The organism is Thermobacillus sp., assembly GCF_003390775.1.
Taxonomy (GTDB): Bacteria; Bacillota; Bacilli; order Paenibacillales; family Paenibacillaceae; genus Thermobacillus; species Thermobacillus xylanilyticus.
Genome location: NZ_QEWA01000050.1, coordinates 1 through 51,581, shown reverse-complemented (window position 1 = coordinate 51,581; position 51,581 = coordinate 1). Strand labels below are relative to the sequence as shown.

Below are 51,581 nucleotides of genomic sequence, written 5' to 3'. Positions count from 1 at the left end.
GATCTTGGCAATTCCAATTATACCAAACAGAGAGGTGTTTTTCATTTCGTCAAGCCTGGAACCAAACGAGCTAAAACCCCATCATCCCAAGGAATTAGCGCCATTTTCTCTCTGCGAAAGTTGAGTTACAAAGTTATCCGACTCCGTCAGCCAATTCTTCCCACCAGTTAGCACGATGCGCTGCCAAACGCAAAAAAGTCCGGGAATGACTCCGGACTTTCCGAACTTCACTATCGTTTTTTCTCATCTATTAATTAGATCACGTGTTTACCGTGGTCGTAGAAGTTGGAACATAATTTATTACTTCTAATACAATCGGCGAACCCGCCAAAATAGGTTCTCCTCCTGCGGGTACATTAATCACCAATGAACCTACTGTAGTGGCTCCGGGAGTATAGGTTGAAATCCCCTGCATTTGCAACACACCGTTAATGTAAACATTATACATACTATTGTTTGTCGCCAATGCAGGAAGATCAGTTGCTGCTGCCCCGGTATCATCGAAAAAATCGGCAGTATCAATCGTCAATGTTGCACCCGCCGCGGTTTCACCAGTTGTTACATAGAAAAACTTTTGTGGCGATGGAACCGTTTCAACTGTCGTTGTTGCCGTAACAAGTAACTTCATAAGTTGTAGTGCCATGATAACAAACCTCCTCATAAAATGTAATACAATAAAATCATATTCTGAATGAAGATGAACGTCAGGGCTAATCTTCAAGTGAATATACCTATTTTTTTCTCGATATGATAAATCCGATTGATTCAAGTATAATGGGGGTTCCTTTGTAAATCGTTTGCCCTGTCGATATAATAGTTAACGCATCGGAATTTACGTGATATAACTTGCCCTCTTGCAATGCTCCGTTAACGTACAAATTGAAGTAACCTTCTTGACCAAAGTCAATAAACTTGGCAACGGTTTCGCCTTTATCATCAACAAACTGATTGGGAAACAAAACTATTTTTTCTCCTGATAAATTAATGTCATGGGGTGCAACAAAAAAATATCTTCTTACTTTTGGTTTAACACCAATAAAAGGTTGTTTTGGGCAAATAATATTTAAACGCTTTATTACACAATTAATTTTGTATATTACTTTTTTTCTGCCTCTTCTCTTTCTACGCTTTGTAGGTTTAAAAAATTTACACTTTAATCTATGCTTTTTCTTCAATAATCCCACCTCTACTATGCATAAGTCTTGGAATAATTTATGCTTCTTTTTAATTTATGTTTTGGACAAAAGACCTAATCAAGGAACATTGGGTTGAGCATATAAGGAAACAACAAATAAGGCGCCAATTATAGGCGCCTTCGAAAGAAACGAAAAATATTCAACTCAACTATGATTGATTAAATAAGCTGATTCCAAACATTAACAACATCTGATAAAGAAGGTTCAAGGGAAGCCCCATAATACTGTAAAAATCTCCTTCGATTTTTTCAATAAATACCGAGCCAATCCCCTGTACACCGTACGCGCCCGCCTTATCTAAAGGATCACCAGTTTTTACATACGCCCAAATCTCTTCATCGCTCATCGGTCTAAAAGTTACCTTACTGACGGTGTGACCAACAATTATTTCCGGCTCTCCGCTTGGCGACTTAGATATGACACGATACTGACCAATGTCTCCAAGGTGCATTGTGGTGTCATAGCCCCCGGCTTTGTCGAGCGGCTCGCCGGTCGCGACGTACCGTGCGATCCGGTCCTCATCAAGCGGCTTCATGACGACCCGGGTGATGCTGCCGGCGGTCTTTGATTCTCCCGACGTTCCGTTCAGGACGGCCACGCCGGTGATAACTTCATGCGCACGGCCCTGCAGCATGCCGAGCATCCGGCGCGCGTCCGCGGCGTCTCGCGGCTTGCCGAGAATGTCGCCGTCCAGCACGACGATCGTATCGGCGCCGACAATGACGGTTCCCGCCGCCTCCGCGCCCAGCCGATCCCGGACGCTGACCGCCTTGTTCAGCGCCAGCCGCTGCGCCGCTTCCGCCGGCGCAAGCCCCGGCGGTATCGATTCATCCGCGTCGGACGCCTCGAAGCGGACCGGAGTGCGGAGGCCCAGCAGCTGCACAAGTTCCCGCCGGCGCGGCGAAGTCGACCCCAGCACGAGCGCCTGAACGGCTTGTCCGACGTAAGACCCATCTTTCGACATACGGACTTCCTTCCGTCCCGCGCCGCAAGACGCGGGATCTACATTCTGCGATAGAGCCAGATTGCCAGGACGACGCTGATGATGCTGAGCAGGCTGATGTTGAGTCTGACCGTCAAATCAAACGCGACGACGATCAAATCCGCCGCCGGCGACCAGACAATCGGAACCGAGTCGGTCAGGAAATCCAGCGCGGGAACCTGTTCCAGCCATTTCGCGACAAGCGCTCCCGCCACGAGCCCGATGACGACAAAAAGCACCAGCAGCCAGCGATTATTCTTCATCCCCGATCGTCCTTCGCCCAATTCTGACACTCGTTCTATATTATACGCGGCGCTCCTTGCGTTTACAATGCGCCGGTCGACCGCATCCAGTCCCGCTGGGCGATCGCCGCTTCCATCAGCGCGGACTGCGCGTCCCACAGATATTCGGGCGCAGGCTTTCCGCGATATGCGGCGAACGCCTCGGCCGCCTTGCGAAGCGCATCCGAGATTCTGCCGGGTCCGCTCTCTGCCGGGACTTCTTTCCGAACCGCTTCCGCCGCCTCCGTCCAGCTTCGGTGAGACGTCTGCCAATCGTCCCAGGCTTCCGAAGGAATCGGATTTGTCCCGCCGGCAGCCAGCAGGCTGGCCGACAGCCCGCTCATCGTCCGCATCAGGTCGTTCGTCCGGAGCATGAATTCGGCCGCGCTGCCCGGCTGCCCCTCAAGCGCTGCCGGATCGGTCGCCGGCACCTCGAGCGGCCGGACATACAGCTCGACGCCGCCGAGCTTCGCCGCCAGCGCTTCCGCCGCTTCCCGGCTTTCCGCGATGCCCGCGTAAGCGCGGAAGCCGTCCGCCGTGTCGGCTGCGGCGGCATAGCCGGCCTTCTGCAGCTGCGCCAGCGCTTCGGCAAGCCCCGCTTCGGTCGAGAACACGCCGTATTGCAGCACATAATACCGGACGGCGGGAACTTGGGAAACAGCCGGACTTCCGGAAACATCCGGCGAATCCCCGGCCTCCTCCGGAACAACGCCGTAAGCCGGCAAGCCGATGTTCGCCTCTTCATCCGGCGGAATTCCGGTCTCCTCTTGCTCAGGCGCCCCCGGCTGCCAGACCAGTAGCGACATGACCAGATAGCCGAACAACGCGCCCGTCAGCACCGCTCCGGCAACGGTGGCGATCACCCGCGTCCAGGAAGGCGCGGGCGGCCTGCGGCGCGGCGCAACATAGCCCGCCGGCGCATCGTCTTCTCCGGCAATCAGCGCCTCCCAATCATTCAGCAACATGCCGCCGTTTGCGTCCGCCGGATGTCCGCCGGTCCGCGCAACGCCGCCGGCTGCCGGTTCGTGTAACGGCACCGCGTCGTCCGCTTCCGGCTTCCGCTCCGGCACGGGACGGATTCGGCCGGTTTCTGCGCCGCGTTCCGTCTCGCCGCCTCCCGTCCGGCCGCCCGGCTCCGTCTCCATCGTCTGCCCGTCCGTCTCGCGTATCAATCGCTCGAGCGCATCGGGATCGTCCTGGAACGGGCTTTTCCAGGGGATGACATCGGTCTCGAACCGAAGTTCCCCCGGCCAGACCGGGTCCGCCGGACTTTGTCCGTCTTTCCGGCCGGCATCGTCTTCCGGAAGGACCCGCACCAGCCGGCCCCCGTTCCGGTTGCTGTCAGCGCCTTTTCCCGCAACGCCGGGCTTCGCCGGTTCGAACCGATATGTTATCCGCGCTTTCGGGTTCATATCCGTATCGCACTCCTTGTCCGATTCTTCTTGCTCTACTCTATGAACCCGATGCGAGATTTATGTGTCTCAAAAAAGAGAGTTTGACGGACGGGACACGAACGTGTGTTCTATTATAACTTGGTCCGTTTGGGATATCCAGGAGAAATTTCCTTGCCAATCATTAAAAAAACACCGAATGCCGTCCGACGGACGCCAACCGGTGTTCTGATCCCGATTTAACGGGGCGTATAGAAGTTTTGGGTGTAGTACCAGCCGTATTCGCTGTCCGGATTATGCTTGACGCCGACACCGAGCGATTCAAAACGCTCATGCAAAAGGTTCTTTCGGTGTCCGGAGGAGTTGACCCAGCCGGTATGCGCCTCAAAGGCGTTGCGATAACCGGCGGCGATATTCTCCCCGTAAGCGCGATAATCCCCGATCCCCGCGGATGCCATCCGGTCCCACGGATTCTCGCCATCCGGGTTCACATGGTCGAAGTATCCCCGCTCCGCCATGTCTTCGCTGTGCAGCCTTGCCGCCTTGGCCGCCATGTCATGCCAGGCCAATTCGTTCAGGCCGTGTTTCAGGCGAAACACATTCGTCAGATCCAACAGTTGACGTTCATAAGCGCGCGCCAGTTCTTCGCGCGGGGCAGACGCGCGGGTTCCGCCGCTTCCCTTTCCGGCCTGTTCCACCAACAGGCCTTCCACCGTGCTCGTGAGCAGATCCAGGTACAATGTGATCCGGAGGCCGTTCTTCTCATACGTATAAACCTCGTATTCCTTCAACGTTTCAAGGGAGATCCCCGCATGTCCGGCCGCCGTCTGCAAGGATGCTCCGGGCTTCACACCGTCCGGCTGCGCCCAGACGTCCGCGCTGCTGAACAGCGCCGCCACCCGTCCGCCGCTCACGCCGATCTGCGCAAAATCGGCATAGTCGGCATTGTAGACAAGCCAGGTGTATCCCGCTTCGGACGGTTCCCGGCGATCCGGTTCGCCGAGCGCGGCCAGCACCGCCTGCTCCCCGTCGCCGATGACGATGCCGCGCAGCGCAAAATCCGTGTTCCTTGCCGCCGTCTCCGCGGCGTCGCCCGTCCCGCCTTGATTCGCGCTTGTTCCCGCGTGCTTGACGTTGAAGATGAACGTCAGCGCCTCCGCGCGGGTGAGCGGATCGCCGGCGCCGAAGCCTTCCGGCGTTGCGCTCGTCTTGCCTTTGGCGAGTCCGTTATCCAGCAAATACCTGACCGCCTCGTCCACCGTCAGCAGCTTCCCGTGCGCCGCCGCGATGATGCGGGCCGCGTCGCCGCGAGTGTATTCCCGCTTCGCCTCCATGTCGACGACCGGCCAGTTCAACCGCTTCGCCGCCGCATAATACCGGACATGCCACGGCTCGCCCGCCTTTTGCTCCGGAACTTCATATTCCGGGAAGGCGCGCAGCACGAGCGCCAGAAATTCGCGTTCGCTGATCTTCAGATTGGGGCGAAACGTGCCGTCATCGAACCCGTTGGCAATCCCGTTCACAGCCGCCCATTCAATGACGCTCTTCGCCCAATGGTTCCCGACGTCCTTGAAGGAGACATTGTCCGCGCCTGCCGCGAACGCCCCGCCTCCCGTGGCCAGGACGACGACAATGAGCAGCGCCGGAAACAGTTGCCGAAACTTTTCCCCGATCGTTCTCATCCGTTTCCCCTCGCTTGGACAGTTTGCATGGCCTTTCGAAAAAGACAAGTCAACGTTATCTTACAGGATGTCGCGGGTATGCTCCAGTGTCTGCATTCCTGTTTGCATGAAAAAAACCGTCCGCCGAAACCCCGGTGGGGGTCCGGCGAACGGCTGTCCGCTTCCCGTCAACCGCTTGTCGCAAATCTGCCGTGCAATTCCCGCGCCAGCTGCTCGGCTGTCTGCCAGATGTCGCCGGCCCCCATCGTCAGGACGAGGTCCCCCGGCGCCACGCGTTCGAGCAGCCAGGCGAGCGCGTCTTCTTTCGTCGGCAGGTAGATCGTATTCGGATTGCTGTTCATCACGATCAATTCGGCGAGCCGTTTCGAGGTGACGCCCTCGATCGCTTTCTCGCCGGCGGGCGAATAGATGTCGGTGATGACGACTTCGTCGGCTTCCGCGAACGAACGGCTGAAGGCGTCGAGCAGGAAAAACGTCCGCGTATAGCGCTGCGGCTGGAAGACCGCGATAATCCGTTTGCCCGTCGCCTTGGCGGCCGCAATCGTCGCCTGGATCTCCGTCGGGTGATGCGCGTAATCGTCGATCAGCAGAATGCCGCCCGTCTCGCCGATCACCTGGAAGCGCCGCTTCGCGCCGCGGAACAGGCGGATCGCCTCAGCGACGCGCTCGAACGAGAGGCCCGCTTCGAGGCAGACGGCGATCGCCGCGAGGGCGTTGCCGGCGTTATGCCGGCCCGGCACCGACAGATCCACGCGTCCGAGCCGTTCACCGCGTCGGATCACCGTGAAGGAAACTTTTCGATCGCCGGGCGTGATGTCCATCGCCCGGTAGTCCGCTTCACGGCCGGGTTCGATCGAGTAGGTGACGATCCGGGCGCCGTCAAGCCGCGGCAACAGCTCCCGGATATTCGGATCGTCGGCGCAAACGACGGCCATGCCTTCCGGCTTCACCTGGCGCAGAAACTGCACATACGCCTCTTTCAGCTTGCCGAAATCGCCGTCGTAATTCTCCAGATGGTCAGGTTCAATGTTCGTGACGACCGCCGTATGCGGTTGATATTGCAGAAACGATCCGTCGCTCTCGTCCGCCTCGGCCACAACGTATTCGCCGCCTCCGGCTTTGGCGTTCGTGTCGAGACCTACGATCTCTCCGCCGATGATATAGGTCGGATCGAGGCCGCACGACTCCATGACAAGGGCGATCATGGACGAGGTCGTCGTCTTGCCGTGCGCGCCGGCAACGGCGACGCCCTTGCCCTCGTTCAGAAGGCGCGCCAGCATCTGTGAACGGTGGATGACCGGGATGTTCCGCTCCTCGGCGGCCTTCCGTTCGACGTCATCCTGCGCGATCGCCGTCGAATAGACGACCAGGTTCGCTCCTCTTACGTGCTCCGGCTTGTGCCCGATATAGATACGGGCGCCCTGCGCCGCGAGCTTGTCGGTTCGCTCCTGCCGGACCACGTCCGAACCCGACACCTTGTATCCCTTCTCCAGCATCACCCTGGCGATGGCGCTCATTCCGTATCCGCCGATGCCGATGAAATGCACATGTTCCGCCGTGCTCAAATGCCGTCTCACCAACCTTTTTCAATATCGCGATCATGAAGCAGAGAGGAACGAACGTCTGCAATCAGGTACAGCGAGCCGGATACGACGGCCAGATCCTCGGGACCCGTTCGTCCGATCAGCATGTCGAGCGCCCGGCGCCAATCCGGTTCGGCCGCGGCATCGGCTGGACAGCCGGGGATGCCGGCCGCGATCCGCGCAAGTTCGCCTGCGTCCAGCTTCTTCTTGAAATCCGGTTCGGTTACAATGAGCGAATCCGCTATTGGTAGTATATGCCGCAGCATGTCGATATGATTCTTGTTCGCCAGCGCGCCGATCATCAGATGAAGCCTGCGCCAGCGGAACGATTCCTTGAGGGCCGCCGCGAGCGCGGCCATGCCTTCCGGATTGTGCGCGCCGTCGAGCAGAATGCGCGGCTCCTCCCGGACCAGCTCCAGCCGGCCGGGCCATCGGGCCGCGCGCAGGCCTTCCTCGAGCACGCCCTCCTCGAGGATGAGCGCGTAATACTGCCGCAGCACCTCAAGCGTCATGACGGCGACGGCGGCATTCGTCCGCTGGTGCGCGCCGCGCATCGCGATCTCTAGCGGTTCGATCGCGCGGAACGGCCCCTCGAACCGGAATCGCTGCGTTCCTTCGCCGGACTCGAGCGGCGTTTCGCGGAACTGCTTCCCGAGCAGATAAAGCGTGCTCTTCTTCGCGGTCGCCGTTTCGGCGAGAACGCGGATCGCCTCGGGCTGCGACGCCGCGCTGACGACCGGCACGCCGGCTTTGATGATGCCGGCTTTCTCCGCCGCGATCGCTTCCAACGTATCGCCCAGCACGTCCATATGGTCGTGGCCGATGTTCGTGATGACGCTCGCGACCGGCACGACGACGTTCGTCACGTCAAGCCGCCCGCCAAGCCCGGCTTCCCAGACGACATAATCGGGGTAGGCGACCTTCGCGAAATACAGGATCGCGAGCATGGTCGTCACTTCGAACATCGTCGGCGATCCGAGCTCGGTCTCGGCCAGTTCGTCGACATGCGGCTTCACTTCGTTCGCAAGCCGCACCAGCACTTCGTCGGGAATGTCCCGGCCGTTGAATGTAATCCGATCCGTAAAGCGGGTCAAATAAGGCGACGTGAACGTCCCCACATTATAGCCCGCTGCACGGAGCACACTGGTCAGATAGGCGCAGACGGAACCTTTGCCGTTCGTTCCGGCCACATGGATGAACTTGAGCCGGCGCTCGGGCCGGTCAAACCGCTCGAGCAGCCAGGTGATGCGCTCTAGTCCGGGACGGATGCCGAACGCGGTCAGACCGGTGATCCAGTCGCGCGCCTCCTCGTATGTCCGGAACGGACCCGCATCCTGAACCCCGGTGTCAAACGCTCCGCCGGTCCGTTCGCTCATGTCGGGCATCTCTCCGCTTCTCCTCCTTGTGTGTCCGTCAGCCGCGCAGTTCCGCGATGCGGGCGATCGTCCGGTCCCGCTTCTCGGTGTAGTCGCGCAGCTTCGCCCGTTCTTCCTCGATCACTTTCTCGGGCGCCTTCGCCATGAAACCTTCGTTCGCGAGCTTCTTCTCGACCCGCTCGACTTCGGCGTTCAGCGTCTTCAGCTCTTTCTCAAGCCGCGCAATTTCCGCGTCGATATCGATCAGACCCGCCAGCGGCAGATACAGTTCCGCCCCGGTCACGATCGCGGTCATCGCCTTTTCCGGCGCCGGGATCCCCGTGCCCAGCTCGAGGGAGGAAGTGCCGCAGAAACGGCGGATGAACTCCTCGTTGCGCTTTGCGATCGCAAGCTCGGCTTTCCCTGTGAGGCTCACGATCAGGTCGACCTTCTTGCTCATCGGCACGTTCACTTCGGCGCGGATGTTGCGGACGGCGCGGATGATGTCCATGAGCAGGTTCATCTCGCGCACCGCGTCCGGCGATTCGAACGCGGTCTCGTACACCGGCCACGGCGCGAGCGTGATCGTCTCGCCTTCATGCGGCAGATGCTGCCAGATTTCCTCCGTGATGAACGGCATGAACGGGTGCATGAGCCGGAGCGTCCGGTCAAGCACATAGGCCAGCACCGATTGGGTCGCGCGCTTCGCCGCCTCATCCGTGCCGTACAGGTTCAGCTTCGCGAATTCGATGTACCAGTCGCACAGATCGTCCCAGATGAAGTTGTAGAGCACTCTTCCGGTTTCGCCGAACTCGTAGATGTCGATGAGCCGGGTGACGTCGCGGACCGTCTCGTTCAGCCGGTGCATAATCCATTTGTCCGCCGTGCCGAGCGGGCCGGACAGATCGATGTCCGCAGCCTTGAATCCGTCCAGATTCATCAGCGCGAACCGCGACGCGTTCCAGATCTTGTTCGCGAAATTGCGCGCCTGCTCGACGCGCTCCCAACGGAAACGCAGATCCTGGCCGGGCGAGATGCCCGTCGACAGCATGTAGCGCATCGCGTCCGCGCCGTAGCGCTCGATGACGTCAAGCGGGTCGACGCCGTTGCCCTTCGACTTCGACATCTTCTCGCCGTTGGCGTCGCGCACGAGGCCGTGGATGAGGACGTCCGCGAACGGCCGCTCGCCCGTAAACTCCAGCGCCGTGAAAATCATCCGCGACACCCAGAAACCGATGATGTCGAATCCGGTCACGAGCACCGTCGTCGGGTAGTAGCGCTTCAGGTCCTCCGTTTCGTCCGGCCAGCCGAGCGTCGAGAACGGCCAGAGCGCGGAGCTGAACCACGTGTCCAGCACGTCTTCGTCCTGGCGGAGCGATGCGCCGCACTTCGGACAGGTCGTCAGATCTTCGCGGGACACATGCATTTCGCCGCAGTCGTCGCAATACCACGCCGGGATGCGATGGCCCCACCAGAGCTGGCGGGAGATGCACCAGTCGCGCACATTCTCGATCCAGTGCATATAGTTCTTCTCGAACCGTTCGGGCACGAACCGGACACCGCGCTCGGAACGCTGGACGGCGATCGCCTGCTCCGCGAGCGGCTTCATCTTCACGAACCATTGCGTCGACAGGAACGGCTCGACGACGACGCCCGTCCGCTCGCTATGCCCGACCTGGTGGACGTGCTCCTCGATCTTGATCAGGACGCCCTGCGCCTTCAGATCCTCGACGATCCGCTTGCGGCACTCCGACCGGTCAAGGCCCTGGTACGGCCCGGCATTCTCGTTCATCTTGCCGGTCTCGTCCATGACGATGACCTGCGGCAAATCGTGGCGAAGCCCGATCTCGAAGTCGTTCGGGTCATGGGCAGGCGTAATCTTGACCGCACCGCTGCCGAACTCGCGGTCGACATATTCGTCCGCGATGACCGGAATTTCGCGGCCGATAATCGGCAGCACGATCGTCTTGCCGATCAGGTCCTTGTACCGCTCGTCGTCCGGATGGACGGCCACCGCCGTATCGCCCAGCATCGTCTCCGGACGGGTCGTCGCGACCGTAATGTGGCCGCTGCCGTCCTTGAGCGGATAGCGCAGATGGTACAGCGCGCCCTGCACTTCCTTGTACACGACCTCGATGTCGGACAGCGCCGTGCGGGCGGCCGGGTCCCAGTTGATGATCCGCTTGCCGCGGTAGATCAGCCCTTTCTCATACAGGCGGACGAACACCTCGCGGACAGCGCGGGACAGCCCTTCGTCCAGCGTGAACCGCTCGCGCGAATAGTCGAGGGAGAAGCCCATCTTCGCCCATTGCTCGCGGATCGTGTTCGCGTAATGTTCCTTCCATTCCCAGACCTTCTCGAGAAACTTCTCCCGGCCGAGATCGTACCGGCTGATCCCTTGCTCGCGCAGCGTCGCTTCCACGCGCGTCTGCGTCGCGATGCCCGCATGGTCGGTGCCCGGCAGCCAGAGCGCGTCATAGCCTTGCATCCGCTTCGTACGGATCAGGATGTCCTGCAGCGTGCAGTCGAGCGCATGGCCGATATGCAGCATGCCCGTCACGTTCGGCGGCGGGATGACGATCGTGAACGGCTTCGCGTCCTTCCGCCGTCCCGCTTCGAAATACCGCCCCTTGATCCAGTAATCGTACCATTTCTTCTCCGCCGATTTCGGGTCATACGTCGTCGGCATCGCGATCGCGGATTTGTTTTCCGTCATGCTCAACCTCACTCCTCATGCGGCATGGATCCGGCAATCTCCGCGCAGGGGGTTCAACAAAAAAACCTCTCGCCCGACAAAGGACGAAAGGCTCTTCGCTTCCGTGGTACCACCTTTATTCCGCCGGCGGTCCAGACGCTGGCGGCACTTGCCGGCTCGTAACGGTTGCCAACCGGCCTGCCCTGGCGCGCGCGGCGCTCGAACAGGCGACTCCGGGGCGACCCGCAGCCGTCCGATCCTGCAGAACCTCGCAGCCTCACGGTTCCGCTCTCTGAAGGCAAGACGCGCTGCTATTCCCCTTCTTCGTCGTTCGCTGTCGGGATTGCCGAATCCCGTAATGCTAACAGTTATTATTTCCTATCATAACGATGTTAACCGTCTTCGTCAACAAGAGGGACATGCCGCGGGCCCGGCAAACAAAAAACCTCACGCAGGGGAATTCCCTCCGTGAGGCTGCGCCGCTGACCGCCAAGCCCGTTACGGGATGTAAAGCACCTGGCCTTCCGTCACCTCCGTGCCGTTCAGCCGGTTGGCCAGCGCGATCTCGCGCGGATTCCGCTGATAGCGGCCGGCAATGGCATCGAGCGTGTCGTCCTTCTGCACGATGCAGAGCCGCACCGTGCGGAACGATTCCTGCACGGCGGCGCCGCGGAACAGGCTCTTCCAATCCACTTCGTCCGACGAAGACTGCCGATGCCCCGCATCCGCCGCTTCCTGTGCCGGTTCCTGTTCTTCCGCAGGCCGCACGCCGGCTTCATACCGCGCCTCCCGCCGATCCGGGAAAAACAGTTTCCCGAGCCCCGGAGAACCTTCCGCTCCCGCCGGCTCATTTTCCCGCTTCGCGTTGACCGCGACTTTCACGTCGACCTTGCCGGATGCGGCTTGCGCGGCGGGCTGCTGACCGCCGGTTCCGCCCCATTCCCCAAGCTGCGCCGACGGCGTGACGGCGATCTCCTCCGTCTGCAAAGGCTGCGCGTCCGCTTGCCAGACATCCCGGCCGTCTGCCGCGGACAGATCATTCGCTTCGGGGGAACCGGCCTCGATTCTGGCATCTGAAGCATCCCCGGAACCGGCGGCGGACAAGTCCGGCTCCGCATCTTGCCCGGATCCCGATTCCGGCTCGTTCGCCCGTACGGAACTTTCATCAGCCGCCAGGTTCTCCTGCACCCGCGCCGCAAATTCTTTCCATTCCACGGGCCCGGCCGCCTGAACCGCTTCGGATTGAAGCTCCGTCTGTCCGGCGAAACTGTCTTCGGATGGCGCCGATTCCACAGACGAATCCGGCCCCGCATCGTCCGCGCTTTCCGCGGCAAACGCGTCTTCGCCGCCGGCGTTCCGCCATTCCGCAAATTGTTGCGCCGCCCCGGACGTTTCATCCGGCGCCTGGGCCGCATCCGCTGCTGTGAAGGACGGCTCGGCTTCGTCAACCGGTTGCGCGGATTCGCCGGCGGATTCCGGAGCCGCATCTTCGATCAGTTCCCGCCCGCGGCGGTGAACCACCGTATACGGCTCTTCTCCCCATGCGTACGTCTGCTGCCGGCTGCCCAACGCTCCCGCCTCGATGCCCCGCAGCGTCAGGACGCCCGTAACGTTGAGCGTGCGCTTATCCAACACGTCGACGTCGAAATTGTCCACTTCAACGGCCAAATCTTCGAGTCTGCTCACCCGTTCCAGCGGCAAAGTGATTTCCACCGGAATCCAATGCTCCAGCTGCCGCGAATTTCGGCTTTCGTCGTCCGGAAGATAGACGCCGCCGAGAAGCAGGCTGCCGCGCAGCACCACCTGATCTCCCTGGCGTTCGGCCTGGACACAGGGCGTCAGTTCGACTTCTTCGATCTCGCGGATGTCCGCCGCATCCTGCGGCAGGTGAACGCGCTCGTAGACGTCGAACCGGAGCCCGCTCGGTTCGTGCACGTCGCTTCCTCCTTCCTTCCGCAACCATGGATATGAACGGATTCGTTCCTTCGTTCAATATCTATCTATATGGCCGCATGAAGGAGGGCATGCCTGCATTTTCCCTTTCAGGCCGGCGCGGCGCAGCGCATCTTCAAACCAGCGCGGACGCGGCGCTTCGACGACGACCGGACGCCCGGTCCACGGATGCGGGAAGCTGAGCGATTCGCCGTGCAGCGCCTGATGGGAGAGACGGGGATCGGGCGGGGCGCCGTACAGCGTATCCCCCAGCAGCGGATGGCCGATATGGCTGAAGTGGACGCGGATCTGGTGTGTCCTTCCCGTCTCGAGCCGCACCCGGACCAGCGCCAGATCTCCCGCTTCCTTCACCGTCTCGTAGTGCGTCACGGCGCGGTCACCGCCGGGCTGAACCCGCCTGCGCGGGCTGCGGCCGCGATCCTTGCCGATCGGTGCATCGATCGTGCCGGCGCGCGGCCGGGGCGCGCCGTGCACAATCGCGAGGTATCGCCGCTCGATCCGCTTCTCCCGCATCGCTTCGTCCAGGCGCAGCTGGGCCAGATCGTTCTTCGCATAGAGTACCGGTCCGGACGTATCCGCATCCAGCCGGTGGATATGGCGGACCGGCAGCGGATCGCCCGCCTGCAGCACATGCCGGACGGCCGCTTCGTCCAGCGTCCCGCCCATGCCCGGATATGCGGGATGGACAGGCATGCCGGCCGGCTTGAGCAGGACGAGGCACCAGTCGTCCTCATGCAGCACTTCGGCCCGCGCCGGCTCTCCCCGGCCGGCGAGCAGCGGGTGATCGGTCCAGTCATGGGGAGGAAATGCTTTCAGCGACAGCATGCCGTTCTCCAGCCGGATGCCGCCGACGGAGAAAAGGCGGTTCAGCCACTTCTCCGGCAGGATGCCGTCCGCGATCAGCCGGCGGCGCACATCGTGCGGATGCGTTCCATCCGCCAGCCCCTCGGGACGCGGATCGGGCAGCGGGATGCGCAGCCATTCGCCGTCGCGCCGGGCCTGCGCCAGGTCGATCAAGGCGATCCCTCCCGCTTCCGCACAGCCCGCACGGAGCCGGCGGCAAGATTACAAGCGGCGCAGCGCTTCGTCATGGGCTTCGACCGTCGCATCGATGTCCGCCTCCGTATGGACGGCGGAGATGAACATCCCTTCGAACTGGGACGGCGCGATGCTGATGCCGAGGTTCAGCATCGACGCGAAATACGCCTTGAACCGGTCGAGATCGGACGTCTTCGCCGTCTCGTAATTGATGACCGTCTTGTCGGTGAAGAACGGGCAGAGCATCGAGCCGACCCGGTTGATCGTCGTCGGGATGCCATGGCGCTCCGCATTCTCCTCGAAACCGCGCTGCAGACGCGCGGACAGCGCCTCCAGACGCTGGTAGGTCTCGGGCGTCAGCAGCTTGAGCGTCGTGTAGCCGGCCGCCATCGCCAGCGGATTGCCCGACAGCGTGCCCGCCTGATAGATCGGCCCGCTCGGCGCGATCATTTCCATGATCTCCCGCTTGCCGCCGTACGCGCCGACGGGCAGCCCCCCGCCGATGACCTTGCCGAAGCAGGTCAGATCCGGTTCGACGCCGTACAGCCCCTGGGCGCAATTGTAATGGACGCGGAAACCGGTCATCACTTCATCGAAGATCAGCAGGCTGCCGTATGCCCGCGTCACCTCGCGCAACCCTTCGAGGAAGCCCGGCAACGGCGGCACGACGCCCATGTTGCCGGCGACCGGCTCGACGATGACGCAGGCGATTTCCTCGCCGAACCGTTCGAACGCGAGCTTGACGGCGGACAGGTCGTTGTAGGGCACCGTGATCGTATGCGACGCGACGCTGTCCGGCACGCCCGGGCTGTCCGGCAGGCCGAGCGTCGCCACGCCGGAACCGGCCTTGATGAGCAGGCTGTCCGCGTGGCCGTGGTAGGAACCTTCAAATTTCACGATCTTGCTCCGCTTCGTGTAGCCGCGGGCCAGCCGCAGCGCGCTCATCGTCGCCTCGGTGCCGGAGTTGACCATCCGCACGACATCGACGGACGGCACCCGCTCGACGACCAGTTCCGCCATCATCGTCTCCAGTTCCGTCGGCATGCCGAAGCTGGTTCCTTTTTCCGCCGTCTTTTTGATCGCCTCGACAACCTCCGGATGGGCATGCCCGAGAATGAGCGGTCCCCACGAAGCGACATAATCGATGTACGTGTTGCCGTCGATGTCCGTGATGCGGCTGCCGGAGCCGTGCGCTGCGAACACCGGCGTCAGGCCGACCGACCGGAAGGCGCGCACCGGGCTGTTGACGCCGCCCGGAATCGACCGCTTTGCCCGCTCGAAGGCGGCCTTGGAATGCTCATCCCTGCGGACTCGCGTTTTTTCGACCAATTTCGTCACTCCTGTCATTTCAAGAATCTTACCCTTCTCCAGAGCGGCGACAGCTTCGGCGAGCTGTTCCTGATCGACGGCCGCCCGCGCTCGGCTTCGGCCGCGTCGCTGGAGCCTACGTCGGTCCTGGTCATCGCGGAACAGCCGTTCCACGAATTGCTGCGCACCCATTACGATATTACCAGGCGCATCATGGCCGGACTGTGCCAGCGGCAGCGGGATACGAACCAGCATGTGCACGACCTGACGTTCCTCGACTCGCGAACCCGCGTCATCAAGAATCTGATCCTGCTGGCGAACCGGCACGGCCAGCGCAGCGGCAACCTCATCGCAATCCGCATGCCGCTCAACTACGACGAGCTGGCGCAGATGGCCGGCGTGCAGAAAAATGTACTCGCCGAAGTCATCCGTGACATCGAGGACCGCGGCATTCTGCGCCTCTCGCCGAACGAATATACGCTCGATCTGTCGAAGCTGCGGAGCTGACCGCCCACAGCTTCTTTTTTATTCAAGCTTGAGCCAGTTCGCCGCGTCGATCGCGTGATAGGTGATGATCAGGTCCGCGCCGGCGCGCTTCAGGCCGGTCAGCGTCTCCAGCACGACGGCACGCTCGTCGATCCAGCCGTTCATCGCCGCCGCCTTCACCATCGCGTACTCGCCGCTCGTGTTGTAAGCCGCCAGCGGCAGATCGAAGTTGTCCTTGATCGTCCGGATCACGTCCATGTAGGCGAGCGCCGGCTTCACCATCAGCATGTCCGCGCCTTCCAGCACATCCGACTCCGCCTCGCGCAGCGCTTCGCGGACATTGGCCGGATCCATCTGGTACGTCTTCCGGTCGCCGAACTGCGGCGCCGATTGGGCGGCGTCGCGGAACGGGCCGTAATAGGCCGACGCGTATTTCACCGAATAGGACAGAATCGGCACCGATTCGTGCCCGGCGGCATCCAGCGCCCCGCGGATCGCGGAGACGAACCCGTCCATCATGTTCGACGGCGCGATGATGTCGGCGCCGGCATCCGCCTGCGACACAGCCGTCTTCGCCAGCAGCTCGAGCGATTCGTCGTTGGCGACGTCCGCACCGCCCGAAGGGGTTCTGCGCACGATGCCGCAATGGCCGTGGTCGGTATATTCGCACAGGCAGGTGTCGGCGGCGACGACGAGATCGGGGGCGAGCCGCTTCACTTCCCGGATCGCTTCCTGCACGATGCCGTTCGGATCGTAGGCCGACGAGCCGATCTCGTCCTTGTGCTCGGGGATGCCGAACAGCATGATCGACTTCACGCCGGCTTCTCTGACCCGTTCGATCTCTTCGCCGAGCCGGTCGATCGAGAAGTTGAACACGCCCGGCATCGATTTCACTTCTTCGCGCACGTTCCGGCCATGCGTGACGAATATCGGATACATGAAGTCAGCGGCGGTCAGCACCGTCTCCCGGACCAGCTCGCGCAGCGCGGCGGTGCGGCGGAGACGGCGGTGCCGGATCAGCGGATAGCTCATCGAATCATTCCTCCAGCTTTATGAGTGTTCCGGGCGGTCTTCAGCTTTTGAATGCAGACTGTCCGTCATCAGACCGGCCGGCGTTCCGCCCAATAGGCCGCAATCGCGGCGGTGAGCGCGTCGATCGTCGACTCCGGCGGCTCGATCGCGACGGTCAGCCCCGCTTCCCGCGCGGCCGCCGACGTAAGCGGGCCGATCGACGCCACGGCCGTGCGGCCGAGCAGCGCTGCGGGATCGCCGACGCCCGCGTTTCGCAGCCGCCCGATCAGATTGCGCACCGTCGACGCGCTGGTGAACGTGACGATATGGATGCCGCCTTCGCGCAGCAGGTCGAGGATGTCCTCCCCGCCGCCGGCCGGCACCGTCTCGTACACGTCGATCTCGACGGGCGTGACGCCCAGCCCGCGCAGCGCTTCCGGCAGCGACTTGCGCGCCAGATCCCCGCGCGGCAGGAGCGCCCGCTGTCCCGGCCGCACAGTCCCACGCATGCTGTCCAGCAAGCCTTCGGCGTGGAACGTTTCGGGCAGCGCGGCCGGGGCGAGGCCGATCTCGCGCAGCGCTTCGGCCGTCTTCGGGCCGACGGCGGCGATGCGGGCCCGGTGGAACCGGCGGATATCCTGCCCGAACCGGCGGAGCCATTCGAGAAAAAAGCGCACACCGTTCACGCTCGTGAAGATCAGATGGTCGTACGTCTCCGCCGCCGCCAGCGCTTCCCCGATCGCCGCTTCGGCCGCCGCGCCTTCGGGCATGCGCGTCTCGATGGCCGGATACTCGATCGGTTCGCCGCCGAGCTCCTCGATCCGCTGCGACAGCGTGCCCGCCTGCGCCTGCGCCCGCGTGACGAGGACGCGTGCGCCGAACAGCGGCCGCTTCTCGTACCACATCAGCTTGTCGCGCTGCCGGACGACGTCGCCGACGACGATGACGGCCGGCGGCTCGAATCCGGCCGCCTTCACCTTATCCTCGATGTCGGCCAGCGTGCCGACGAGCGTTCGCTGGTTGGCCGTCGTGCCCCAGCGGATGAGGGCGATCGGCGTGCCCGGCGGACGTCCGTGCCGGATGAGTTGCCGCGCAATGTGGCCGATCCGCGCGACGCCCATCAGGAAGACGAGCGTGCCCGTTGCGTTCGTCACCCGGTCCCACTGGATCAGCTCGTCCAGCTTCTCCGGATTTTCGTGCCCGGTGATGATCGACACCGAAGACGCCAGATCCCGATGGGTGACCGGAATGCCCGCATAGGCCGGCACCGCGATCGCGGACGTAACCCCCGGCACGATCTCGAACTCGATGCCCTCCCGGCGGAGCGCTTCCGCTTCTTCGCCGCCGCGGCCGAAAACGGTCGGATCGCCGCCTTTCAGCCGGGTGACGATTTTGCCCTGAAGCGCCTGCTCCACCAGGATCCGGTTGATCTCCTCCTGCTTCATCGTATGGCGGTCCGGCAGCTTGCCCACATAGATCCGTTCCGCCCCCGGTTTCACATGCATGAGCAGCCGCGGACTGGCCAGCCGGTCGTAGACGATCACGTCGCACATCCGGATGCATTCGAGCCCGCGCAGCGTGATCAGCTTCGGATCACCGGGTCCGGCTCCGACCAGATACACTTTCCCCTTGCTCAAGCCCCCGGTCACCTCACATCCGCGAGTATACGGTCGGCGCCAAGGCCGATCAGCCTGCGCGCCAGCTCCGTGCCGAGACTTCGGGCGTCCGTCCCCGTCATCGACTCTTTCAGCAGCACGCCGCCGTCCGGCGTGCCGACCATGCCGGTCAGCCGGATCTCCTCGCCCGCGATCTCGGCGTAGGCGCCGATCGGCACCTGGCAGCCGCCGTTCAGCTCGGCGAGGAAGCTGCGCTCCGCCTCCACCGCCCGGGCAGACACCTCGTCGTTGTAGCGGCTCAGCAGGGCAAGCATTTCCTCGTCATTGGCGCGGCATTCCACGCCGAGCGCGCCCTGACCGACGGCCGGCAGGCATTCCTCGACCGGTATCGGAGCGGTCGCCCGATCTTCCCAGCCCATCCGCTTCAGGCCGGCCATCGCCAGAATAATGGCGTCCAGCCCTTCCGTCTCGAGCTTCCGGATCCGCGTGTCGATGTTGCCGCGCACCGGCTCGAGCCTGAGGTCCGGGCGAAGCCGCTTCAATTGGCATACCCGCCGCAGGCTGCTCGTGCCGACTCGCGCGCCGTGCGGCAGCTCCGTGATGGAGCGCGCCCCGCGGGCGATCAGCGCGTCGCGCGGATCGACGCGGCGCGGCACGGCGCCGATGACCAGACCGTCTTCCAGTGTATGCGGCACGTCCTTCATGCTGTGGACGGCTATATCGATGCCGCCGTCGAGCAGTTCCTGCTCGATCTCCTTCACGAACAGCCCCTTGCCGCCGACTTTCGACAGCGTCACGTCCAGAATCCGGTCGCCCTTCGTCACGATTCGGCGCGTCTCGAATCGAAACGGCAGACCGAGCTCCCGCGCCAGCCGCGCAAGATCCGCGATCACCTGTCCCGTCTGTGTAAGCGCCAGGGCACTCTGTCTCGTGCCCACGACGATTGTTCGAACTCCCGCCACCAAAGTCACTCCCCGTCTGTTCCGTCCATTCCGTCTTCCGCCGCCGGAGAAACCGGCCGCTCCTTAAGCTCCCGGATGCGCGCGGCCAGATCCACTTCCGCAAGATCGCGGCGCCACTCCGCTTCCGGCACATCCAGCGCGGCGCGCAGCACGCGCCTCCGCTCGCGCGCGTCGGGCACCGCGGCGCGGGCCGCTTCACGAAGCCGATGCAGCCATTCGGCATAATCGGCCCAGGATTCGCCGTACCGCTCCGCCAGCTCGCGCGCGATCGCGCCCGCCAGCGCCGGGCTGGCGCCCGACGCGGTGACGGCAAGCACGAGCCGTCCCCTGCGGACGACGGCCGGCGCCGCGAACGACCCGGCCTCCCGGTCGTCCGCCGCGTTCACGAGAATGCCGCGGCGCATCGCTTCTTCGGCAACCCTGTGATTCACTTCACGATCCGCTGCCGCGAAGCAGAGCCGGACGCCGTCGAGATCCTCGTCCCGGTATTCCCGTCGGACCCAGGTGATATACCCCTCGCTTGCCAGCCGCTCCAACCCTTCCGTCGCGGCGGGCGCGACGACCCGCACGGCGGCGCCCGCATCGAGCAGGCCGCGCGTCCGGCGTTCCGCCACGGGGCCGCCGCCGACGACCAGGCATTGTTCGCCTTCCAGGCGCAGCATGATCGGATAATACCGCGTCACATCGGCTCACCGCCCTATGACCAGGAGTGGAAGCGCGACGCCGCGCCGATGAGCGAATTGGCCAGCAGCACACCGAAAGCGTACAGATTCCACCGCGCCGTCAGCAGGCCGGGATCCATCCGGCGCTTCCGCTTGGCTATGTAGATGATGTAGACGATCGCCGCCACCAGCGCCGTGATGACTTTCCAGTCGGCGAGCCATTCCGCCCGATGCGCGGCCAGCAGCGTCGCCGCGGCCACCGCGAGCGACAGAATGAGCAGCGGGGTGCCGGCGAGCACGGCGCCGTACGCGCACCGGTCGATCGTCTCCAGGCTGGGCATCCGCCGGACGACGGCGTTCCAGCTCCGGCTCTTGAGCTGCCGGTGCAGCAGCAGATACATGAGCGAGAGGACGGCGCCGGCGGTGAACAGCGCGTACGCGGCAAGCGCGAGACTGATGTGCACGATCAGCAAGTACTGCGCGGCATCCCACAGCCGGAGCGGCGCGGCGGACGGGCCTTCCGCCGCCACCGTCGCCAGCACCGAGAAACCGACGACATTGACGGCGAAGACGAACGGCTCGATCCGGACAAGCCGGCTTGCGGCCAGCGAGATCGTGACGAGCAGCCAGACGAAGAAGAACAGCGTCTCGAACCGCGTCAGCCCGGCAGGATTGTCCAGTTGCAGCAGGCGGTAAATCAGATAGCCGGTCTGAAGCACCCATACGAACACAAGGAGCCCTGTGCCCATCCGTTTCATTTTCCGGTTCGATGATACGAAATCGGAGAAATAAAACAGAAGGCTCAGGGCATACAATACCAACAGGCCGTGAACCGACAGGCCGTACATGGGGCATGCCACCTCCGGGCCGCATCCTCACGGAGTGGCTGCAGCGAGGCGGCCCGCCGCTTTCCGGACAGGACCCGCCGCTTCCGGCCGCTCGTCCGGGCGCGCATCGGAGGTCTTCGAATCCGGCCCCGTTTCCTGCTGCCCGATCGCATCTTCGAGCGCAAACAATCTGACGAACCAATCCATCGCTTCGCCGGCCTTTTTGTCTCCGGCCATCTCCTTGATGCGGAGAATCGGGTCGTGCATCATCTGGTTGACGATGCTCTTCGTCAGCTTCCGGATCACCTTGCGCTCGTGGTCGGTCAGATCCGGCAGCTTGTTCGTCAGGCTTTGCATCGTCTCCGTGTGGATCTTCTCCGCTTTCTCCTGCAAGGCGCGGATGAGCGGAACGACGCCGAGCGTCTTGTACCAGGAGAGGAATGCTTCCAGTTCCGCCGCGATCATCGTCTCGATCTTGGCCGCTTCCTTCCGCCGCTGTTCCAGATTCGATTCCACGATCCCTTCGAGATCATCGATGTCGTACAGAAAGACGTTCGGAATGTCGGCGATGGCCGGATCGAGATCCCGCGGCACGGCGATATCGATCAGGAAGAGCGGGCGGGACGGACGGGACCGCATCGCCTGTTCCACCTGGGCCTTCATCAGCACGTATTCCCGCGATCCGGTCGAACTGATGACCACGTCCGCTTCGGCCAGCCGCGCAGCCGCTTCCTCAAGCCGCATCGGCTCGCCGCCGAGCCGACCGGCGAACTCGACCGCCCGCTCGTAGGTCCGGTTGGCGACCAGCACCCGCTTGATACCGGAAGCGTTCAGATGCTTCGCGGTCAGCTCGCCCATTTTGCCCGCGCCGACGATCAGGGCCGTCTTGCCGCCGAAGCCGCCGAAAATCCGTTTCCCGAGCTCCACCGCCGCATAGCTGACGGACACGGCGGACTCCCCGATCGACGTCTCCGTGTGGGCTCTTTTGCCGAGCGTAACCGCCTGCTTGAACAGCATGTTGAACAGCGTCCCCGTCGCGCGCTCCCGCTGGGCGAGCAGAAACGCGTCCCTCACCTGACCGAGAATCTGCGTCTCGCCGATGATCATCGAATCGAGGCCGCAGGCCACGCGGAACAGATGCCGGATTGCCGCTTCATCTTCATACATGTAGAGATACTTCGTGAACGTCTGGCGCGGCATGCCGAACCACTGTTCCATGAAATGCCGGATGTAATGACCGCACAGCACATGGCGGTCGACGACGGCATAGAGTTCCGTCCGATTGCACGTGGCGACAATGACGCATTCCATGATGCTCGGCGTCTGTTTCAGCATTTCGATCGCCTTCGGAAGTTCCTGCTCGGCGAAAGCGAACCGTTCCCGCACTTCGACAGGCGCCGTCCGATAATTCAATCCCACGACAATGATGTGCATCCGCGTCACCACTCCAGACCGGGCCGTACCGCTACCGGGCCCGGCAAGAATTCAGCTTTGAAATAGTATAGCATAGTTCGGCAGCGTGTACCCGGACAAAAATGAAAAATATATGAAAGCTCGCCGCACTTCTATATTGTGGACGCAACTGGAACCGGATATTCGAAACATGCAAAAACAGCCACGGAATCATCCATGGCTGTTCGTTCCTTCATTATTCGGTTCACACCAGCGCGAACGGCTTCAGTTCGGGTTCTTCCACCCGAAGCTCGCCGATGCCGCGAATGAGCTTCTTCGCATGGACCGTGCGCGGCTTCAATACGGAAAGGAGATAGTCAATCGCCAGCTGGGGGTCGACCGTCTCGCCGCAGGTATAGCAGTCCAGTGCCGCGAATCCTTTCTCAGGATACGTATGAATCGAGAGGTGGCTTTCCGAAAGCAGGACGAGCACCGTCGCGCCTTGCGGTTCAAATTGTTTCGATTGTACCGAGAGAACCGTAGCACCGCAGGTTTCCGCGGCTTCCACCAGTTGGGCTTGCAGGAACTCGGCGTTGTTGAGCAGTTCGAAATCTACGCCCCAGGCGTCGACTGCCACGTGTCTTCCGAAAGTTGAGTACTCCACTTTCGGTTCCCCCTTCCTAGGAATAAAATGTGAAGCAAATTTCATCCGCTAGGACCTACGTCATTCACTACTCGAGGGAATCATTCTCTCGCAACATTACATGTCCTGAGTGAATCCTGGTTCCTATATTGAATTCAACGAAGATAAAAATAACATCTTCAGGCGAGAAATGCAACACTTTTTTTCAGGCAGCGAAAATCGTCCGGATCCCGCGCCGGACAAGGCCTCTCGCCAGGCAATGGCATGCGCCGTTTTCATGGCGGCGCGTCCGGTTTGCAGGGAAAGACTTGTCAAAAGAAAAGCCGCCGGTTCGAAAACCGGCGGCCGATCATGCCGATTATTCCGCTTCGAGGATGAACAGCTGCTTCGTGTATTGCCGCAGCCGTTCGTCAACGGCTTGCTTCTCGCCCGGCGAGGTGCATTGATTGCGCAGATCGAGCAGCTCGTCGATTGCATCCTGGATGCGCTCGATCTCCCGTTCCACCTGGCGGCTTACGTACAGCGACTCCAGCTCGCCGACCGTATCCCGCCGCTCAAATACGACCCGCACGCCGTCCGCCGTATGTTCGACAATCTTGTGGACGGCGCCCCGTTTGTAATAATACGTCATCGTAAAACCGGAATAAATGCGATTGACAACGGCATCGCCGCGGAAAGCCGAGACGGCTCTGCGCAAGGCATTGGTCAACTTCGGATGGACTAACCGGCAGGACAGCTCACAGACAAACCGATCATCGCGCTGTTCGAACGTCATGCTGACTTCTTCACCGTTCGTCTCGTCAACCAGCGCCATCTCCTGGTTGCCGCAGCCGACCACCCGCACCCTGATGCGGATGTTCTGGCCTCCCACAAATCGAACGAACCGGTCCAGATCGTCAGCCGAAAGCTGCAGTCGGGCGTTCACATACTCTGTGGCCAGCCGTTTCGCCATATGAAAATCTCCTCAATTCTTAAGCTTGCGCCGCAAATCGCGGCTTTCTGCCTGATTCCATTATACGCGATCTTCCGAATGAGCGCCTCCCGCTCCAGCCCCGATAATCGCGCATTTTCCCGAGAAATTCCGGCGAATACCGCGGGATGGCCGAATTTTTACCCGGTATCCTTTGAATTGTACCGCAAGTTACAAGGCTTGCGGCCTTATCCGGCAATTGCCTGCCGCACGATGTTCCACAGTTCTTCCCGCCCCTCGCCCGTCTCCGAGGAGAACATGACGAGCGGAACATCGGGCGTCATCCCGAGCGTCTCGCGGACGACGCGCAGATGCCGCTCCCGCCTCGTGCGGGGCACTTTGTCCGCCTTCGTCGCGACGACGCAGGTCGGAATGCCGAAATGGCGCAGCCAGTCGTACATGAGCCGGTCGTCTTCCGTGGGCGGGTGCCTGAGGTCGACGATAAGCAGCTGCAGCTTGAGCTGCTTCCGCTCGCGGATGTACGATTCGATGAACCGCCCCCATTTCGCCCGCTGCGCCTTCGAGACCTTCGCATAGCCGTAGCCCGGAAAATCGACGAAGTACAGGCTGCCGTTCACCCGGTAGAAGTTCAGCTGCTGCGTCTTGCCGGGCTGCGAGCTCGTTCTGGCCAGATTTTTCCGCTCGATCATCCGGTTGATGAGCGACGACTTGCCGACGTTGGAGCGGCCCGCCAGCGCAATCTCCGGCAGGCCGTCTTCCGGCAGTTGTTCATGGCGCACCGCGCCGATGACGAATTCGGTACTGACGATCTTCATGGCTCCTGTCCGTTCTCCCGCTTCCTCACGATTTCCCCTCGGAGGGTCAGTGGATGTCGATCCGTGCTTCCTCTCCGCCGGCGCCGGACTCCAGCACATGGACGGGCGGCAGTCCGCCGACCAGGGCGTGCGCCAACACTTCATCCATATGCGAGACCATGACGAACTCGAGCTCTTCGCGGATGCTCTCCGGCACTTCCTGCAAATCGCGGGCGTTGTCTTTCGGAACGAGCACTTTCCGGATGCCGGCGCGGTGGGCGGCGAGCGATTTCTCCTTGAGCCCGCCGATCGGCAGCACCCGGCCGCGGAGCGTGATTTCTCCGGTCATGGCGACTTCCTTCGAGACGGCGCGTCCCGTCAACGCGGAGATGAGCGCGGTCGCCATCGTGATGCCGGCGGAAGGGCCGTCTTTCGGAATCGCGCCTTCCGGCACGTGGATGTGGATGTCATTTTTCTCATGGAAATCCGGCTCGATGCCGAATTCGACCGCCTTGGAACGCGTATAGCTGAAGGCGGCCTGCGCCGATTCTTTCATGACGTCGCCCAGCTTGCCGGTGAGCGTCAGCTTCCCGCTGCCGGGCATGACGGTCACCTCGATTACCAGCGTGTCCCCGCCGACTTCCGTCCAGGCTAGGCCCGTCGCGGCGCCGACCTGATCCTCCTGCTCGGCGAGTCCGTACCGGTACTTGGCCGGTCCGAGCCATTCCTCGACCCGCTGCCGGTCGACGACGATCGTGCCGCGGTCCGGTTCGGTGACGATCTCCTTCGCCGCCTTCCGGCAGAGCGCAGCGATCTGCTGCTCGAGACCGCGCACGCCCGACTCGCGCGTATACTCCCGGATGAGCGCCTGCAGGGCATCCGGCTCGACGGCAAGCTGTTCTTCCTTCAGCCCGTGATCCCGCTTCTGCTTCGGCAGCAGGTAGCGCTCCGCGATCTCCCTCTTCTCCAGTTCGGTGTAGCCCGGAATGTATAGCACTTCCATCCGGTCAAGCAGCGGGCGAGGAATGTTGTGCACCGCGTTCGCCGTCGTCACGAACATGACGCTCGACAGATCGAACGGCAGCTCGATGTAATGGTCGCTGAACGTGCTGTTCTGCTCCGGATCCAGCACTTCCAGCAGCGCAGCGGCCGGATCGCCCCGGAAGTCCATCGCCATCTTGTCGATTTCGTCCAGCAGGAAGACCGGATTGGCCGATCCCGCCGTTTTCATTCCCTGGATGATGCGTCCCGGCATTGCGCCGACATAAGTTCTGCGATGGCCGCGGATTTCCGCTTCGTCCCGCACGCCGCCGAGCGAAATGCGCACGAACTGGCGGCCGAGCGACCTGGCGATGGATCTGGCGATCGACGTCTTGCCGACGCCCGGCGGTCCGACGAGGCAGAGGATCGGGCCTTTGAGCCGGTTGACCAGCTTCTGCACGGCGAGATATTCGAGCACGCGCTCCTTCGGCTTCTCCAGGCCGTAATGGTCCTCGTTCAACACCGCCTCGGCCTTGGCGATGTCCAGATCATCCTCGGTACGTTTGCGCCACGGCAGCGCGAGCAGCCAGTCGATGTAGTTGCGGATGACGCCTGCTTCGGCGGACGACGTCGGCATCCGTTCGAGCCGGTCGATCTCCTTCGATATCCGCTCGCGCACGTTGTCCGGCACGTCGGCCGCTTCCAGCTGGGCGCGCAGCTCCTCGACTTCGCCCGCCCGGCCTTCTTTGTCGCCGAGCTCCTTCTGGATCGCCTTCATCTGCTCGCGCAGGTAATATTCCTTCTGCGTCTTCTCCATCTGCTTCTTGACGCGCTGGCTGATCTTCCGCTCGAGTTCCAGCACTTCGCGCTCGTTGTTCAGCAGATCGAGAATTTTCTCGAGCCGTTCGCGAACGTCGATCGTCTCGAGGATGTCCTGTTTGTCCTTGATCTTGAGCGACAGATGGCTGGCGATGACGTCCGCGAGCCGGCCCGGCTCTTCGATGTCGCTGACTGCAGCCATCGTCTCCGGCGTCACTTTCTTCGACAGATTGATATAGTGTTCGAACTGACCCAGCACCGTGCGCATGAGCGCGTCGATCTCGGGATCGGCCGCATCCCGCTCGGGCAGTTCCTTGACCATGACTTCATAGAATTCGTCGTTCGGGACGTACTCCGTAATCTCGGCGCGCGTCAAGCCTTCCACCAGCACGCGGATCGTGCCGTTCGGCAGCTTGAGCATCTGCCGCACCCGCGCAATGGTGCCGACACGGTAAATATCGTCCTGCGTCGGTTCCTCGATGCCCGACTCCGATTGGGAACAGAGCAGGATCGTGTTGTCGCCGACCATGCAGCGTTCCAGCGCCCGCACCGACTTTTCCCTGCCGACATCGAGGTGAAGCACCATGCTCGGATAGACGAGCAGTCCTCTGAGCGGCAGCAAGGGCAGGCGCCGTCCTTTCCATTTGCCCGGTACCACGCCAGCACCTCCCTGATCGATTGCACAGTTCGCCGGCCGGTTCATGCAGCGCGGCCGTCCGGCGGTATAAATTCTATTTTAGCATTCCGCCGAATCGGCCTGCAAATACGACACCTCCGGCACGGCGAAGCGCTCGGCCGGCGCGGCGGATTCGATGTCGAGACGGCGCAGTTCAAGATCGGGAAACGCGATCTTCAACACTTCTTCGACGTGTCCGACCGGCACGACGTTCAGCCCGTCGAACCGCGAATAGAAGTCCTGCCAGTTGTCCTTCGGGATGACGACCGTCCGGGCGCCCGCCTGGAACGCAGCCTCCACTTTGGCCAGCACGCCGCCGACCGGTTTCACGTTGCCGTGGATGCCGATCTCGCCGGTCATCGCCAGCTTGTTGTCGACGTGACGGCCCGTGATGGCCGACGCGATCGCGGTCATCATCGCAATGCCCGCCGACGGACCGTCGATCGGCGTGCCGCCCGGGAAGTTGATGTGCAGGTCGAAACGCTGCGGTTGGAACCCGAAGCGCCGCAGCACCGTGAGCACGTTCTCGACCGATCCCTTCGCCATGCTCTTGCGGCGCAGCGTGCGCGAGCCTCCTCCCAGTTCTTCCTCGTCGACGACGCCGGTGATCGTGAACGAGCCTTTGCCCGAGCGAACCGGGATGGCGCTGACCTCAATCTCGAGCAGCGTCCCCATGTTCGGACCGTAGACCGCCAGTCCGTTCACATAGCCGACCTGCGGTTCCGCCGGCACTTTCCGTTCGGGACGCGGCGGAATCTGGCTGGAATTCGCCACCCATTCGATGTCGGCCGCCTCGATCCGTTCGCGGCGTTCGGACATTGCCAGTCCGGCCGCAAGCTGCACCATGTTGACCGCCTCGCGGCCGTTCGTCGCGTATTTCGTGACGGCTTGCACCGCGTCGGGATGGTACGGCATGCCGATCTTGCGCATGGCGCCTTCGGCGATCTCCGCAATCTCATCCGGAAGCAGCGGCCGGAAATAGATCTCCATGCACCGGGACCTGAGCGCGGGCGCAATCTCCTGCGGCGACCGCGTCGTCGCGCCGACGAGCCGGAAGTCGGCGGGAAGCCCGTTCTGGAAGATGTCGTGAATGTACTGCGGGATGTTCGGGTCTTCCGAATGGTAATAGGCGCTCTCGAGGAACACTTTCCGGTCTTCGAGCACCTTGAGCAGCTTGTTCATCTGGATCGGATGCAGCTCCCCGATCTCGTCGATGAACAGCACGCCGCCGTGCGCCTTCGTGACGGCGCCGGGCTTCGGCTGCGGAATGCCGGCGACGCCCATCGCCCCCGCGCCCTGATAGATCGGGTCGTGCACCGAGCCGATCAGCGGGTCGGCAATGCCGCGCTCGTCGAAGCGCGCCGTCGTCGCGTCGATCTCGAGAAACTTCGCGTCATGGCGGAACGGCGAAGCCGGGTTTTTCTTCGCTTCCTCGAGCACGACGCGGGCGGCCGCCGTCTTCCCGACGCCCGGCGGGCCGTAGATGATGACATGCTGAGGATTGGAGCTGCAGAGCGCCGCCTTCAGCGCGCGCAGCCCTTCATGCTGCCCGACAATGTCGTCCATCGTCTGCGGCCGCGTCTTCTCGGCGAGCGGCTTCGTCAGCGAGATCGAACGGAGCCGGCGCAGCTTCTCCATCTCCTTGCGCGATTCCTTGTCGACGGCCGTCCGGTTCGTCCGCTGCGTCCGCAGCAGATTCCAGAAATACAGCCCGATCACCACGGCGAAAAACACCTGGATCAAAAGCAACACGACACTCAGATTCATGCGATTCGCTCCTCCCGTTTGCGGCGGTCCGTATCCTGTTCGAACCGCCGGACACAAAAATCCGGCAATCAGGATCAATACTTGTAAGTATTGCCTGTTTGCCGGACATGATACGGGAGGTTAAATTTTGGCAGCGTGCCGTTTGCGTCCCGGAATTTCGCCCGTCTCGTTGTAGACGCGCACGATCTCGTCGATTTCTTTCTTCAATTCGTTCAGCAGCTCCGCCTCGGGCACCTTCCGGATCATCTCGCCGTAGCGGAACAGCATCCCTTCGCCGCGGGCGCCGGCGATGCCGATGTCGGCTTCCCGGGCTTCCCCCGGGCCGTTGACCGCGCAGCCGAGCACCGACACTTTGATCGGCACCTTGATGTTGGCGATATAGTCCTCCACTTCGTTCACGATCGAGAACAGATCGATGTCGAGGCGTCCGCAGGTCGGACAGGAGACGAGCGTCGCCGCATTCGAGATCAGGCCGAACGCTTTCAGCAGCTCGCGGGCGACCTTCACCTCTTCCACCGGATCGGCGCTCAGGCTGATGCGCACCGTGTTGCCGATGCCCATCGCGAGCAGCGCTCCGATGCCGGCCGAACTTTTGACCGTGCCGGAGAACAGCGTACCGGCTTCTGTAATGCCGAGGTGAAGCGGATAGCGGATCTTCTCCGCCGCCATCTTGTATGCGGCGATGGCCATCGGCACGTCGGACGCCTTCAGGGAGACGATGATGTCGCGGAAATCAAGCTCCTCCAGAATACCGATATGGTAGAGCGCGCTCTCGACCATCGCCTCCGGCGTCGGATAGCCGTATTTCTCCAGCAGATGCTGCTCGAGCGATCCCGCGTTGACGCCGATCCGGATCGGAATGCCCCGCTCCTTGCACGCCTTGACGACAGCCTCCACCTTCTCGCGGCGACCGATGTTGCCGGGGTTGATCCGCACCTTGTCGATGCCGTTCTCGATCGCGGCCAGCGCCAGCCGGTAGTCGAAATGAATATCCGCAACGAGCGGGATATGAATCCGTTTCTTGATCTCCTTGATCGCTTCCGCCGCTTCCCGGTTGTTGACGGTGACGCGCACGAGCTGGCATCCCGCTTCTTCCAGACGGTGGATCTGGGCGACGGTCGCCTCGACGTCGGCCGTCTTCGTCGTGCACATGCTCTGGATCGTCACTTCATCGCTCCCGCCGATCACCAGGCCGCCGACCCGGACCGGAACGGTGTCTTTCCGATGGTACATGGCCTTCTCTCCCCATAGAACGTCAAATGCCACCCAAGCCGCGGGGGACGCTCCCCCGCGGCAGAGGTGGTCGCTTGCCATCGCCTGGCGTCAGGCGCTTTCTTCTTTCTTCTTGCCCTTCTTCGTCGTCAGCTCGGGCATGATCTTCTCGCGCACCACTTGCTCCGTGATCATGCAGCTGCTGATGTCGTCGCGGGACGGCACCTCGTACATGACATCGAGCATGATGTCCTCGATGATCGCCCGCAGACCCCGCGCGCCCGTATTCCGCTTGATCGCTTCCTTCGCGATCGCTTCAAGCGCAGCCGGCTCGAAATCGAGCTTCACGTTGTCCATCTCGAGCAGCTTCTGATATTGCTTCACCAGCGCGTTCTTCGGCTCGGTCAGGATGCGGATGAGCGCCTGCTCGTCAAGCGGCTCGAGCGCGGAGATGACCGGCAGACGGCCGACAAACTCCGGAATGAGCCCGAATTTGAGCAGGTCTTCCGGCTGCACGAGCTTCAGATATTCGCCCGGTTTCATTTCCTTCATGTTCTCGCCGCCGGCGGTAAATCCGATGACCTTTTTGCCGATCCGGCGCTTGATGATCTGCTCCAGTCCGTCGAAGGCGCCGCCGCAGATGAACAGGATGTTCGTCGTATCGATCTGGATGAACTCCTGGTGCGGATGCTTGCGTCCGCCTTGCGGCGGCACCGAAGCGACCGTGCCCTCGAGAATCTTCAGCAACGCCTGCTGCACGCCTTCGCCCGACACATCGCGGGTAATGGACGGATTCTCCGATTTGCGCGCCACCTTGTCGATCTCGTCGATGTAGATGATGCCGCGCTCCGCCTTTTCCACGTCGTAATCCGCAGCCTGAATCAGCTTGAGCAGGATGTTCTCGACATCCTCGCCGACATACCCCGCTTCCGTCAGGGAAGTGGCGTCGGCGATCGCGAACGGCACGTTCAGAATCTTCGCCATCGTCTGGGCAAGCAGCGTCTTGCCGGAACCGGTCGGACCGACGAGCAGAATGTTGCTCTTCTGCAATTCAACGTCTTCCAGCTTGCTCTGCGAGTTGATCCGCTTGTAATGGTTGTAGACGGCCACGGACAGCGATTTCTTCGCCTGGTCCTGACCGATCACATACTGGTCCAGAATCGCCCGGATTTCCTTCGGTTTCGGAATATCCTTCAGATCGAGCTCCTCTTCAGAACCGAGTTCCTCCTCCACGATCTCCGTGCAGAGCTCGATGCATTCATCGCATATATAGACGCCTGGACCGGCGACCAGTTTGCGCACCTGATCCTGCGATTTGCCGCAGAAGGAGCACTTGAGCTGGCCCTTCTCGTCATTGAATTTGAACATTCGGATATCTCCCCTTCGTCATGCGTCACTCGCCTGCGGCTTCGGGCCGTGTGATGACCTTGTCGATCAAACCGTAAGCGAGCGCCTCTTCCGCGCTCATGAAAAAGTCGCGGTCCGTGTCGCGTTCGATCTTCTCGTAGGGCTGTCCGGTGCGCTCCACGTAGATCTGGTTCAGCTTGTGCTTCGTCTTCAGGATCCAGTCGGCGTGAATCTTGATGTCCGCCGCCTGACCGCGCACGCCGCCGAGCGGCTGATGGATCATCACTTCGCTGTTCGGCAGCGCATACCGCTTGCCCTTGGCGCCCGCCGTCAAGAGCAGCGAAGCCATGCTGGCCGCTATGCCGACGCAGATCGTCGAGACGTCCGGTTTGATGTATTGCATCGTGTCATATATGCCCAGCCCCGCGGTCACCGAACCGCCGGGGGAGTTGATGTAGAGATAAATATCCTTCTCGGGATCTTCGGCCGCAAGGAAGAGCAGCTGGGCGATGACGAGATTGGCGACATCGTCGTCGATCGGGCTGCCCAGGAAAATGATCCGGTCCTTCAGGAGCCGGGAATAGATGTCGTAGGATCGCTCGCCGCGACTGCTTTGTTCCACTACGATAGGCACCAGATTCATGCGACCCACCTCTTTTCGTAATCGGCTTCGATTCTTATTGTACCATGTCTGAAGCGCAATGTCATACTCGGCGAAAGCGGACGTGGTCCTCGCCGACCGGGCTCCCGCCCATCGTTAACCTATATGTATGCGCCGGGCGGCAAGGCGTGCACTTCCCGGCCCGGGCGTTGATGGAGAAATAAGGCACGTGCCTGTAAAGTACGTGCCTTACTCTCATGTCGATGTTCCCGGTCTTTACGCGACCGAAGACGCCGTTTTGCTGTTGTCGATCAGGAACCGGATCGTCTTGCGCAGGACGAGGTCCTCCTTCAGGCTGTCCAGGCTGCCGTTACGTTCGAACAGCTCACGCAGTTCGGCAGCCGGACGGTTGTACATCCCGGACAGCTTCTCCAGTTCCTCGTTCAGTTCGTCTTCCGTAACGGTAATGTTTTCCGCCTTGGCGATGGCTTCGAGCACCAGGTTGTTGCGCACCCGCTTCTCGGCGTCGCCCCTCATCTGCTCGCGGAGCTGCGCTTCATCCTGACCGGAGAAGCGGTAGTACAGCTCGAGCGTCATGCCCTGCATCCGCAGGCGGTTCTCGAAATCGCGCAGCATGTAGTCGATTTCCGAGCGGATCATTGCTTCCGGGATGTCGACTTCAGCATTCGCGGAAGCTTTCTCGATGGCGGCCAGTTCGCGCGCGTTCTCGGCTTCCTTCTGCTTCCGTTCCTTCAGTCTGGCCGCAAGATCCTGTTTGTATTCCTCCAGCGTATCGAATTCGCTGACGTCTTTGGCAAATTCGTCATCCAGCGCCGGCAGGTTCTTCCGCTTGATCTCATGCAGTTTCACTTTGAAGACCGCCGGTTTGCCTTTCAGTTCCTCCGCGTGGTAATCCTCGGGGAACGTCACTTCGACGTCTTTGAAGTCGCCGATGTGCATGCCGACGATCTGATCCTCGAATCCGGGGATGAACGTTCCGGAACCGAGCTCGAGCGAATGGCGCTCGCCGCGTCCGCCTTCGAACGGCTCGCCGTTGATGAACCCTTCGAAGTCGATGATGACGATGTCGCCTTTCTCCGCCTGTCCGTCTTCGACGGCGACCAGCTCGGCGTGGCGCTGCTGCTGCCGTTCCAGTTCGGCCTGCACTTCTTCTTCCGTCACCTCGGTTTCGGCTGCCGGAAGCTCGAGACCTTTGTATTCTCCGAGCTTGACTTCCGGCTTGACCGTCACCTTCGCCTTGAAGATGAACGGCTTGCCCTTGCCGAATTGCTCGATGTCAATTTCCGGGGCATCGACCGGAAAGATGCCCGTCTCCTTCACCGCATCCGCGTAAGCGTCGGGCAGCAGGATGTCGACCGCATCCTGATACAGGCTCTCGACGCCGAACCGCGCTTCGAAAATCTGCCGCGGCACTTTGCCTTTCCGGAATCCGGGAACGTTTACTTTCTGGACGACTTTCTTGAACGCCTTGTCCAGCGCCGCGGCTACTTGTTCCGCATCGACTTCGACGCTCAGCACGCCCGTATTCTTCTCCAGAGTCTGCCAACTTGCCTTCATCTTATGCCTTCCCCTTCCACAACTGACGCATCCGTCTGTTTCTTCACGATACTAAACCATTCCATTATAGCCAACCTTCCCGGATATTTCAAGGTTCTCCGGGCCCTGCGGTCAGCGGCGGAGCCGCCCGCCGGACGGCTTTGTACGCCTGTTCGAACCTGAAGCGCAGCGATTCGGGAATGCCGTACGCCGCGCGGATCTCCGCTTCGTCTGCCCGGCCGTAAGCCGCAACCTGCACCGCGAGATGAAGCGCGGCGGCCCAGCAGTCGATCGCCTCCTCGCTTCCGGCCGCCATCCACTCGTAATCGGAAGTGCCGTAGAGCGACCGCAGCATTTCTTCCCAAAGTTCGCGTGCGAAAATTGGCAGCGTCGGATCGAACGCTTCGGAAGCCCGGCACGCCCGTTCCAGCACCTCGCCCGCGGCGGGCGGATAGTCGCCCATCCCGAGCGGCGTCCGCTCGATCTCAAGCTCCACGCGCTCTCCCGCGCGATCCAGCAGCACCCGGCCGGTGGCGCCGCGCCGCCGGAGCGTCTGCAGGGCGCGAAACTGCATCGACGGGTGCATCGGCTCCTTGCGGAGCCAGTCCAGAATTTCCCGGTCGACATCCGGATCGTCGAGGTAGACGGCTTTCTCCAATGCGAGCAGGCGCTGCTCCAGGCGCGGGCTCTGCTTCAAGTCCTCGAGTACCCGGCGGACCTGCTCCCCGCCGTCGTCCCGCGGCTGAAGGGCCAGTCCGCGCATCGCCGCCTCATCGTCGGGCAGATCTTCCTCCGCCCCGCCGTCTTCGATGGAAAAAGTGCCGCCCGCCGGTTCGCTTTCCCGATTTTCAAGTCCGGGATATACCGACTCCAGCCACTCGATAAGCCGGCGCCATTCGTCGTAGGCATGCTCATCCTGGCCGCGGCAATCGAGCAGGAAGCGCAGCAGCGCGTGGGCTTCGCCGAACCGTTCGGATTCGAGCAGCCGGGTCAGCCGGCCGCGATATTCGTTCACCATGGCCGGAAGCAAGTAGACATTGCCCTTGCCGGCATCCGCATCGCGTGATCGCGTCACATATCATCGCTCCTGGCGGCCGCCTGATTCGAACCCCGGCCGGTGTCCGGCAGGCGAGCCGCAGTTGATGGTTCACAAGAATCGTTCCCAGTATAGCACGCGAGCGTCCGGAACAGAAAACAAACTCCCACATTTCGCCTGAAACATGGGAGTTTGTCCAGGGGAAGCGCGATGCTCTCCTGATGGTTTTTACAGAAAATGGTCGTCCGGTCCAATCAGCACGATGCCCCGGTTGAGCGCCGGAATGCCGAGAAAGTATCCGCGGGAAATGAGCGCGAAATCCGTCGTCGCCCTGCACGCCGGCAAGGCGTGAAGCTCCCGCAAATACCGGTGCACTTCGACAAAGTCCCGAATCCGGTACTTGTGCAGCCGAAAGCCGGGCGCGTACACCTGATCGTAGCGGACAAGCAGCGTGTACAGCCACAGATCCGCAAGCGTCGGAAAATCGCCAAGCAGGCAGCGCCGCCCGGTCAGATGCCGGTCCAGATCCGCAAGGAAACGGTAAACCCGTTCAACTTCCCGTTCATATTCGTCCTGACGGGCCACAAATCCGGCGCGGTAGACGCCGCAATGCAAGTCGTAGAAAATCCGCTCTTCCCATTCCAGCCGGGCTTCCTCTTCCTGCAGGAGGGCGTGCGCCTCCTTGCGGCCCGCCGACTCCGCCAGATCGGAGACGATCTTGACCGGGAGCAGATAGGGATCGTTGCTGATGATCCGCCCGGCTTCCAGATCGACCAGGGCCGGCAGCCGGACATGCGTCCCCCATTCGAACGCCGCCGCCTCCGTCCCGGACATCGGCGCCCAGGCCGGGGACGGCTCTTCCGTCCCGCTCCGCTGAATCAGCCGCCCGTTGTTGGGAGAGAGCACCGCGATCAGATCCAGAAATCCACCGAGCGCCGCAATCAGCGCCAGCCGCTGGCCCGTCGGCGTCACCGGCGAATAGAGCAGGGCGTATCGTCCGGGCCGGGGCTCAAGCGGCTGCTTGACCGCCGGGTCATTCACGATGGCGCCGGGCAGAATGGGACCGCCGCGAATGCCGATGTCGTAATCGTCCGGCGGCCGGAAATATCGGAAGTTCCCGTACTTCATAAGCTCACCCGCATTTGCTTCAGTTCGCCCGCACGTGCTTCATCCCGCATGCACCGCATGGCTGCTCTCAAATTTGACGCCGTACAGCCTGGTCCACATGTCCAGCATGACGAGCCGCGGCAGAATCGGCGGCGCGTCGAACGTCCCGTCCGACCACTCGCTTCGCGTCATGAAAGTCCTCAAGTATTCGATATCCGCAATCTGCGGCAGGACGCTGTTTTGATCGTTTGCCGCCTCGCGCAAATATTGCAGAACGGCCGAGGTGAACGGTCGGTTTCGCATGACGGCGAATCCGCTTTTTTTCCGCCAGGCGACCTCGTAGGGAAGACGGTGTTCGTATGCCTTCCGCAAAATGCCTTTTTCCGCCGATCCCGTACGCTTGATATTGTAAGGCAAGTTCCAGGCAAATTCCACCAGCCGGTGATCCAGGAAGGGAAGCTGCACCCTGAGGCCGGCCGCCGCGCTCATGCGGTCGGCGCGATCCAGCAGGAACGGCAGAAATCGGGTCAACTGCATGTAGAACACGTAATCCATATGCCGTTGCAGCGGGTCCTCATCGCGAAGGCCGGGCATTTCGGATTCCGCCGCCTTCCAGCGCTGCCTCAGCTGCTCGTCCAGATCGCAGCGCGCCCTAAGCTCCGGATGCAGAAAGTTCGCAGCCCCCGTCCCTTTCAGCCAGGGAAACGTATGGCCGGGCGACTGCGCTTCAGCCGCAATCCACGGGAACCCGCCGAACAGATCGTCCGCCCCTTCCCCTGAGAACACTTCCTCCCGGCCCGTCTCGCGGATGCGCCGGTAAAGATGCAGCAGCGTAATGTCCAGATCCCCGACGCCGGGAAGGTCCCGCGCCCGCACCGTATCTTCGAGGGCGGCGCGAACATCGCCCGGCTCGATCACGATCGTCTCATGGCGGGAGCCGATATGGTCCCGCATGATCTCCACATACGGACCGTCCAGCGAATGATGCAGCGCATCGGGGCGAAAATCCGTGTCCTCTCCGGCATACGAGAACGAGAACGTCTGAAGTTCCGCTTCCTTGCCGGCAGTGTGCCGGGCCGCTGCGCAGATGACGCTGGAGTCCAGCCCACCGGACAGCAGAAAAGCCTGCGCGCGACCGACGTCGTGCAGCCGGCGCCGCACCGCGTCGTCCAGCAGCGCCGCGATCTGTTCGGCGGCGGCTTTCTCGCCGGCCGGAGCGCCGGCGCGCTCCGGCAGCGTCCAGTACCGGCGGCGCCAGATGCGGCCATCCCTGAACGTCACGATCTCGCCCGGACGAACCTCGGCCAGATACTTGTACACGGTCGTCCCGGGGATGCGGGAGGTCGAATTCATCAGATCAAGAATCGCCGATTCGTCGAACACGCGGGGGAACCGCGGATCCTGCAGGATCGCCTTCGGCTCCGATGCCGCCGCGATCCGGCCGAAGCGGGCGGAATGCCAGTAATAGAGCGGCTCGATGCCGAGCCTGTCGCGCACGAGATGCAGTTCGCCCGTTCGGCCGTCAAAGACGACGATCGCGAAAGCCCCCCCGACTTGTTCCGCGAACGAAGGGCCATTGGCCAGATAGGCGCCCAGCAGCAAGCGGGCGACGGACGCCTCGCACGCGTCCCGGTCGATGCCGAGTTTGCCGCCGATCTCATCCGCGTTGTCGATAAAGCCGCTCACCGCCAACAGGACCGCGTTTTCGCCGGCCTGCTGCCGTGCAAGGCCGCTGCCGGACCACCCGCTTCCGGCCAGCGCCCGGGATTTGCTCTGTCCCAATACCGCATGCCGGTCCCCGCGCACGATCCGGATCTCGCCGGACGCGCGGCCGGACATGGCCTCCAGTCCCTTCAGCACGAATTGTTCCTGTTCCGCTTGATCGATCGGCTCTTCATCCCGCAGCACCACAATGGCGCTCATGCCGAATCCCCTCCCTTTTCACCGTGAACATCAGGCGGCCGTCAGACGGCCGCCTCCTGACTGCGCAACGTTTCCATGAATTGGCGCAGCTGCTCCATCGCCTGTCGAATATTGGCCGGATACGACGGATCGGCGGGTTTCCGCAGATCGTGCACCCGGGCGGCTTTCCAGCCCAGTGTCGATCCAAGCCCGGCGATGTCGGGCAGTTTCGGCACCATGCAGAAGGCCACGCCCGGAATGGCCTCCCGGAGATGCCGCAAATGACGCTCCGCCTGCGCCTCATTGTCATAATCGCCGGTAAACACGAAATAGACCTTATCCGGGCAGACGGCGATGAAATAGTTGAAAATGCGGCTATCCCCGTCCTCCGGCCAGACGAGCTCCTCGAATTCGTCCTGGTCCAAGCCGACCCCCGGCAAATCCAGCGCATGACCGAGGCGTCCGAGCGGCGTGATGTCCAGCACCCCTTCTTCGCGGGGTTCGATGCGCACCAGATCTCCGGTGCGGTACCGGATAAGCGGCCTGAGATCATTCTCCAGCGCCGTTACGATCAGTTCGCCTTCGACCGGTCCGTCACCGGTGACAAACCGAATCCGGCCGTCTCTCTCCTCGATCTCGAAAATGTAACTGTGCGTCTGCAGCCTGAGCGCGTCTTCCGATACGGCCACCGCCGTCGTTCCGGTCTCCGACGACCCGTATGATGCGTCGTACACCGCCCCGCCCGTCAGCTGCCGCAAACGCCGTTTCAGGGCAGGGCTGCTGCGTTCACCCGTCAGCAGCACTTTCCGGAAGGCCGGCGCTTCAAGTCCGTTTGCGGCGGCGTATTCATAGAGATTGATCAATTGGGACGGCGGACCGGCGAAGACGGTCGGACGGAGGAATCCCGCAATGCGGATGACGCGGCCGTAATCGTTGCGGACCGTATCCACCCATGTCCGGAAAGTCGCAATTCCCAGATAATTGAGCGCATGTTCGAACTGGAAGGCGGCCGGGCCCTGCGGCGTATTGATCAGTATGAGCGCCGTGTCGCCGCCGCTCAGAAACTCGGCCCAATGCTCGCCGAAGTTGACCGTATTGACAACCAGATCGTGCAGCCCTTTGGGCGCGGGCAGCGGTTCGCCGGTGGTGCCGGACGTCTCGAAATAATTCAGCATTCGATGACGTCTGCTGCGGCTGGCCTCCCCGCTGATCGCCCGATACTCCCGCTTCGCCAGGATCGGAAGGGCGGCCAGAAGTTCGCGATAGTCCGCCCCGCGCGACAGCAGAGCGTCAACCGACGCCGCCCCCTCGCTGCCGAGCAATTCCCGGTACGACTCAAGTTCAAGCGCCGAGCGGACCGTCTTGCCGAGACGCTCGGCGTAATGCGCTTCACGGTCGAAATCCGGCTGCCGCCAGGCGCGGATCAGCCGCTGCTGCTGTGCGATCAATCGGTTCACCTGTTCCCGGGTCGCTTCATCCCGATACATCCGTTCATAACCTCCCGTCGCTTGTCTTTGGCATGGTAAGGCCGTCCGTCAGAGCACAAGCCGGGCAGCCCGTGCACAACGGCTCAAGCCGCAAGTCAAACCGCTTTCTCCGCTCCTTCGGCCAGACGGTTTTCCTCCCTGGCGGGTGCGTACAACGTTCCGGTCAACAGCACCCCGAGCAACGCTCCTGCGGCGCCCGCCCAAGTCAAGGCGGACGTGCCCAGCGTTTGAATGACGAGCGCACCGGCAATTCCGGACAAGCCGATGCCGAGGTACATGCAGGAGGAGTTCCAGGAGATCAGAATCTGCGCCCGCGCGCCGCCCAGCGCCAGCAGCCGGTATTGCTGGGACGGGGCGAGCAGCCAGCCGCATACGCCCCAGATGAACGTCAGGACAATGGCGCGGATCAGTGTGTCGGCTGCCAGTGAAATGAGAACGAAGGAGGCGCAAAGGCCGAGATGGCTCACGATGTTCGTCGTCCGCGGCCCGAACCGGTCCGTCAGACGGCCGCCCAGCAGATTGCCGATGGCTCCGCCCGTACCGAAAGCGAGCAAAATCCAGGTCAGTTCATTGCCGTCGGTAATGCCTCTGCCGTTGTAATAGGCCGAAACATAGGAGTAGACGGTGAATGCGGACAGGTAGACGACCACCGTGACCAGCAGCGTGGAAGGCGCGCCCTTCATCCGCACCGCCGAAAGCCGCTGCCTCAGCGAAACATTCGGCGGCGACGGCAGACGGGAGAGCGCGGCGGACAACACCGCGAGCATCACCGCCCCGCCGATGGTGATGGACAGGAACAAACTTTGATAGTCCATCGCATGGCTCAAGTACGTGCCGAAGGGAACGCCCAGAATGGTGGCGATCGTAAGGCCGCTGAACACATAGGAAATGGCTCTTCCGCGGCGTTCGGGCGGCGAGATCATGCCCGCGATCATGATGACCGCCGGCGTGACGGCCGACGCGCCGAGGGCGGAGATGACTCTCCCGGCCATGAGCAGCGAATAATCCGCCGTCAGCGCCACGATGAGATTGCCAAGCGAGAAGACGGCCAGCGACAGGATCAGGAAATATTTCCGGTCCATCTGGCCGAATACCGACGCGATGATCGGGCTGGCGATCGCATAGGCAAGGGCGAAGACGGTGATGAGCTGCCCGGCCGCTTCGATGGAGACGCCGGATTGTTCGGCGATATCGCCCAGCACGCCGGCGACGACAAAACCGTCCGTGCCGACGATAAACATCGTGAGTGCAAGCAGAAAGATGTTCCGTTTGACAGACATAACGACCCTCCAATCAAGCAAGCGGACGATGCCGCCCGGCCGATTGACCGTCGACCGGGCGCTGTCCGTCATTGGTCAGAAGTTTCCTCGTGAACCAGCCAGCGGGGTTTAAGTCCCGCTCCGTCCTGCGTTCCGTCCGCACGCAGCGGCACCGTGATGATGCCTTCGATTTCCACCAGCAGATCGGAGCGGCAAATGTCGACATTCAGGAATTGGATGTTGGCATGCGGCGCGAAAGCTTCCCGGCACCTGCGCCGCACGGCTGGAATGTCCTCCGCGTGGCGGACGTACACCTTGATGAAATCGACATCCCGCAGCGTCAGATCGGCCGGCGTCTCAATGCCGTGACGGATCAGGTTGTCCCGGCCGATCAGGAGCGAAATGTTCTCCAGCGTGACATCGCATTGCCGCATCAGATCGCTGCGGTGAACCGTCTCGTGCCCGATGATGCTCGCCGTTCCGGAAATATATAAGTTCAAGACACCAAGGGCATCATGCTGGACGCAAGTCGCGCGGGCAAAGCTGGGAGAGCGCGGGCCATACTGGCGGGGATACGTGTAAGCGGGCATCTGTCTGGGATTCTCCAGAAAGGTGACCCGTCCGGACCGGCAGGACAGGAAGAAGAACGCAATATTCCCTCCTTGCGCTCCGATCCCGGTGGCAGCCGGCATCGGCAAATGTCTGCGCCGCCCGTAAAGTTCGAAAGCCTCGGACCTGCCGGCGCAGAAATCGCGGTAAATCTCCAGGCCGTCCGCATTGTCTTCGTTGATGCGGGGAATGTAGTTCCACATGCGGAACAACCGGGGATATCCCAGCTCATCCATCAGCTCGAAGGCAGCCAGGTACGTTTTCCGCGTCAGGTTCCGGCAGCGCTCCGAGGCCGGGATTTCCGCCGCACAGAACAGATACTCGCCATCGTGCGCATAAACCAGATTCCCGCTGACGGAAGCTTGCGCCGGCCCTGCGGTCCACTGTTCGACAAACCCTTTCTCGTCCGCGCTCGTCATGCGCAGCGAGAGAAAAGGCGAACCTTCTTCCAGGACCGGCTTCCGAAAGACTGGACCAAAATTCACCATTCCTAGCACCCGACTGTTCATCAACGGGCGATCCTCTGGCAACGCCTGCGGATGCCCGCCGCTGATGAGATTGGCGTAATCCATCACGGCCCTCCTTGTTCTGTTGGTTTCCGTGAACCAGCTTAAGGGAGTTTCCGGTTTCTGGATATCCCCAATATTGGGGATGTCCGATAAGCAAAAAAAGTCTCCCCGCCCCGAAAGGCAGGGAGACGATTCCGGCGGCCGGCTTTCCTCAGCCGCCGGTCAGGCCAGAAACTTGCGCATAAACTGTCCCTTGTCGCTCACGCCGGTTTTCCGATAGATGTTCTTGATTACGCTGCGCACGGTGCTCTCGGTAATGCCCAGCAGGGCCGCGATCTGCAGCCCGCCCATATTCAGCGCCCAATAATAGGCGATTTCCCGTTCGCGGGGAGACAGGCCGTATTCTCCGAACCGACGGTCCATGGCAATGCGGCGGCGTTTCGGACATTTCCGGGCAAGCCGCTCTTTCAGCACCCGCATATAAAATTCAACCAGTGCAAGCTCCGTACCCGGACTTTCCTCCCGGCAAGGGAAGCTCACGTCGAGGAATCCGTGGATCTGGCCGTCGGCCGCGATCGGCATGCACATGCAGCTCCAGTCCTTGAACAGCCGCAGATCGTGTTCGTCGCCGCGCAAATAGACCGGCTTCCCGAGCCTGACGGCCATGGAAATGGCGTTCAGGCCGGCGTGCTGCAGATCGAACCGGGTACCGCGTTCGATTCCGATGCGGCGGGCGTTGTCCAACACTTCCTGCGGGCCGGCAACCGACAGCAGGACGCCGCGCCGATCCGTCAGAAGCAGCAGGTGCGGCCATTCCGCCAGCAGACTTTCCTCCTGAAGCGCCTGTTCGAAAGCGCGGAGGAGCAGTTGGTTGTTCCGCAGCGTTTGCCGCAGTTCTTCCTTGCCGATACGGCCCGTCAAGGTTGCGCAGTCCACATCAAGCCCCGACTGCTCGACCTCATGCCGCCAGCGGACGACAACGGCCGGATCGAGGCTTTCTTTTTTCACCCAGCGCGGGGCAAGAGACGAACAGACCTGAAACACATTCACGAACGCTCACCCCGGCAAGCGAGTCTTGTTTGGGAAAATTATACATCCACAGCCTTGCCTCGGCAAATCCGGAACGGCCCACTACTTATCTCCCGCGGTTATTGCATTTCACCTTTCCCTGTGGTATGATCATTTGTGCTCTCCATGCGGGTGTAGTTCAATGGTAGAACGCCAGCTTCCCAAGCTTGAGACGAGGGTTCGATTCCCTTCACCCGCTCCAGATACTTGTCCCAGTAGCTCAGCTGGATAGAGCATGCGCCTTCTAAGCGTACGGTCAGGGGTTCGAATCCCTTCTGGGACGCCATACCTTAAATAGCGAATCCGCCAATCGGGCGGATTTTTGTTTTACCCGGGAATCTGATGCCCTGTATGCGCGGTCCCGAATCGTTCTGCGATTGATTCAAGAAAAAAAGCCGCCCTACCGCTTCAAGCGCATAAGGCGGAATGATATTTATTTGGAATATGGCCGGAGTCAGTCCGGATCAGGCCGTTTTCCGTTTGATCACATCGGCATAAACGGCGATCAGGATCACAATTCCTTTGACAATATACTGCCAGAAGGAACTGACGCCGATCAAGTTCAGGCCGTTGCTGAGCACACCGATGATGAGCGCGCCGATCACCGTGCCGCCGATTCTTCCGTAGCCGCCGGTCATGCTCGTTCCCCCGAGCACGACTGCGGCGATGGCATCCAGTTCCGCCGCAACGCCCGCCGTCGGCTGACCCGAGAACATGCGCGAGGCGAGCACAATTCCGGCAAATCCGGCCATGAATCCGCTGAACGTGTACGCGAAAAATTTCACCCGCTTGATGTTGATTCCGGAAAATCGGGCGGCCTCCGGATTTCCGCCGACCGCATAAATGTACCGGCCCGTCTTTGTTTTATTCATAATCAGGTAACAAAGAATCACGAAAATGATTGAATACAATACGGGGGTAGGCAGAATCCCGCCGATATAGCCGGATCCGATGAAGTTGAAGGCATCCGACATGACGCGAACCGGTTGCCCGTCGGTCAATACGTAGGCCGCTCCCCGGCCGATATTCATGGTGGCGAGGGTGATGATAAACGGCGGTATGACGGTGGTCGCCGCCACATAACCGTTCAGCGCGCCGAATAATATACCGACGAGAAGTCCCGCGGCGACGGCTATGAAAAGCGGCACATCGAACAGCGCGACCAGCATGGCGGTCACCACCCCGGATACGGCCATGACAGAGCCGACGGACAAATCGATGCCGCCCAGGATGATCACCATCGTCATCGCGAGCGCCAAATAGAGGTTGGTGGATGTTTGCCGCAAGACGTTCAGCAAATTGTTGGTCGTCAGAAAATTGGGATTGAGCACCGCGATGATGACACATAAAACCAATAGCCCGGCGAGAATGCCCATGTTGGCTCGAATAAATGATCTTATTCCGTAAACCATGGTTTAACCTCCAGTGGCATAATGCATGATGGTCTCTTGGCTGAACTCGTCCCGATTTAAAATGGTTCTTATCCCGCCTTTGTACATGACCGCGATCCGGTCGCTCATATTGATCACTTCAGGCAATTCCGAGGAGATCATGATAATGGAAACGCCTTCTTTCACCAACCGGTTCATGATCGCATAGATTTCCGCTTTGGCCCCGACATCCACCCCTCTGGTCGGTTCATCCAGGATCAGGATGCGCGGGTTGGTTGCCAGCCATCGGGAGATGAGCACCTTCTGCTGATTGCCGCCGCTCAAATTCCGCACTTCCTGATCCGGATTCGGGGTTTTGATCGACAATTCATTGATGAATTGCCGGGTTTTCTGGTCTTCATAACGGGCATTGACTCTAAACCATTTGATGAACTTATCCAGGACCTTGATGGTGATGTTGTATTGAACCGAACGGATGAGGAACAGGCCTTCCTCTTTCCGGTTTTCCGTCACATAGGCAATGCCGTGTTTGATCGCATCGTTCGGATTTCGAATGATCAGCGGCTTGCCGTCGATCCGAATTTCCCCTTCATCGAAGGCATCCAGACCGAAAATACATTTCATCAGCTCCGATCGGCCCGCGCCGACCAAACCGGCAAATCCGAGAATTTCCCCCTTCTTGAGCTCAAAGCTGGCATCGTTCAGCACGCCTTTTTTGGACAGGTTGTGAACGCTGAGCACGATTTCCCCGCCGTTTTCCGGAGCAGTGTCCTTGATGTAATATTGGGTGAGCTCCCGGCCGACCATCATCGAGATCAACTGATCGGCTGTCGTATCCTTCGTTCTGACAGTTCCGATCAGGGCACCGTCCCGCAGAACGGTGATGCGATCGGTGATGGCGAACAATTCGTTCATCCGGTGCGAAATATACACAATGCCGACGCCCTGCTCTTTCAGATGGCCGATGGTTTGAAAAAGAAATTCGACCTCTTTTTCCGTAAGCGAGGAGGTCGGTTCGTCCATCACGATCATTTTCGCCCGGAAGGATACGGCCTTGATGATCTCGATCATCTGCTGCTGCGCTACCGTCAGCTTTTTTACCGGCACCTCGGGCGACAGTTCCAGACCGAATTGCTGCAAGGTTTTCCGTGTTTCTTCGATCATTTTTTTCCAGTCGATCCATCCGGTCTTCGTGACCGGTTCTTTGCCCAAAAAAATATTCTCGGCAACGGACAGATGCGGCACCAGCGAAATTTCCTGGTGGATGATGCTGATGCCGAGGGCCTGGGCATCTTTGACGCTGTTGATGGAAACCTTGTTCCCTTCGATGAAAATTTCCCCTTCGTCGACGGGGTAAATGCCCGCGAGAATTTTCATCAACGTGGATTTGCCGGCGCCATTTTCGCCGAGGAGGGCGTGAACTTCACCGCTTTCCAGTTCAAAATCGACACCCTTCAGGGCGTGAACGCCGGCAAATCGCTTTTCAATTCCGCTCATCCGAAGCAGTTTTTGACTCATCCGTTCCACCTCGATGAATGACGGGAGGGTGATCGGCGTCACCCTCCCCGTCGTTTCGTCATTGCCATCCGTCCACGCCGTACTCTTGAACGTTTTCCTCGTTGATCAGGAACGTTTCCACCGGCGTCCGTTTTTCGTAGCTTTCGCCCCTCAAAATTTTGTAAGCGATATCCGCGGAAATCTGACCGATCGAGATCGGCGACTGCGCCCCGGACCCCTTAAACGGTCCGCCTTCGGCGATGGCCGCTTTCGCGTCGGGTGAACCGTCCACACCGTAAATGGCAATCTCCAAGCGGTTGGCGGCTTTGACGGCGGCCAACGCGCCGAGCGCAGACGGATCGTTGCCGGCGAAGATGGCCGTGATGTCGGAATGGGCTTGCAATATATCCTCGGTAATGCCCAGGGCGGTTTCCAGGTCTCCTTTTGCGTCCTGTTGGGCCACGATCGTGAAGTTTTTCCCCTCAATGGCTTCCAGGAAACCGGCCACCCGGTCGTTGATCGAATTCATCGTCGGGCTGTCGAGGATGACGATGTTGCCGCCGTTCGGGAAGCGTTTGACAAGGTCCTCGCCGACGACTCTGCCGGCGTTCTTGTTGTCTGAGCCGACGTAAGCGGTAACATACTCAAAGTCCTTGACTTCGGTATCATAGTTGATGATCGGAATGCCGGCTTCCTTGAGCATTTGCAGCGCGGGTCTGATGCCTTCCCAGTCTACGGGATTCAGGAAAATCGCGTCGATGCCTTGCGCGATCATATCCTCGATCTGGTTGATTTGCAGCGCCACATCCATTGCCGGGTTCAGCGTAATCATTTCATCCCCGTTTGCTTCGACTTTCTCCCGAATCGCTTTCTCCAGGACGATAAAGAAGGGGTTATTCTGTGTCATGGAAGTATAACCGAATACAAAATGATCCTTGGAACCGCCACCGCTGCCACTGCCGCTGCCGCTGCCGCCGCACGCGGCGGACAACACGACCAGCGCAACGATGCACACCAACGACAACAGTTTCTTCAATTGCAGTCCCTCCCATAAATGCTTTTTGTTTAGCTTGGTTCTCGAAAAGTTTCCGAACTTCTCTGTAACTTCATCAACCTTTATCTATACGCGGGATGCGCACTTGCCTGGGATCGGTGCGGGAAAACAGCACAAGTTCAATACGATTCCAACCCCTGCAAACATTTCCGCCGAGCGCTTTTGCGTCAGTAAAACTTCACTTCGTTTCATATTCGTCACCTCCATCCCTTAAAGAAAATTTCAAACCGTGATCTTGCCATCATTCGGGCCGATCCACAGTTCTGCTTCCTCATGAAACCGCCACCCGTCAAGTCTCAACCGGTTGGCGCGCTTGGGCCACCCCGCTTCGATTCGACGCTGCACGGTTTCCCAGGAAGGAATGCCGCTGACCGCGTCTTGGCGCTCGACATTGCAGGCACCAACCGCCACCGCCGCGCGCATTGCAGACTCGGGTGAAAGGCCTTTCAACAAACCCGCCAAAAATCCGGCAATGGTGCAGTCCCCCGCACCCGTCGTCCCCGCCACTTCTACTTGATAACAAGTTGCCAGCAATTCTCGACCGGCCCATTCTCCGATATTTTCCGGCGTGCAGCCCCCCATCGATTGAAGTCGGCGTTCACCTGCGGTACGCAAATACAGGCCGTGTTCCCCCAATTTTACCGCGACGATCGCTGCTCCCATACCGATCATGCGATCAGCCAATGCACTCAAATCTTCACCGTCGAGATGTTCCGCGATGTCACCCTTCGCTGAAGCAAGCCGATCATAAAAAGGCCGATCCAGCATGTATAAGATTTCTTCAACGCTGGGCAGAAACACGTCTACTTTGGGCAGTACCTTTTCCAGGATGGCCATCCAATCCACACGCCCCGCTTCCGATGCGGGATCCGGCTTGGCCATGTCCAGCGACGTCGTCAGTCCCGCTCTCTTCACCTCATGGAGCATGCCGGCAAGTTCGGTTCCTCCGTCCGCGTACATGCGCTTCATGAGCGGAGGATAACCGAAATGGAACAGCCTCGCACCCGTCAGCAGTTCCCACCTCAAGTCGGACCCCTGAAACGTATCGTTCGCCCCGGTGCAATGAAGAAAAATCCGGTCGATTCCCGGCGAATGGATCACGATCGAATAGGATGTATTCTCACCCGCAATAACCATCATGCCTTCGGCCAGTTCGGGAGTTTGCCTCCGGAGCAATTCCAGCACTGCCTGCCCGAACAAATCGTCGCCGATTTTCCCCATCAGCAACACGGACATCCCCAGTCGATGCAATGCGATTCCGGTATTGGACACGGTCCCGCCCGTGGACAGCACAACCGGGCCGGCATTGACCAGCTTCCCGGGAACGAGGATCTGATCCAGCCCATCTTTCGCATTCGGCAGATAGGGGATGATATCCAAACAAATATGGCCGGCTACGACGACTTCCGCAACTTGCTCCTTCAAGGGAATATTCCTCCGGGACAAAGATACGGTTTGCCTAGTGGCATGGTATTCTAATGCGGCGGTCAATATGCGACGGCTCTCTGCTCCTGCTGCAGAAAAACACCCGCTGCATAATTGCTTCATCACCTTCCGGGACACCATGCATAATATTCAAGCCGCTTGCATATGCAAGCGGCTTTTCGTTGGCCGGCCGAAGCCGTATGCTGCTTTCCGCCATTTCTGATCATGATCGAAAAGATCAGACAAAATTTATTCGACCGAACCGAGCACTCGCCGCACGTCCTCCCGCACGGAGCCGAATTGCAGCACTTGCTCGCCGAATGATCCGCCATCCCGGGCGACGTTCATGAATGCGTCCGTCCGATCCACCGCCGCCTGGTGCAGCGGGTTGTCGTACCAATCGATCTCGCGGTCGGCGTCATTTTCGGTCACCCGGACCATCTCAATTCCGCCGTCGGGAGCCTCCGCGAAATAGACGAGCAGATTCGCCGCGCCCGCATCGCCGGTCACAACCTCCACTTCCGCACACGGACGTCCGTCCAGGTTCGTCGTTCTTCTCACTTCGGCGTGAACGATGTCCATCGGATGGCACACTCCTTTTCTCAAGACAGACGCATCTGTTCGATGAACGCCTTCGTTTCCGGCGTTCCCAACTCATGCAGCAGGTCGTAGATTCTCGCCGTCACATCGCCCGATGCGGCCGACATTTGCTCCGTGGACGCCGTCTCGTACGGGTGCCGGAGAAAATGCCACACTTCCGCTTCCTCCAGGCTTGCCAGTTCCTCGAACAGATCCTGCAGGCGGTACAATTCCTCTTCATTTGCGCGAATTTCCAATTCATAGGGCGTTGCGCCCTTGTCCTTCACGATCTCCTTGCCTCCGACGGAGACGTAATAGGTCTCTCTTCCGTCATCCGATCTCACGATACCTGCCTCCTTCACCCGAACCGGCATGCAGAAGCCGGGACGCGCGATCTCGCCATAGCATGCCGCGCGGACAGACATTTTATGCCGCCGTTCAGCATATATCTCCTTATGCTGTTCTGTAGCTCAAGACCGACACGAGAGGATGAAAGCATATGTGCGGAATTACCGGGTGGATCGACTGGACGCGCGATCTGACGCTGGACAGCGCCATACTCGAGAACATGACCGACAAGCTCGCGCCGCGCGGCCCCGATGCTTCCGGCACCTGGATTACGACGCACTGCGCGCTGGGGCATCGCAGGCTCAGCGTCATGGACCCGGAGAACGGCGCGCAGCCGATGATCCGGCATGCCGGGGACAACACGTTCGTCATCGTGTATAACGGGGAACTGTACAACGCGCCGGAATTGAGGCGCGAACTGGAAGGACGCGGCCATCGGTTCTTCACGAACTGCGATACGGAAGTGCTGCTCGTCGCATACATCGAATGGGGGCCGGAAGCGCTCGATCGCTTCAACGGCATCTACGCCTTCGCGGTGTGGGACGCGCGGGCCGAGCGATTGTTCGCCGCCCGCGACCGTCTCGGCGTCAAACCGTTCTTCTACGCCGAGACGGACGGCCTGTTCCTGTTCGGCTCCGAACCGAAGGCGATTCTGGCACATCCGTCGTTCGAGCCGGAAGTCGGGGCGGAAGGACTGGCCGAAATTTTCGTCATCGGCCCGGCCCGGACGCCGGGCGTCGGCATCTACCGCGGCATGACCGAGCTGAAGGCCGGGCAATGCCTGACGGTCGACCGGTCGGGCGTCCGTGTCCGCACGTACTGGCGGCTGGAGAGCCGGCCGCATGATGACGACGAAGCGCAGACGGCCGCGCGCGTGCGGGAGCTGCTGCACGATACGGTCGAGCGGCAGCTGCTCTCCGACGTGCCGGTCTGCACGCTGCTCTCCGGCGGCCTCGATTCCAGCGCGCTTACCGCGCTGGCCGCCGGGCATTATCATCTCACCGGCCGGGGCACGCTCGACACCTATTCGGTCGATTACGTGGACAACGACAAGCATTTTCAGGCGCACGCGTTCCAGCCGAACGCGGACGGACCGTGGATCGAGCGGATGCGCCATCATCTCGGCACGCGGCATACCCGGGTCCAGTTCGACACGCCGGAGCTCGTCCAGGCGCTCGATGACGCGGTGATCGCGCGCGATGCACCGGGCATGGCCGACATCGACGCGTCGCTTCTGTTGTTCTGCCGCGAGATCAAGAAAGGGGCAACCGTCGCGCTTTCAGGCGAGGCGGCGGACGAAGTATTTGGCGGCTATCCATGGTTTCACCGCCGGGAAGCGCTGGAAGCCCGGACGTTCCCGTGGTCGCTCGCGACCGCCTTGCGGGCCGAATTATTGGCGCCGGACGTTGCGGCATGGATCAAGCCGCTCGAGTACATCGAACGGCGGTACGCGGAAGCGATCGCGGAAGTGCCGCATCTGCCGGGAGAAGACGAAGCGCGGCGCCGGATGCGGGAGATGTCGTATATCAACATTACGCGCTTCATGCCGACGCTCCTTGACCGCAAGGACCGGATGAGCATGGCGGCCGGCCTCGAGGTGCGCGTGCCGTACTGCGACCACCGGCTCGTCGAGTACGTGTTCAACATTCCGTGGGAGATCAAGACGGCGGGCGGACGGGAGAAGGGGATTCTGCGCCGCGCGCTGGAAGGCGTGCTGCCGGACGACGTGCTCTACCGGAAGAAAAGCCCGTACCCGAAGACGCACAATCCGAACTATCTCGAGGCGGTGCGCAAGCGGCTGATCGACGTGCTGAACGATCCGTCGTCGCCGCTGCTCAAGCTGATCAACACGGCGAAAGTGCGCGAGATTGCGGAGTCGGACGCGGCGTCGTCGCACATCCCGTGGTTCGGGCAGCTCATGTCCGGGCCGCAGCTGTTCGCTTATCTCGTACAGGTCGACACCTGGCTGCGCACATACAAGATCGCCATCCGGTAAATCGAGTAGGAGGGGGCGGCTAGCCCCCGACCTCTCACACCACCGTACATGCGGGTCCGCATACGGCGGTTCCGTAAGGTTAACAAAGTTCCAGGTAACGAGAAAGCAGACTTTTCAGCCCTTTCGCTTCCCAGCAGGAAGTCGGAAGGGCATTGTTTGTGTTACGGGACATTTCCCACGGACCACGGCGTGCGTTCGCCATCATTCGAGCCGCCCATTCGGGCACGCCGAGTGCACGGAGATTACGCAATCTGGTCTTGGGTCTCTTCCATTGTTTCCACAGACACATGCGTAGTCGCCTGCGAATCCATGCGTCGAGGCTGAATCGTCCTGGGAGCCAGACGGATTGTGGCCTGCTTGTTCGACAGGAAGCTGAAGCCGAGGAACTTTCGGTTCCACGGCCGGTCTACCGCGCTTTTGTCCCGGTTCACCTTCAGTCTCAGCTTTCCTTCCACAAATCGGATGACCGATTCCATGACCCGTTCTCCGGCCCGCTTGCTGGCCACGAAGATGTTGCAATCGTCCGCATAGCGGACGAAGCGCAATCCTCGTTTGGTCAGTTCTTT

The 51,581-nt window shown here is 61.1% G+C and carries 42 protein-coding genes, 2 tRNA genes and 1 pseudogene; 4 read left to right on the top strand and 41 right to left on the bottom strand.

Going from position 1 to position 51,581, the window contains the following annotated elements:
* Positions 1–259 precede the first annotated feature (259 nt).
* From C6W55_RS14755 to hemL, 12 genes are all read right to left on the bottom strand, one after another.
* Entirely contained in the window at positions 260–643 is a 384-nt protein-coding gene (locus C6W55_RS14755; protein ID WP_015255398.1) for a DUF4183 domain-containing protein, read from the bottom strand.
* An 88-nt stretch (positions 644–731) separates the two neighbouring features.
* Positions 732–1,175 (bottom strand): DUF4183 domain-containing protein, encoded by a 444-nt coding sequence (locus tag C6W55_RS14750; protein WP_286893522.1) that lies wholly within the window; start codon positions 1,173–1,175, stop codon positions 732–734.
* 169 nt (positions 1,176–1,344) lie between these two features.
* Positions 1,345–2,160: a Maf family protein gene (locus C6W55_RS14745; RefSeq protein WP_286893520.1), complete on the bottom strand. Its 816-nt coding sequence runs from the start codon at positions 2,158–2,160 to the stop codon at positions 1,345–1,347.
* Between the two features lie 38 nt (positions 2,161–2,198).
* On the bottom strand, positions 2,199–2,441 hold the full coding sequence (locus C6W55_RS14740) for a DUF4321 domain-containing protein (protein WP_286893518.1): 243 nt from the start codon (positions 2,439–2,441) through the stop codon (positions 2,199–2,201).
* A 62-nt stretch (positions 2,442–2,503) separates the two neighbouring features.
* A complete protein-coding gene (locus C6W55_RS14735; RefSeq protein WP_286893517.1) occupies positions 2,504–3,871 on the bottom strand; it encodes an SPOR domain-containing protein in 1,368 nt (455 codons plus the stop codon).
* Positions 3,872–4,089: 218 nt separating this feature from the next.
* Positions 4,090–5,532 carry a CAP domain-containing protein gene (locus tag C6W55_RS14730; protein WP_286893515.1) on the bottom strand — a complete coding sequence of 481 codons (1,443 nt, stop codon included), beginning with the start codon at positions 5,530–5,532 and terminating at the stop codon, positions 4,090–4,092.
* A 167-nt stretch (positions 5,533–5,699) separates the two neighbouring features.
* Complete coding sequence (murC, locus tag C6W55_RS14725; protein ID WP_015255405.1) at positions 5,700–7,097, bottom strand: UDP-N-acetylmuramate--L-alanine ligase; 1,398 nt, start codon at positions 7,095–7,097, stop codon at positions 5,700–5,702.
* Between the two features lie 8 nt (positions 7,098–7,105).
* Positions 7,106–8,500 (bottom strand): bifunctional folylpolyglutamate synthase/dihydrofolate synthase, encoded by a 1,395-nt coding sequence (locus C6W55_RS14720; RefSeq protein ID WP_483316368.1) that lies wholly within the window; start codon positions 8,498–8,500, stop codon positions 7,106–7,108.
* A 28-nt stretch (positions 8,501–8,528) separates the two neighbouring features.
* Positions 8,529–11,186: a valine--tRNA ligase gene (locus C6W55_RS14715; RefSeq protein WP_015255407.1), complete on the bottom strand. Its 2,658-nt coding sequence runs from the start codon at positions 11,184–11,186 to the stop codon at positions 8,529–8,531.
* Positions 11,187–11,663: 477 nt separating this feature from the next.
* Positions 11,664–13,100 (bottom strand): LysM peptidoglycan-binding domain-containing protein, encoded by a 1,437-nt coding sequence (locus C6W55_RS14710; RefSeq protein ID WP_015255408.1) that lies wholly within the window; start codon positions 13,098–13,100, stop codon positions 11,664–11,666.
* A gap of 54 nt (positions 13,101–13,154) precedes the next feature.
* A complete protein-coding gene (locus C6W55_RS14705) occupies positions 13,155–14,135 on the bottom strand; it encodes an RluA family pseudouridine synthase (protein ID WP_286893510.1) in 981 nt (326 codons plus the stop codon).
* 48 nt (positions 14,136–14,183) lie between these two features.
* The gene (hemL, locus tag C6W55_RS14700) at positions 14,184–15,503 is read right to left on the bottom strand and encodes a glutamate-1-semialdehyde 2,1-aminomutase (RefSeq protein WP_286893509.1); all 1,320 of its coding nucleotides are present in this window, start codon (positions 15,501–15,503) and stop codon (positions 14,184–14,186) included.
* Between hemL and C6W55_RS14695 the strand changes: the two genes are divergently transcribed.
* Complete coding sequence (locus C6W55_RS14695) at positions 15,450–15,971, top strand: Crp/Fnr family transcriptional regulator (protein WP_286893507.1); 522 nt, start codon at positions 15,450–15,452, stop codon at positions 15,969–15,971. The two genes, hemL and C6W55_RS14695, sit on opposite strands and share 54 nt — an antisense overlap.
* An 18-nt stretch (positions 15,972–15,989) precedes the next feature.
* Here C6W55_RS14695 and hemB read toward each other — a convergent pair whose 3' ends face one another.
* The 22 genes from hemB to C6W55_RS14585 all read right to left on the bottom strand — a co-directional run bounded on the left by hemB (position 15,990) and on the right by C6W55_RS14585 (position 42,707).
* Positions 15,990–16,982: a porphobilinogen synthase gene (gene hemB / locus C6W55_RS14690; RefSeq protein WP_286893505.1), complete on the bottom strand. Its 993-nt coding sequence runs from the start codon at positions 16,980–16,982 to the stop codon at positions 15,990–15,992.
* 68 nt (positions 16,983–17,050) lie between these two features.
* Positions 17,051–18,598, bottom strand: a complete 1,548-nt coding sequence (gene cobA, locus C6W55_RS14685) for a uroporphyrinogen-III C-methyltransferase (RefSeq protein WP_286893503.1) — start codon at positions 18,596–18,598, stop codon at positions 17,051–17,053.
* An 8-nt stretch (positions 18,599–18,606) separates the two neighbouring features.
* On the bottom strand, positions 18,607–19,539 hold the full coding sequence (hemC, locus tag C6W55_RS14680; protein ID WP_286893500.1) for a hydroxymethylbilane synthase: 933 nt from the start codon (positions 19,537–19,539) through the stop codon (positions 18,607–18,609).
* Between the two features lie 5 nt (positions 19,540–19,544).
* The gene (locus C6W55_RS14675; protein WP_286893499.1) at positions 19,545–20,222 is read right to left on the bottom strand and encodes a precorrin-2 dehydrogenase/sirohydrochlorin ferrochelatase family protein; all 678 of its coding nucleotides are present in this window, start codon (positions 20,220–20,222) and stop codon (positions 19,545–19,547) included.
* A gap of 14 nt (positions 20,223–20,236) precedes the next feature.
* A complete protein-coding gene (gene ccsA, locus C6W55_RS14670) occupies positions 20,237–21,049 on the bottom strand; it encodes a cytochrome c biogenesis protein CcsA (RefSeq protein ID WP_015255415.1) in 813 nt (270 codons plus the stop codon).
* A 27-nt stretch (positions 21,050–21,076) separates the two neighbouring features.
* A complete protein-coding gene (hemA, locus tag C6W55_RS14665) occupies positions 21,077–22,462 on the bottom strand; it encodes a glutamyl-tRNA reductase (protein WP_286893496.1) in 1,386 nt (461 codons plus the stop codon).
* Between the two features lie 223 nt (positions 22,463–22,685).
* Complete coding sequence (speD, locus tag C6W55_RS14660; protein ID WP_015255417.1) at positions 22,686–23,084, bottom strand: adenosylmethionine decarboxylase; 399 nt, start codon at positions 23,082–23,084, stop codon at positions 22,686–22,688.
* A 337-nt stretch (positions 23,085–23,421) separates the two neighbouring features.
* Positions 23,422–24,015 carry a hypothetical protein gene (locus tag C6W55_RS14655; protein ID WP_015255418.1) on the bottom strand — a complete coding sequence of 198 codons (594 nt, stop codon included), beginning with the start codon at positions 24,013–24,015 and terminating at the stop codon, positions 23,422–23,424.
* A gap of 206 nt (positions 24,016–24,221) precedes the next feature.
* Complete coding sequence (gene yihA, locus C6W55_RS14650) at positions 24,222–24,809, bottom strand: ribosome biogenesis GTP-binding protein YihA/YsxC (RefSeq protein WP_015255419.1); 588 nt, start codon at positions 24,807–24,809, stop codon at positions 24,222–24,224.
* A 46-nt stretch (positions 24,810–24,855) separates the two neighbouring features.
* Positions 24,856–27,291 (bottom strand): endopeptidase La, encoded by a 2,436-nt coding sequence (gene lon / locus C6W55_RS14645; protein ID WP_483316367.1) that lies wholly within the window; start codon positions 27,289–27,291, stop codon positions 24,856–24,858.
* Positions 27,292–27,324: 33 nt separating this feature from the next.
* The gene (lonB, locus tag C6W55_RS14640; RefSeq protein ID WP_286893489.1) at positions 27,325–29,031 is read right to left on the bottom strand and encodes an ATP-dependent protease LonB; all 1,707 of its coding nucleotides are present in this window, start codon (positions 29,029–29,031) and stop codon (positions 27,325–27,327) included.
* A 120-nt stretch (positions 29,032–29,151) separates the two neighbouring features.
* On the bottom strand, positions 29,152–30,264 hold the full coding sequence (ispG, locus tag C6W55_RS14635; protein WP_015255422.1) for a flavodoxin-dependent (E)-4-hydroxy-3-methylbut-2-enyl-diphosphate synthase: 1,113 nt from the start codon (positions 30,262–30,264) through the stop codon (positions 29,152–29,154).
* Between the two features lie 90 nt (positions 30,265–30,354).
* Positions 30,355–31,611, bottom strand: coding sequence for an ATP-dependent protease ATP-binding subunit ClpX (gene clpX / locus C6W55_RS14630; RefSeq protein ID WP_015255423.1), 1,257 nt, complete (start codon positions 31,609–31,611; stop codon positions 30,355–30,357).
* A gap of 25 nt (positions 31,612–31,636) precedes the next feature.
* A complete protein-coding gene (gene clpP / locus C6W55_RS14625) occupies positions 31,637–32,233 on the bottom strand; it encodes an ATP-dependent Clp endopeptidase proteolytic subunit ClpP (protein WP_015255424.1) in 597 nt (198 codons plus the stop codon).
* A gap of 234 nt (positions 32,234–32,467) precedes the next feature.
* A complete protein-coding gene (tig, locus tag C6W55_RS14620; RefSeq protein ID WP_286893486.1) occupies positions 32,468–33,769 on the bottom strand; it encodes a trigger factor in 1,302 nt (433 codons plus the stop codon).
* 88 nt (positions 33,770–33,857) lie between these two features.
* A complete protein-coding gene (locus tag C6W55_RS14615; RefSeq protein ID WP_015255426.1) occupies positions 33,858–34,823 on the bottom strand; it encodes a hypothetical protein in 966 nt (321 codons plus the stop codon).
* Positions 34,824–35,012: 189 nt separating this feature from the next.
* Positions 35,013–35,912, bottom strand: coding sequence for a glutathione S-transferase C-terminal domain-containing protein (locus C6W55_RS14610; protein ID WP_286893482.1), 900 nt, complete (start codon positions 35,910–35,912; stop codon positions 35,013–35,015).
* 39 nt (positions 35,913–35,951) lie between these two features.
* Positions 35,952–37,814 carry an asparagine synthetase B family protein gene (locus tag C6W55_RS14605; RefSeq protein ID WP_286893480.1) on the bottom strand — a complete coding sequence of 621 codons (1,863 nt, stop codon included), beginning with the start codon at positions 37,812–37,814 and terminating at the stop codon, positions 35,952–35,954.
* A gap of 41 nt (positions 37,815–37,855) precedes the next feature.
* Complete coding sequence (locus tag C6W55_RS14600; RefSeq protein ID WP_015255428.1) at positions 37,856–39,280, bottom strand: phenylacetate--CoA ligase family protein; 1,425 nt, start codon at positions 39,278–39,280, stop codon at positions 37,856–37,858.
* Between the two features lie 95 nt (positions 39,281–39,375).
* The gene (locus C6W55_RS14595; RefSeq protein ID WP_286893479.1) at positions 39,376–40,560 is read right to left on the bottom strand and encodes an MFS transporter; all 1,185 of its coding nucleotides are present in this window, start codon (positions 40,558–40,560) and stop codon (positions 39,376–39,378) included.
* Between the two features lie 68 nt (positions 40,561–40,628).
* Complete coding sequence (locus C6W55_RS14590; RefSeq protein WP_286893524.1) at positions 40,629–41,657, bottom strand: FkbO/Hyg5 family chorismatase; 1,029 nt, start codon at positions 41,655–41,657, stop codon at positions 40,629–40,631.
* Positions 41,658–41,879: 222 nt separating this feature from the next.
* Positions 41,880–42,707 carry a LuxR C-terminal-related transcriptional regulator gene (locus C6W55_RS14585; RefSeq protein WP_015255431.1) on the bottom strand — a complete coding sequence of 276 codons (828 nt, stop codon included), beginning with the start codon at positions 42,705–42,707 and terminating at the stop codon, positions 41,880–41,882.
* Positions 42,708–42,853: 146 nt separating this feature from the next.
* Here C6W55_RS14585 and C6W55_RS14580 point away from each other — a divergent pair.
* Together C6W55_RS14580 and C6W55_RS14575 are read left to right on the top strand one after the other, a co-directional pair.
* A tRNA-Gly gene (locus tag C6W55_RS14580) sits at positions 42,854–42,927 on the top strand.
* Between the two features lie 7 nt (positions 42,928–42,934).
* A tRNA-Arg gene (locus tag C6W55_RS14575) sits at positions 42,935–43,011 on the top strand.
* Between the two features lie 178 nt (positions 43,012–43,189).
* On the opposite strand, the gene C6W55_RS14570 is transcribed toward C6W55_RS14575, so the two are convergent.
* The 6 genes from C6W55_RS14570 to C6W55_RS14545 form a co-directional block, all read right to left on the bottom strand.
* Positions 43,190–44,137: an ABC transporter permease gene (locus C6W55_RS14570; RefSeq protein WP_015255432.1), complete on the bottom strand. Its 948-nt coding sequence runs from the start codon at positions 44,135–44,137 to the stop codon at positions 43,190–43,192.
* A 3-nt stretch (positions 44,138–44,140) separates the two neighbouring features.
* Positions 44,141–45,634 carry a sugar ABC transporter ATP-binding protein gene (locus C6W55_RS14565; protein WP_286893477.1) on the bottom strand — a complete coding sequence of 498 codons (1,494 nt, stop codon included), beginning with the start codon at positions 45,632–45,634 and terminating at the stop codon, positions 44,141–44,143.
* Positions 45,635–45,692: 58 nt separating this feature from the next.
* A complete protein-coding gene (locus C6W55_RS14560) occupies positions 45,693–46,649 on the bottom strand; it encodes a sugar ABC transporter substrate-binding protein (protein ID WP_286893475.1) in 957 nt (318 codons plus the stop codon).
* Between the two features lie 240 nt (positions 46,650–46,889).
* On the bottom strand, positions 46,890–48,092 hold the full coding sequence (locus C6W55_RS14555) for a carbohydrate kinase family protein (protein ID WP_286893473.1): 1,203 nt from the start codon (positions 48,090–48,092) through the stop codon (positions 46,890–46,892).
* A gap of 249 nt (positions 48,093–48,341) precedes the next feature.
* Positions 48,342–48,674, bottom strand: coding sequence for a hypothetical protein (locus C6W55_RS14550; protein ID WP_286893470.1), 333 nt, complete (start codon positions 48,672–48,674; stop codon positions 48,342–48,344).
* 20 nt (positions 48,675–48,694) lie between these two features.
* Positions 48,695–49,015 (bottom strand): hypothetical protein, encoded by a 321-nt coding sequence (locus C6W55_RS14545; protein WP_041854440.1) that lies wholly within the window; start codon positions 49,013–49,015, stop codon positions 48,695–48,697.
* Between the two features lie 155 nt (positions 49,016–49,170).
* On the opposite strand from C6W55_RS14545, the gene asnB reads away from it, so the two are divergent.
* Positions 49,171–51,015, top strand: coding sequence for an asparagine synthase (glutamine-hydrolyzing) (gene asnB / locus C6W55_RS14540; protein ID WP_286893469.1), 1,845 nt, complete (start codon positions 49,171–49,173; stop codon positions 51,013–51,015).
* Between the two features lie 79 nt (positions 51,016–51,094).
* Here asnB and C6W55_RS14535 read toward each other — a convergent pair.
* Positions 51,095–51,581, bottom strand: a pseudogene (locus C6W55_RS14535) (group II intron maturase-specific domain-containing protein); the annotation flags it as partial.

Excerpts from the sequence above, each read along its gene's own strand:
- C6W55_RS14550 (WP_286893470.1), bottom strand. The coding sequence starts at position 48,674 with ATGGACATCGTTCACGCCGAAGTGAGAAGAACGACGAACCTGGACGGA.
- C6W55_RS14590 (WP_286893524.1), bottom strand. The coding sequence starts at position 41,657 with ATGAACAGTCGGGTGCTAGGAATGGTGAATTTTGGTCCAGTCTTTCGG.
- hemA (WP_286893496.1), bottom strand. The coding sequence starts at position 22,462 with ATGCACATCATTGTCGTGGGATTGAATTATCGGACGGCGCCTGTCGAA.
- C6W55_RS14715 (WP_015255407.1), bottom strand. The coding sequence starts at position 11,186 with ATGACGGAAAACAAATCCGCGATCGCGATGCCGACGACGTATGACCCG.
- asnB (WP_286893469.1), top strand. The coding sequence starts at position 49,171 with ATGTGCGGAATTACCGGGTGGATCGACTGGACGCGCGATCTGACGCTG.
- hemL (WP_286893509.1), bottom strand. The coding sequence starts at position 15,503 with ATGACAGGAGTGACGAAATTGGTCGAAAAAACGCGAGTCCGCAGGGAT.
- C6W55_RS14565 (WP_286893477.1), bottom strand. The coding sequence starts at position 45,634 with ATGAGTCAAAAACTGCTTCGGATGAGCGGAATTGAAAAGCGATTTGCC.
- C6W55_RS14755 (WP_015255398.1), bottom strand. The coding sequence starts at position 643 with ATGGCACTACAACTTATGAAGTTACTTGTTACGGCAACAACGACAGTT.
- C6W55_RS14570 (WP_015255432.1), bottom strand. The coding sequence starts at position 44,137 with ATGGTTTACGGAATAAGATCATTTATTCGAGCCAACATGGGCATTCTC.
- C6W55_RS14745 (WP_286893520.1), bottom strand. The coding sequence starts at position 2,160 with ATGTCGAAAGATGGGTCTTACGTCGGACAAGCCGTTCAGGCGCTCGTG.
- tig (WP_286893486.1), bottom strand. The coding sequence starts at position 33,769 with ATGAAGGCAAGTTGGCAGACTCTGGAGAAGAATACGGGCGTGCTGAGC.
- hemB (WP_286893505.1), bottom strand. The coding sequence starts at position 16,982 with ATGAGCTATCCGCTGATCCGGCACCGCCGTCTCCGCCGCACCGCCGCG.
- C6W55_RS14595 (WP_286893479.1), bottom strand. The coding sequence starts at position 40,560 with ATGTCTGTCAAACGGAACATCTTTCTGCTTGCACTCACGATGTTTATC.
- C6W55_RS14610 (WP_286893482.1), bottom strand. The coding sequence starts at position 35,912 with ATGAAGTACGGGAACTTCCGATATTTCCGGCCGCCGGACGATTACGAC.
- C6W55_RS14605 (WP_286893480.1), bottom strand. The coding sequence starts at position 37,814 with ATGAGCGCCATTGTGGTGCTGCGGGATGAAGAGCCGATCGATCAAGCG.
- clpX (WP_015255423.1), bottom strand. The coding sequence starts at position 31,611 with ATGTTCAAATTCAATGACGAGAAGGGCCAGCTCAAGTGCTCCTTCTGC.
- clpP (WP_015255424.1), bottom strand. The coding sequence starts at position 32,233 with ATGAATCTGGTGCCTATCGTAGTGGAACAAAGCAGTCGCGGCGAGCGA.
- C6W55_RS14600 (WP_015255428.1), bottom strand. The coding sequence starts at position 39,280 with ATGTATCGGGATGAAGCGACCCGGGAACAGGTGAACCGATTGATCGCA.
- C6W55_RS14735 (WP_286893517.1), bottom strand. The coding sequence starts at position 3,871 with ATGAACCCGAAAGCGCGGATAACATATCGGTTCGAACCGGCGAAGCCC.
- yihA (WP_015255419.1), bottom strand. The coding sequence starts at position 24,809 with ATGAAGATCGTCAGTACCGAATTCGTCATCGGCGCGGTGCGCCATGAA.
- C6W55_RS14740 (WP_286893518.1), bottom strand. The coding sequence starts at position 2,441 with ATGAAGAATAATCGCTGGCTGCTGGTGCTTTTTGTCGTCATCGGGCTC.
- C6W55_RS14720 (WP_483316368.1), bottom strand. The coding sequence starts at position 8,500 with ATGCCCGACATGAGCGAACGGACCGGCGGAGCGTTTGACACCGGGGTT.
- lon (WP_483316367.1), bottom strand. The coding sequence starts at position 27,291 with ATGAACCGGCCGGCGAACTGTGCAATCGATCAGGGAGGTGCTGGCGTG.
- C6W55_RS14655 (WP_015255418.1), bottom strand. The coding sequence starts at position 24,015 with ATGGCGAAACGGCTGGCCACAGAGTATGTGAACGCCCGACTGCAGCTT.
- C6W55_RS14730 (WP_286893515.1), bottom strand. The coding sequence starts at position 5,532 with ATGAGAACGATCGGGGAAAAGTTTCGGCAACTGTTTCCGGCGCTGCTC.
- ispG (WP_015255422.1), bottom strand. The coding sequence starts at position 30,264 with ATGTACCATCGGAAAGACACCGTTCCGGTCCGGGTCGGCGGCCTGGTG.
- lonB (WP_286893489.1), bottom strand. The coding sequence starts at position 29,031 with ATGAATCTGAGTGTCGTGTTGCTTTTGATCCAGGTGTTTTTCGCCGTG.
- ccsA (WP_015255415.1), bottom strand. The coding sequence starts at position 21,049 with ATGTACGGCCTGTCGGTTCACGGCCTGTTGGTATTGTATGCCCTGAGC.
- C6W55_RS14695 (WP_286893507.1), top strand. The coding sequence starts at position 15,450 with ATGCTCATCCCTGCGGACTCGCGTTTTTTCGACCAATTTCGTCACTCC.